The sequence below is a fragment of the Paenibacillus amylolyticus genome (genome assembly GCF_001570725.1).
Lineage (GTDB): Bacteria > Bacillota > Bacilli > Paenibacillales > Paenibacillaceae > Paenibacillus > Paenibacillus amylolyticus_A.
This window is the reverse complement of the sequence record NZ_BCNV01000001.1, coordinates 2,189,950-2,247,620: the sequence shown is the minus strand read 5'-3', so window position 1 is coordinate 2,247,620 and position 57,671 is coordinate 2,189,950. Positions and strand designations below refer to the sequence as shown.

Genomic DNA, 57,671 nt, shown 5'->3' with positions numbered 1-57,671 from the left:
GAGGGTTCATTGAGTTTTCAAGTTCTGGCAAGTTGCATCAAATTTTCCAAGTAGCTTTTTCACCTAAAACTCCAGTATAACCTTAGGTACGAAATACGAATAAGAGTATGTAGAGCGTTGTCCAGTGTTCTTATCAATCAACAAGAATAATAGCCACAGTGGTAGAAGTTACAGCCTGTTGGGGGCTTCTTAACTATCATCTTTATTTCTTTTCTCCTGTAAATGTAGCTAATCTATTCAAATCACTAGCATTTAACATCTTCATTTCTATTAGACGCTCTAAACCAGAGTCGATGCCCCCTTCAATTTTAAATGGTCGTTCTATGTTTAATAAAAGTTGCCCGTTTAAGCTAAAACAAATTGTGGCTTTAACAGCTAATTAGGTGGGAACCGTGAATAAAATACCAGGGTTTAAGAGATGTATCTCAAGGGCTTTTTTTTCAGAAAAACTCAAATTCGAATCGGAAAAAGATAGATCGAGATGTGGAGACGAGAATTTTTTTACATTGTGTGGAAACTACTAAGGGGGGAGTATAGATACCTGAAAATTCACTACTCTTGTGGCTTAATATAGGATATGAGGGTAATGCATTTGGTTCAAAATCTTGGTCTTCAAGTCACCATGCGTAAGAAACTTCGAATTAAAAACACGTTCGGGAGCCTTTAATATAAGATTGTGAACTACGAACTTAGTCAAATAAATGACCATGGGCTGCTACTTTAAACATTTGCCTAAATCATCATGTTTTGTCGAGGAAATTGCTAGGCGACAACTCTATGGACGGTTTATTTTAAATAAACGGATGGATCTGAGCACCTCTTTGTTCCACTAGGATAAACGTAGACGGCCACAACGTAAATCAAACAATTCGATGAGGATAGAGTACCGAGGTCAGTTTTGAAAATAAATAGTTACCATTTATAACCGAAAGAAGCCTATACTAAAGTCGAAAAAATTAATTGAAGTTAATAAATCGTATGTAGTTCAACTTAATAGTGATTATAGAAAATCATATGTTGATCAATTCCACTGAAAAATTCTAGAATCATCATTTTGGACTACTTAGCATACGGACCTGATTGTGCTTCCTCGTCACATGTGAACTTGTAGATTTTAGCACATGTGATTCCGTTCAAATATGTTTGCAGCACGTAGTTATCAATGTAACGCCTACGAAATATTCTGACTTCTTCTGAGTGAACGTAAACCTTGAAACTTCTTCAATGATTTAAGTTATATTAAATTTCATTTCAATAAGAATCTCTTCATGTTTGCTTTAACTTATTACTTCAAGTAATACTAATGCCTATTTATAGCAAAAAAGGCAGCAGGATTGTCACCCTATCCGCCCTATTTGAAATCGGGATTGACTATAAGTTTGAATACTTCATCTACTTGAACTTGTAGATACTCACATACTTTGATTGCTACCGGAAGCGATGGCTGATGCTTATTACGTCTTAGTAGGTTGATTGTGTCCTGCGTGACATTACAGTATGTAGCTAATTCTTCCTCAAGTTCTTTAAGAGATGGACGGGCAGTTCCACGAGTTACAGTTGCTCTTCTTGCTTGCTCCATTATCAATAGTTCAGTTAGGTTGTTTTCAGTCTTGTACGGTAGTGGTATTCTTGCCAAAATGAATCATCTCCTAAAAAGTGCATATATTTTTACATTCTCGTCGATACTCATTTACTTCTATGCTATGGAAACCGAATCGCTTAGTCAGTCTGAGTGCTGAACCTAACCATACTAAAAAAGTTCTTAATTCAGGTGTACCTATGATAGCTAATTTAGCTTCTTCCTTAAGTGTTTCTTCACTAAAAGAAATCGAACTTTGATTGAGGCCTGCTGTTGTAGGAAAGAACAATACTTTATCTTTGGAAAATAAGTCACCCTTCCGCTTAGTAAAATTTATATATTCTTATGAATTATTTCATAATATCATAACTAATAATTATTATATTTCGCCCAATTGCGTAATGTCAATACCCTTCCGATGTGTAACAGGACGGTAAAAATTCCACAATGGTTACAGAAAACGTTTTATAATTGTGTAATATTTTTTTACTATAATAGAAATATTTTATACTTCAAATTATATTTCCTATTGTTCTGCAACATTGGTTTGGAAATAGAGAAGCTCTGGTGTAGTGCAGTCCTCCCAAAAGCTAACCTCTTTTTCTCAATTGATAAAAAGTTTCACTTGTGTCTGGATACCATGTTAAATGCTGTATGACACATTTTTTTTTGAACTGAGGACTGAATTGTGGACTTCATCACTATGTAGTAAAAATCCTTATATGTAAAATAAAACCACCTTTAGGCCGTAGCCCGACAAGTAGACAACTGTTTTTTATGTTAGACAGCGTCTTTTTCCGTAGAATATTTTGAGAAAGGTCACCGAGTATTCCCGGTAATCTTTAAAATCTGTCCGTTGTGGATTAAACGACCCTTTGATATAATCTGACAGTCTTTATAAATGAAGATTCGGTTGAGCTCGAGAAGCTGATCTGCGGAATAGTAACGGTAACCTGTATCGTGATCCACCTTTCTCGGCTTAAGTATGCAAATTTGGTCATAATAACGGAGTGTTTTTAATGAGACCCTACTTAACCTGGAAAACGCACTGATTTTGAACAACATATCATCTCCAATCTTTTAACATAATGCGAGTATATAGTCTCCTGTACAGGCGAAAGTCAAGGGTGTATCTGCTTCTCATTTATAGCTAAAATCAATTACCTACCTTGTCATCACTCTATGTTGCTGTTATGGGCAAGTCAAAGAACCTTTTATGAATGAAACGTTCATTTTTCTCAACAAAAAAAATGCCACTCATCGTGGCATCCTCTTCGTGTTCATTCAAATATCCTGCTCAGGCAGGTCTGTATTATTTTCCGGTTTCAGCAAATGTTTTAATACGCTCCCCGATCTGGTCACGAACCCTTTGGAATACCGCCCATTTCTCTTCATCTGACCCTTGCGCTTTGGCAGGATCATCAAATCCCCAGTACATGTGGAGGCGTCATTGGACATTTATCTGCTGCATTGTTTAATAACTCTGAATCAATGATATCGGAAGTTTGAGTCGAAGTATCCAGATCAACTTTCATGGCATCAACCGCTTTTGGATTCAAACCGTGGGCCTCAATTCCTGCTTCTCGATTTCTTAAATAGTAAGATGGCAAGAAGTAAAGCAATTCCTACAGCTCCAAACCCCAACCAATTTAAATACAGAACAGATGTACGACTGATCACAAGCCCACCTAATCCAGATCCCAATGCAAAACCAAATTGGATAAACGACGTATTTACGCTAAGAGCAATGTCGGGATTACGAGGTGCCAGTGTAACCAGATATAGTTGCTGGGCCGGAGATATGCTCCACGTTGCTAACATAAAAATCATTAAAACCAAGATTAACATCATAAGATTAACTCCAGCTAGAGCGAACAAAAGAAGAGTTACGCCTTGTAACAGAAGGCCTAGACAAATTGTAAACTTTGATCCCTTTGCATCTGCCAATTGTCCACCCACTTTTGATCCGACAAAGCTGCAAATTCCCGCGAGAAACAGAACACCGCTTATCTCGGTCATGGTGAGAGCGGATGTAGCTTGTAAGAAAGGCGTAATATACGTGAACAGTGTCGAATAGCCGCCGATATACAATAAGGTAATAAGCAAGGCAGTCAGAATGTTTGGATTTTTTAAAATGGAGAGCTGCATTCGGAGGGAGACCTTGTCTTCCTCTTTGATTGCCGGAACCTTTTTGTAGATAATAAGTAATGGAAGAACACTTAACAATCCAATGAATATAAATAGAACTCTCCATCCAAACATTTCACTAAAAAATGTGCCCAATGGGACACCGAGCACTAGCGAACTGCTTAGCCCCATCAAAATGATGCCGATGGCATTGCCCCTTTTCTCTTTTTCAACGAGTCGTGTGGATACGGCCATAGCTATAACCGTAGCGATCCCTCCGCTCGCCCCTTGAATAATTCGCACCCATAGTAAAGTTTCATAAGAAAGGTTTAAAAGCATAAGTCCGTTGCTGGCTATAAACACACTGAGGGTGGACAACAATAACTTCTTGCGATCCATATTTATTGTAATTGCAATGAGAATCGGGGCGATAATGGCCGCTGCTAGAGCAAACACAGTTACCAGCAAACCCACTTCAGAAGTAGATACGCTCAAGTCTGTGGCGATCATTTCAATGACTCCCGTAATAATGTATTCAATGGTTCCAATCAGAAAAACAGCCAATGCCAAGATATATATGATCCATTTATTTTTCACTTTACTCCACTCCGTCTTTTTCAGTTATTTATTTCGTATTGGGATTTGTATTTCTATGAATTGTGCAGCTTGTTCTTGGGATAAGGGTAAATAAAGTTCCCTACCAGCTTCGTTCTCCTTGATCTGATAGTTATTATTCTCAATCCATGTAGCTAGATGAATACAGGCTTTACAGGCAAAGGTGGCATTGGAACGATAAGCTATGGTGGCCATCATGGGTTCAGCAGGAAGAGTCCGCAGTTGAAATGGGTCGGGAGGTGATCGCAGCTCACAGGTTAAGAAATAACCTATTTCAAACTCGAACTCTTCCTCTTGTCCTGCGATTTCTTTCCACAAAACAACCTGTGGTCCGTGGATCAGTTGGCGCATTTCTTTTGTTAATGACTGATCAAACTGACGAAATAAACTCGGGATCTCCTCTTCCCTCCCGCGCCCTGTCTGAAAAAGAAACTGCCGAGCACCTTCCTCTTTGATTCGAATTTCTTGCCCAGTTTCGACGTGCCCCTCTTCCTCTATAAGCTGCATGCGTTCCTCAATCCGGACGAGTTTGGCTTGTTCTGTATCGATAATCTGCTGAATTTCGCTTCTTTTTAGCTTAAACATGCCTTGAATATTCTCCAATGTAATATGTTCCTGAAGCAGCTGTGTGATTTGTGGCAACGTGAACCCCAATTCTTTATAAATGAAGATTCGGTTGAGCTCGAGAAGCTGATCTGCTGAATAGTAACGGTAACCCGTATCGTGATCTACCTTTCTCGGCTTAAGTATGCCAATTTGGTCATAATAACGCAGTGTTTTTAATGAGACCCTACTTAACCTGGAAAACGCACTGATTTTGAACAACATATCATCTCCAATCTTTTAACATAATGCGAGTATATAGTTTCCCGTACAGGGGAAAGTCAAGGGTGTATATGCTTCTCATTTTTAGAGCTAAAATCAAATACCGTCCTTGTCATCACTCTATGTTGCTGTTATGGGTAAGTCAAAGAACCGTTTCTGAATAAAACGTTCATTTTTCTTGAACAAAAAAATGCCACTCATCGTGGCATCCTCTCGGTACTCATTCAGTTATTCTACTCAGTATTACTAATTTTTTTAAATAAACAGATTATGATTGGCTTGTGATGCTTGTCCAAGATAGTAACCTACTCCACCAATTTTAACTTGGTCTATTAATTCTTCACGCTGAATTCCCATTAAATCCATGGACATTTGGCAGGCAACGATCTCTACTCCTTGAGCAATTGCGCTTTCTATTAATTCCTCCAACGAAGGCACATGATGTTTTTTCATCAAACCACGGATCATCTTCGGGCCTGCTCCGAGCATATTCATTTTGGACATGCCTAGCTTCTGGCTACCGCGAGGTAACATCATATCAAACATACGGCCGATCATAGTTTTGGATAACTTCTGCGGTTGCGGCTTACGAATAATACTCAATCCCCAAAATGTGAAAAACAGGGTTACTTTCCGTCCACTCGCTGCTGCCCCATTTGCAATAATGAGTGATGCGATCGCTTTATCCAGATCGCCACTGAAGACAACCATCGTGCTGGCAGGATCGCTGATGGGGGAATCCGATACGGGTTGTGCTGTATTTTTAGCAATGACGGACTCAATGGTACCGCCTTTCATTCTTTCCAACTGCAAGATTGTGGAACCCGACATTGTGGCCCATGCTTTGACATCTTCATAGAAGCCTGGATCGGAAGCTTTCACACGAAGGGTTTCTCCGTTTGAGAGTTGATCCATTTTCTGCTTAACCTGAATTAGCGGACCAGGACAACTTAATCCGCATACGTTCAACTCATGATCAATACGTTGCGGCTGTGTAGACTCAGAGGAAATAGACTTTTTTTCCTTAACGTCCACCGCAGGATCATGATGATCTTGTTTTGCAGCAGTAAATGGAGCAGGCTTAAACTGGGCTTGACGGTATGTTTTATAACCACCACTCAAGTTTTTTACGCTAAAACCATACTGACGCAAAATTTGCGAAGCTGTGTAACCACGTAAGCCGACTTGACAGTATAGCCAGATTTCTTTGGATGGTTCTAATTCATCTAACCGCTCACGAAGCTCATCAACTGGAATAGAGAGTGAACCCGGAATATGACCATTTTGATGCTCGATTTCACTGCGAACATCCAGAAGTATCGACTGCCCCGGCTGACGATCAGCCAGTTGATTATAGGTGAACGTCTGAACACGTCCGGTGATCATATTCTCTGCTGCATATCCAGCCATATTCACGGGATCTTTGGCAGAGGAATAAGGTGGCGCGTAACTCAGTTCAAGCTCTGTCAAATCCCCGACATGTCCTCCAAAATGAATGGCTACAGCAATGTCATCAATTCGTTTATCCACTCCATCATAACCGACTGCTTGTGCGCCTAAAATTTTACCTTCCGGAGTAAACAGCAGTTTAAGAGTAATTGCGCTCGAACCCGGATAATACGATGCATGAGAAGCAGGGTGTACGATAACGGTTTGATATTCCACGCCGAGACGTTGTAGTGTTTTCTCATTACTGCCTGTCGTGGCTGCGGTCATTCCAAAGACTTTGATAATGGACGTACCTTGTGTTCCTTTATAGGTAGAATGAAGCCCTGCGATACGGTCGGCAACAATACGGCCTTGTTTGTTGGCAGGTCCGGCAAGTGGGATCGTTGCCTTCGTACCATGAATGCTTTCCGTTACTTCGATGGCATCCCCAACAGCATAGATATGTGGCACACTACTTTCCAAGGCTTCATTTACGATAATATGTCCACGTGCACCCAGCGAAACGCCACTATCTTTCAAAAAATAGGTGTCCGGCGTTACGCCTATCGCAAGAATAACCATGTCAGCAGTCAGCGTATCACCATCCGCAAGTTCAACCTCTATGCCCTGCTCTAGGGAATGGAATCCCTGAACACGTTTGGAAAACAGCAGATTCACACCGTGGTTCTCCATTTCCTGTGCCAATGCGGCTGCTAACTCGGGATCATATGGGGTGAGCACTTGTGCATTCCCCTCAATCAGCGTTACATCCAGACCAGCTTCCTTTAAATTCTCAGCCATTTCCACGCCAATAAATCCACCACCTATGACGATCGAAGACTTGTTGTTAGATGAACTTATCTGGTCTTTGATCCGATCAATATCTGGAATACTTCGTACGGTATAAATTAGTGGATTGTCCTTACCCGGCAGATCAGGAATGATCGGTTTTGCACCTGGTGACAATATCAACTCGTCATAGCTTTCTTCATATGCACCACGCTCCTGAGATTGTATCTTAACCACTCGCTTCTGCGAATCAATAGCTAAGACCTCACTTCTTGTACGCACATCGATACGAAAGCGATCTGCCATCCCTTTTGGCGTCTGCACCAGCAGACGCTCTCGATCATCGATTGTGCCACCTATATAATAAGGTAAACCACAATTGGCAAATGAGATATAGGGTCCCTTCTCAAAGATAATAATTTCGGCATGTTCATCCAGACGGCGAAGACGTGCAGCTGCAGATGCCCCTCCAGCTACACCGCCAACTATTAGTACTTTTTTGCTCATGATTCACAATCATCCTTTTCAAATAAAGTTTTAATAATCTGTTCAACCCGTTGATCGGCAAGCACATAGTTCACTTCAAGACCATTTCGCTCCGTAGCAACAATACCTGCACTACGAAGCTTCTGGAGGTGCTGTGACACTGTGGATTGGGGAAGATCCAGACATTCCTGCATATAAGAGACATTACATTTTTTTTTCATCATCAGTCCCCGAACAATGCATAAACGAATGGGGTGAGACAAAGCTTTCAGCAGATTAGCTGGTTCATCGAATTGTTTAATGTTATTGCTGTCAAAAGCGGGATTGTTCACAAGTATTCCTCCTAAATCGTTATATCGTAATAATACGATTTAATGCTTTGCATGTCAAATGTATTCTGGATTGAGTGCATTCAATTAGTCGCATACCCGTTCAACCCTATGGTTTTTGCTTGTTCCAGGTGGAAGATATAAATAATAAAAATGCCTGCCAAAACCGCTAAAAGCGACATTTGACAGGCATTCATGTTGTATCAGGCCATTATAGATAGCGATTTATTGAAACGTCTTATATTAGAGTATAACAGGCTGAATCAGTCCGTCCTTACCAAAAAGAAGCGGGTCCATACATATTTCGCGGTGATACCCCTTTCCGGAGGAAAACCTGGATAGTGGCGTCACAAAACGGTGATAGGCAATCTGGTATTGTCCCGTTTCGGAATCATTAAATATACAGTGATGACCTGTGCCCAGCATGCCTTTCTCCACATTTTTGCTCAGAATTGGGTATCGATAGGTGATAGGACCGTATAATTGCTCTGACGTACCGTAATTCACATGATAGTCTTCACTGCCTGTGTCATCACAGGACCATGTAAAGTGGTATAATCCACCCTGCTTTAACACGGTTACTGCCTCACGAAAATCATGCAAGCCCGCCAGATTGCTCATTGTGTCCTCAACGACACTTATCATGTCTTCACCAAGCTCCACAATGGCACCATGTCCATTGCCAAATAGCAGATACGGTCTTCCATCATCTTCGACATAGATTGAGGGATCAATCGCTTGGCCCATAGTAATGCCCAGACGTTTCAACTGCTCCATTGTGATTAAAGGCTGCGACTCGGCCAGGAATGGACCAATCGGTGTATCTGCTACAGCAACGCCGATGGCACTCTCGCCGTTCCGCATTTTGCCACAGAAATAAAAATAGAACTTTCCGTTTCGGCTGGCAATTGCCGGTGCCCAGGCATTACCGGTTGCCCAAGCGACATCCTCTGTTCCCAGATCAAGGATCACGCCTTCGTCTTGCCAATGCTTCAGGTCTGAAGAAGAAAACACTTTGAACTGTGTCCCCGACCACCCCTCGAAGCCATCTGTTGTCGGATACATATAGTAACGATCCTCAAACTTGGCTACATCAGGATCGGCATATTGTCCGGGAAGCACCTGATGACCATCCCCGAAAGCTGCGAGAAGCTGGCTGCACTCCTCAGCTGTGATTGGCAGGACACTTCCATGCCGCTTTTGAGTCGTGCCCATATTGAATTCAGCATCAGGGACGATTCGGAATTCTCCACTTCCCAGATCTGTAGTCAGCAGAGGAAGATAACCTCTGCCTTCAGCAAATCGATCAACAATCAGGCACCATTCCTCCCGGTCATTGAATTTGAAGATTTGAGGTCCCTCCACACCTGCCAATGCTTCCAGTACCGGGGCTTGAAGCGTAACAAACGCTTCTTTGTCGAGAGAGGCTCCTTTTTCTACCCGTATGTTTTTGGTTGTTTCATCCTTGGAGTATCGATAATAAGATCCATCCACAGGAAGAATCGTTGTATCTATAATATGATTATCCCGCTCAATGTATTTTTCCGATGCAGAAAACGTACGAAAGTCTTTTGTACGAGCGCTGTATATTTTTTGCTTTCGTTCTTGCTCCTGAGGTTCCTGCGTCGCAGAAGCCCAGAATACAAGAAACTCATCTGCCACTTCATCATACACAGCTTCGGGTGCCCAGACACATCCAGCTCCCTCAACACCTAGTGTGACGTTCCATGGGGATGACCAGTTCACCAGATTGCTGGATTCCCATACGATTACGTCACGGCTCCCGGCATTAACGGCATGAGTCCATCCTTTGCCGCTTGCGATGCGGAGATCCGTAGCAATCAGATAAAATTTATTTTCCTTGACTGAGCGAACCAGAAACGGGTCCCGTACCCCCTGTTCTCCAAGGTCGGAAAACAGTACAGGTGATCCGCCATTAAGGTCCTTCCAGTGAAGACCATCCTCGCTATAGGAGAAATAAACCTGCTCTCCGTCTGGTTGTTCGCCAATAAAATGTACAAAGAGATACCCGGCATAATTTGGAGTTGTTTTGGACAATGGTAAGAGCCTCCTGAAAATGAAATTGACGTTATTGTAGTCGTAAGATAAGAATGAAAGCGTTCTACTTATGTTTTATCATACTTCAAAAACATGGGGATGGGTATATTTTGTATAACAATGAAGCCACCTCTTTATTTTGTTTTTACCTCAGGTATACAAAAATCCTGGTTATCATTTACAAATGAATGATAATCTTCATATTGTTGAACAAATGAATATAGATTCATGCATTCATGTTTGAGATATAACGAGGAGGAATCATTATGAAATTATCCAAAAGAGTATTACCAGCGGTAGCGCTGACTCTGGCTGTATCGGCTTCTACGCTCTTGTCTGCCGGACAAGCAAATGCAGTTCAAGCTGTAAGTGTGGAGAAAAAACAAATCAAGAACATCATCTTCCTCATTGGGGATGGCATGGGGACCTCTTATACTTCCGCCTACCGTTATATGAAAGATGATCCTTCAACCAAGGGCATGGACAAAACCGTATTTGACCCTTATCTGGTTGGGGCACAAATGACCTATCCGGATGATGATAAACAAAATGTGACGGATTCCGCTTCGGCAGCAACAGCCATGTCGGCAGGTGTGAAAACCTACAATGCGGCCATTGCGGTTGACCCTGAGCAGAAGGAAGTCAAAACCGTACTTGAGCAGGCTAAAGAAAACGGCAAGTCCACCGGACTCGTGGCTACATCGGAGATCACTCATGCAACACCAGCTGCATTTGGTGCCCATGATATCAGTCGAAAAAATATGGATGCAATTGCGGACGATTATTATGATGAGTTGATTAATGGCAAGCATAAGGTGGATGTACTTCTGGGTGGAGGGAAATCCAATTTTGTACGCGAGGGTCGTGACCTGACGAAGGAGTTTCAGAAGGCCGGATTCAGTTATGTGACGGATCGTTCTTCTCTCCTTGCTGATAAGAATCAACAAGTTCTTGGACTGTTTGCGGACGGAGGTCTGGACAAGTTGATTGATCGTACTGCTGCAACTCCATCATTGGCTGAGATGACCAATACAGCGATTGATCGTCTCAGTTCTAACGACAAAGGATTCTTTTTAATGGTCGAAGGCAGCCAGATCGACTGGGCAGGACATGATAATGATATCGTTGGCGCGATGAGTGAAATGGAAGATTTCGCAGCAGCATTTCAGGCAGCTATTGATTTTGCCAAAAAAGACGGCGAAACACTTGTCGTAGCTACTGCCGACCACTCCACGGGCGGACTTACCCTTGGTAAAGACGGGGAATACAACTTCTTCGTAGACCCTATCAAAGCTGCACTTCGCACGCCAGACTTCATGGCAGCACAAATTGCAAAAGGTGCTTCGGTTGAGGAAACGCTAAAAAGTTATCTGAAACTGGATTTAAAGGCGGAAGAGATTCAATCGGTGAAAGAAGCAGCCCAAACTGCGGATGTAACGAAGATTGATAATGCCATTGAAGCGATTATTGATAACCGTTCGTTTACGGGCTGGACAACAGGTGGACATACAGGTGAAGATGTTCCGGTCTATGCCTACGGTCCGGCAAGTCATCGCTTCGCCGGTTTGATCGACAACACAGATAATGCCAGGATCATATTTGATATTCTCAGCAAGCACCAGTAATTCGATGATAATTCAATAGTTTACGATCACCCCTTCTCTTCTTTTATCTTAGAGAAGGTTTTTTTTTTCATAAAATCCTTATTGATATGCCACTCTACCTTTTTATGAACATCCTCAACCGTAGCCGATCTATACTTGTCTTTTTTCATGACTTTCTTGACCGAAACTTGTCCATTCACTTCGAGTAAGGCGTGTGCCTATTCCGAGTTTGGCTAATATGCATTATATCCCATGGAGTTGGTTACCATATACAAAACCACTTGCAATGATGGGAGAGAAGACAACAGAGTGATGCAGCTTATAGTGAAACTACAGAAGTAACAAAGCTTTGGAGGAAAATGGCATGTTAGGAAACATTCTGTTGGGTATGGTCATTCCCATTATATTGGGTGTATGGATTCTGCGTCGGAACTTCACAATCCTTATTCTATATTATCCACTTGGTGTGGCTATTTCAGCATCCATCAACAATATCGGGTTTAATTACTTCTGGAATATTCTTCCGAATACTCATAATCAATCCTTGGCTGCTCTCCCTATGGACCTGGGGATCTATCCAATTGCCGGATGTTTGATGATGTATGTCATCATAGTTAAAGATGCCAAGCCATGGGTGGCGATTCTCGTTGCAGCCTTGTCTCTCACATTATTAGAATGGCTTGCCAAAATGATGGGGCATGTCATTTATTTTAATGGATGGAATATTTTTTGGACCTTTTTGTCATACCTCCTGCCATTTGTTCTTGCTTATGGTTACAGTAAACTATTGAGGTATACGAAGTGAAGTTTCACTGGATCTTTTTACCAATAAAGCAGGACAGATGATATGGGTTAACGCTGATGGGCATGCGTGCATATGTTAACTCATATTCATCTTGGAGGGATTCGTAATGTATGTGGCATATCCGTATGGTTACAGGTACACTTTTACTCCGGTATGGGCAACATCATCAGCCGAAGCACTTGAATTAATCAAAACGGCTGTTCAAGGAGAAAAAAATGATGAGATGTTCTATGATTCACTGATTCAGTTATCACCCGATGCTAATCAGGCTGCCATCATCACGAGCATCCGTAATGATGAACGCGGACATAATCAAATGTTCCGCCAAATGTACAAGGATCTGACAGGCCAGGAGATTTCGGGTGTAAGCAGTGAGCCAGTTGAGACGGTCCCCTCTTACCTTGCCGGATTGCAAAAGGCGTTTCAGGGTGAATTGGCGGCTGTGGAAAAGTATAGAAAAATATGGTTTGGCCTCCCTTATGGCATATATAAAGACACGGTGTGGGGAATCATCCTGGACGAACAGAAACATGCGGATAAATATAACAATCTGATTACCTACAATTTGCCGAGTCTCTCTTAATATACGCTTGCTATCAAATGCACTCTTGCCCTATTCACCTCAAGTTATGGGAAAGCAAGTGGGAATGTTATTAGAAAATAACCTCTCCTAAGCGAAGACGATTATTTCCCAACTACAGTCTGATTTCTTCCAACGCAAAAAAAGGCAACCGAGTCATTCCTGTTCGGTTGCCTTTGATTTAGTTATAAAACCTCATATACCTTTACTTCTCCGATGGGAGCGGTGTAAAGAGCAGATTGACCGGCAAGTTACTTCCTGGCGCAGCAGAGAACAGAATCGTTACACTCTCTCCAAATGACCCTGTGCGGTACAGAACGCTTTGCTCACTTGAATTGGTAACCGCAACGTTGCCTTCGGCAATCGATACCAATTGATTGTTCACCAGAGCTACTCCGGAGTACTTCCCTCCACGAGGGTTAAAGGAGATTAGCGTACGCGGAGCGACATTGGTCAGCGTGATTTTGTACAATACGCCGAAATTGCCCGCATTGGATGCGTCTGTGTAAGCCATAGGATCTGTTCCAACCAGATTGGGATCGCTTGAATTGTCGCCAAGTGGCAGACGCGCTGGTTTTGTTCCCACCTGCTGATCGTACGTTATGTTACGTGTTGCATTTGGATACGTACCACGGTTGTGCACTCCGTCACGATCAAGCACAGGTAGCAATGGCAAAGCCTCGAACGGATCTTTATTTTCCTCGACCAGGATAACGTTGTAGTCTAGTGAGTAATCACTATAAGCGTCCGAATATAGCGAGATGACTTGTCCTTCTTTCATCGGAATTTTATTAAGTTCAGTCAAGATCAGTTTACTTTCGCCAGGTTGAAGGTATTCTTTCTTTTGATCAGCTCCAGTCTGAATCGACTTGAACCACTTATCAATAGACAATTTCCCAGCTACGGTAGCGTATGGTGTAGGTCCTGCAAAGCCCATATTTTGTTGTTCAAATACGGCCGGATTTGGGTTGTTATTGGTTGCAATTACATACATTTTCACTCTTTTGCCTGTATTGTTGACGTGGTGAATCATGAAACGGGTCTGCCCCGAAGATGATTCTTTATATACGATGCCTTCCGTATTCACGGTTTCCGGGCTGTTGCTGCGGATCAGCAAACTCGGCTCATCCATGTACGTATAAGGCACTTTCTCCATCGTAGTCACTTCGCCACCGTTAAAGGTGAATTTCTGTCCTACTGGCGTGAAGAGCAGATTGAAATCGGTAAATGAATATAAGGTCTCATTCGTTATGGTGATGACTTTGGAGTACGTGTTCGTAGCACCGTGATTGTCAGTAACCGTAAGTGTCACCGTTTTTGGACCTGGTTCAAAGAAAGCAAGTGAATTGTTCTTCCATACGGCTTTAACAATATTATCTTCATCATCAGTGCTTTGGTCTGTATATGTTATTTTTTCGCCCATTTTATATTCTTCTTTATCCGTGGCGAACATGGCTACAGGAGGAAGATTAGGAGTCAAAACTTCAATCGTCATGGAATAGGGATCGCTCCATTGGCCATTGGAATCCTGAACCTCATATGAAATGGTATATGTACCTGCTTGATCAAATGATTCTTGACGACCTGTCCAGCGTTCGTCAACGATATCCAGTGCATTTGGAGAACTGGAAGAAGTCACATAGTCCACTTTATCGCCCGCAAAGATTTCCTTTTGGGAAATGGTAAAGCTCGCAACAGGTTTGGTATTTAGATTCAACACAACCGTCTTCGCCGACTGATTTACTTTATAAGTGATGTTCAGCGCTTGAGTAATGGAAGTTAACGGCACCATGAACGTATTTTTTTGCTGATAAGCAGGGCCTTTCATCGTTCTGGTCTCTCCATTTACAGTGTAGTCTTTGCTGTTGGTCTTGAATCGGAGTTCATCGTCACCACTAATAATGATGGTTTCCTTGGTTTGGTTATCGTATTTAACCCCATATCCCACACGGTCAACCAGCGCACGAATTGCAACATAGGATACACCGTTTTTTACAGCCATTGGTTGGCCAGCAAGATACGTTTTTCCATCCTGCTCCATTTTGTTGCTATTCATGTACAACGTCAGATTTCCACCTGAACCTACTGGAGACTTCCCATCAACGGGTGGTTGCTCTACTTGAGCAGGCGTAGCTGGTGTTTCAACCTCCTCCGTGCTTCCTTCCTGAGTGGTAGAATCTGCGGGTTTCTCCACGTCAGTTTTCGTTTCATCAGAGGTTGGAGTATCGATCGATGCGTTAGTGCTCTCCGTCTTCACTTCACGCTCTGCAATCGGTTGCACTTCTTTTATCATCTCAACGGATTCTACGTTGGCCGTGTTTACGGACGCTGTGTCACTTTGCGGTACTGACTGCGCACTCACGGAACCGACTGCAAATGCTTGGAAAACGGCTAAAGCGGTAAAAATGGACAATTTCTTCTTCATATTCATGCTTTGTCTTTGGCTCCTTCTGCTCTCTAGTAATTTGTATCCCCTCAAAAAGTCATAGTATTAGACGCTAGATTTAGGAAAAAGTTTCTAATTTGATTGTGAATTATTGAATAATCGTCTTGATTTTGCACAAAATAATCCAAGTCGCATTTTGAAACGAGGTGGATCAATGGCCCCAACCAATCATGCATGCTCTGAATTAAAAATGAATATTTCTTATGTGGAGCAGTCCCTTTATCATACTGACGATTTGAAACAACATTCGCTCTTATTCAATGGTGTGCAGAGTGTGCTTCTCTATATCGATTCACTTGTAGATCAGGAAATCATTCAAACACATGTCATAACAGCTCTAAAGGATCAGACTCATTCGGAAATCTATCCATCGTTCACCACTTTAGAAAGTCAAAAAGATACTGATCTGCAAAACGGAATAGACTCACTCATTCAAGGGAAATGTCTTTACATACTTGACGGGAACCCGGAGTTTTACATTCTTTCAACCGAGAAAATGTATGTCCGCAACACAACCGAACCAGAAAACGAAGGTGTTATTCGAGGACCGCACAATGGATTCATAGAGCAACTTTCCGTTAATTTGAATCTAATCCGTAGACAAATTATCAGTCCGTCCTTAATCGTTCGATATTTTAACGTTGGCGAGAAGACACATACCAAAATTGCAGTTGTATACCTCCAGGATGTGACCAATCCAGCGTTGGTAGAAGAGGTAAAAGAGCGAATCTCATCCATATCTTCTGATATGGTGCTGGCTCCAGGGTTTATTGAAGAGTTTATTGAGGATAATCCCTTTTCTCTGTTCCCTCAGCAGCTTAGTACAGAACGACCTGACCGGGTTATTGCCAATCTGATGGAGGGACGCGTCGCCATACTTGCCGAAGGCAGCCCGTCAGCTCTTATTGCGCCAGTTACGTTTTTTGCATTTTACCAAAGTCCGGATGATTATCATGGTCGCTGGATCGTCAGTTCTTTTTTACGCTTAATTCGCATGATGAGCTTCGTCATTGCATTTACATTACCTGCCGTTTATATTGCAACCATCTCCTTTCACTCCGCGATTTTACCGTTGGAGCTGGCACATACAATCAAGAAATCACTGCAAAGTATCCCCTTTCCTGCCCTGGTAGAGGCCATGTTGCTTGAACTGATCTTTGAAGTATTAAGAGAAGCCGGGGTCCGACTTCCCAGCCGCGTGGGCCAGACGATCGGCATCGTCGGCGGTTTGGTTATCGGAGATGCGATCGTTCGTGCTGGGCTTGTATCCTATACGATGATTATTGTGGTATCACTGACCGCCATCTCGTCGTTCTTGGTACCTTCGCATGAGATGAGTTCAGCAGTGCGTATTCTCCGCTTTCCGATGATGATTGGAGCGGCGCTTTTTGGATATATCGGCATCGCATTTGGTCTGGTGATTCTAACCATTCACCTCTGTAAGCTGGAGAACTTCGGATCGCCTTATTTTGCTCCAGTCGCCCCTTTCCGATTAAAGGACATGAAGGATGTATGGATTCGATTTCCTATCTGGGCGCTTCGCGAGCGTCCTCATGATGCCCGGCCTCAGCGGCTGAATCAGCAGAAGTTCTCGAGGAGTTGGAAAAAACGTGAATAAGGAAACGACAATCACTCGGGGACAATTGTTCTTACTCATTATGAAATTTGAAATCGGTGTAGATATTTTGTCCCTCCCTTACCGGATACACCTTCTGTCCAAGGGCGGCGGGTGGATCTCTGTTTTTCTAGGAGGATTCCTGATTCAACTTATCATCCTGCTGTGCTGGCTTTTGATGCGAAGATTCCCTAGTTCTTCAATATATCAAATTGTAACGCTGATTACGGGCAAATGGATTGGGAAGATACTGATTATTGCCTACGTCGGATATTTCCTGTTGATGGGTACTTCTGTCCTGGTAAACGCCTACGGTGTAATTAACCGCTGGATGCTGCAGGATACTCCACGCTGGGCTATTTTAGCCCTCTTTTTGTTCAGCAGCATCTATTTGGTTCGTCAAAAATTGCGAATTATTGCCCGGGTGCTTGTGCTCATCTCCTTTTTGGTCTTGCCCATGATGGTATTGATCAGTTACGGAATCAAGGAAATCAATCTGTTATATCTTTTGCCTATGACCGAAGCAGGTTGGCCCAATATTATTAGTGGTTCAACCGAAACATTAATGGCGATGTTCGGATTCGAATTTTTTCTCGTTGTGTTTCCTATGGTTGAAGGTAGCAGCGGTGGCAAACTTAAGTCTGTTGCTTTAGCAAGTGCTGTTGTCGTTTTGTTGTATGCATTTACCGTGTTCATTTGTTCAACGGCTTTCAGTCCTCAGCAACTTGACTTAATGCCTGAACCTGTCATTTATCTGCTCCGCTCTATCCCACTCGGGACAATGGATCGGGCCGATTTTCTGTTCCTGCCCATCTGGTTAATTTCAATTTTCGGGGCCATTTGTGGCTACTACTACACAGCATCCTACGGTATAAGTTACCTGTTCAAACAAAAACATCATAAAAAGGCCGTGCCTTATGTCGTTATTGCTTCTTGCGTAATTTGCTATCTGCCACAACAGAAGGAAAACCTTGAGTTAATTAGTACGATTGCCAACAGATCGGCTTACTTTTTTCTGATGATCTTGCCTCTATTGCTCCTGCTCCTGTCTTATATATTGAAACGAAAAGAGAAGATGATATGAGTAAACAAGGAATGGCTCTTGGCATGCTGATCCTGCTCATGTTGATGACGGGATGCTGGGATCAGGATAGTCTAAAAGATGCAAGACTGGCTAATGCTTCAGCATATGACATCACCTCAGAGGGGGAAATTAAACAGACGCTTGAAATTGTCGATGATTTTGAAAGTGAACAAGGGAGTAGCGTTAATGAAGTCCATTCAGGTGCCGGGAGATCGGTTCGTCAAAGCACAGATAGAATCCGGGCTAAAGTGACGGGTGATATTCGTTTTTTCAAATATGGGATGATCTTATACGGCAACAAACTCGCACAGAATGACATTTATCCTTACTTGGATGTCTTATATCGGGAACCCGATTACCCGACCTCGCATGTGAAAATTGCGATTGTGGATGGTGATGCCGGAGATTTGTTACACCAGAGAAGAGTCGGCAGCATATTAATTGGTGAGTTTATTACGAAAAAAATTAAGAGTCTGGAGGAATTATGCATCTTTCCTGAAATGACGTTAGAGACCCTTCTCCCTCCCATGCTGGATCCCGGACAGGATTTTACGTTACCTTACCTCTATAAGGACGGAGAAGAAATTGATGCTCGGGGAATCGCCCTGTTTCATGGGCAAAGGTTCAGTGGGAGTCTCAATACCGAACAGGCTCCGCTATACATTATTATGAGTGGTAAATGGAATAAAGCGGCGCGTTTTGTCAAAAAGATTCATCCAGGGCCTTCCAACAATCCACGGAACTATGTCACTTACGAAGCGAATACCGAACAGATTAAGAGCAAACTGGCGGTAAAAGTAGTTGATGACGGCCAGATTGATGTAAATCTCCATATTGAACTTCCTGTAACGATTGTTGAGTATGCTATGAATCATCTTCAGGAAAAGGAGACGATTAACCGTCTGAATAGTAAGCTATCCGATGACATGACTCATGACGCAGAACAAATTATCAAGACACTTCAGCAAAGTGGTTGTGATTCCTTCGGGATTGGCAGACATTTAATTGCCCATTACCCAGACTTGTGGAAAAGCCTAGATTGGAATAAACAATATGGCCAGGTTCGTTTTCATCCGGAAGTAAAGGTTAAAATAGTCGGCAGCGGTGTTTTAAATTAATTACATGCTGTCGTGTAATTGGAAAAGCTCTCTTCCATTTGGAAGAGAGCTTTTAACTGTTGACTTAAAAAGAAGGATTTGATAATACTCTAGTCGTTAAGAAGCACTTCAGTGAAAAGTTTTATCGTGCCTGGTTGAGTATAACATCGGCAGTGAAGCTGAGCTATAAAATAGGTGAAAGAAGACGTGATATTCCTTCTTTAAACTTGATAATAAGGGACCTATTTTTATAATGATCAGAAGTAAGCTCTGAACTTAACTGGCTATCTTGATGAAACAATTCTTGAAGTTGTTTTGCAACTCGCTCATCATATACAATTGCATTCACTTCAAAATTCAACCTAAAGCTCCGGGAATCAATATTCATCGTGCCTACTGAAGCGACTTCTTCGTCAACTACAATGGTCTTTGCGTGTAAAAAACCATTGTCATATAACAGAATCTTCGCGCCATAGTCCAATAATTCACCAACATACGCCCAAGTTGCCCAATATACAAACGGGTGATCGGGCTTATTGGGAATCATAATGCGCAGATCCACCCCGGATAGGAGAGCGATTTTACATGCATCCATAAACGTGCTGTCAGGAATAAAGTAAGGTGTTTGAATATACACACTCTTTTTAGCATTTACTATAAGCTTAATGTACATATTCTTCAGGTGTTCTACCTGTGAGTTAGGACCACTAGACACAATCTGAACTGGACTTGAACCGCCAAGCTTGACTGTGTTGAAGGAGAATTGTTCGTAACTTACTTGACCGGATTTGCTGGCGTGTTTCCAATCCAAAATAAACCTACCTTGAATATGATTAACGGCATCTCCGTGCATTTTAAAATGTGTATCACGCCAGTATCCAAACTTTTTATCCATGCCTAGATATTCATTTCCCAGATTAAATCCGCCGATATAAGCAATCTCCCCATCAATGATACAAAGTTTGCGATGATTTCGATTGTTCATGCGGAAATTTAATGGCCTAATTAGTGATGGGAAAAAGACCTCTACTTCTCCACCGGCAGAGATCAGTTCTCTGAAAAATTTCAGTGAAAGTTTCTTTGAACCAATTTCGTCATAGAGAACTCGCACTTTTACGCCTTCTTTAGCTTTTATGGTTAATTCATCTCGTAATTTCTTCCCTAAGGAATCCGGTTGTATAATGTAATATTGGATGTTAATCTCTTTCTTGGCATGCTTAATATCAGCAAATAAAGAATCAAATTTCTCTTGTCCATCATCGAAGATGAATATCTCATTGTCATTGGTTAGGATTGCATTGGATGAAGTGAGATTCAATTGAATCAGATCAGCATATTTCATGAGGAGGGGGTTGTTTTCCGTACGTTGCTCCTTCAATGTCACTAATTGGTTCTCAACAATTAACTTTAGGGAGTTTCTCTCTTCAGCTGAAAGCCCGTAGAAATTTTTCTTTTTGAGGTTACGGCCCAGAAAGAGATAAACGATAAAACCTACAATAGGAATGAAGTAAAAAATCATGAGCCAGGCCCAAGTATAACCGATGTCTCTCCTTTCAAAAAACAAAAATACCGCTGAGAGTAATATGTTCATAATCATAACGAGCGAAAGTATCAGCGTGACCATACTGCTATATCTCCTGCCTTCCATTGACTTTATGTAAATAATAAAAAAAACTTATTACTTAGCTATTCTCGAAACAAGCCTTTTATCACAAAGAATATGATAACATACTTGAGGAAAACTAAACCTATTAAATGATATTCACTAGACATCGAACTAAAAAAAGAATCCACTTCCTAATAAGAGAAGGGATTCTTTCACTTTGAATATTTATGCTTCAGTTAGTTCCTTACAACAGGAATCCACATTTCACCATATACCAACCCGGTTCTCTCTCCCATTTCAACCGTTGTGTTTGGACCACCAACATAGGCATAATCCTTTTCCCTCGGTAGAGCTTGACCAAAGGCAATGCCAGTAAGCATATTGCTTAACGCATCAGCCGTCTCTGCTTCGCCCTTCACAACCAGGTATTCTCCCTTAGGAAATTGAATCACTCTCGTTGCTTCTAGCAGAGATTTTTCTGTCATGACACCAGCATAATGCATCATCTTGTTATTGACTGCTTCGTTTACAGCAAAAATGTACTCGTTTGTTGCTAGGGACTTTAATGTGTCCAGGCTTCCATTCTCTTTCACGGTGGACCAAAAATCAGCCTTCTCCTTGCTTATGCCAGCATAGTCTGTGTAGTTGCTCTTAAGCTCCGTTCCAATACCTAGCACGATAAAGCTGTCTTTTTCTTCAAAATGATAATTACTCATGGTTTACACCATCCTCTTTTAAATGATCAATTGATTTGTGTTTTCACTTGATGGGTTTATAATAACCTTAAATCATGTCAGAATATGATACTGTTTAGGGGGCCCCATGAAAAAAGTTGAACGCATTAATGTCATCACGCGGTATATCAATAACCGTGCCCACTTTACCATTTCTGAAATTATGCAAGAATTTAACATTTCTCGTTCGACAGCCATTCGAGATATCAGAGAAATTGAATCCATGGGAATGCCACTTGTCGCTGAAGTTGGGCGAGATGGGGGTTATTTTGTGATGAACAATTCCCTCCTACCCACTGTTCGGTTTACCGATAATGAAATCAAAGCGCTATTTATTGCCTTTATGGCAACAAGAAATCAACAACTTCCTTATCTGAAGAGTCGTCAATCTTTAGCTGAAAAATTATTGGGCCTCATCTCCGAAAATCAGCAGGATGACCTTGTGCATTTGAATCAAATATTGCTTTTTGAAGGGACCAATCCTCATAATCCAGACTTGCTTGATCTGTCAGACCTACCTCACCCTACCTTGGAAAAACTCATCCAAATTCTTCTCTTAGAAAATGATTTGTTAGTTACTGTCCAAGAAGAGAAGGAAACAAAGTCCTATCCCATTGTTCTCTTGCACCTTCATCATCAAAACGGCCATTGGATCATTGAAGGTTATGACTTAGAGGAAGAAAAGAGACGTATCGTATCTGTCGACAACGTCACTCATGTAGAAGTATACCCGACGAAAAAAAGGTTGAGTCCTAAAAAGATTATAGAGCAATTAAGTACACAGGAAGAAGTTATCAATCTTGTGCTGGAACTTGGTCCAAAGGCGATTACGCAATTCAAAAAATACCATCCTCTGAAGTTTACAATTGCCTATACGAATCCGTACCAAACTACAGCCGTGCTTAAGACATATATGAATGTTCATAACCCAGAGGAATTAACCGAAATCACCAATTGGTTGCTGTTCCTAGGTGAAGATCTGAAGGTTAAGGAGATTCCGGAAGAAGTCCTGAATGCTGTTCAAGAGAGATTAAGCTTATACCAAATGAAGCAGTGAGCAGCCCCCTCCTCCCCAGTCTCTCCATTATCTAACAATGCCTTACCTGAATTCAGGCTGAGGGTTCAGTAAGAAAACCAAAAAAGCCGCTGTGTTAGCGACTTGTAATGGAATCATATTCATATTCATTCATGTCTCACGCCAATGCTCGGCGAGCTGTTCCTTCTATTTAAAAGTCAGCATTAGATTGGGATTGGGCATGATTAGGTGTATGCTGCGTGACGTTTTTAACGAGCAAGAAATAAGTAACAATCGCAATGATACTGGTCATTAATAAAGTGAGTCCTAACGGGACGGCAGTGTCCTCACCCGCGATACCGACCAGGGGCGCAACCAATGCACCCAGAAGAAAAGGAACAACTCCGAGCAGTGCTGCTGCACTTCCGGCCATCTTGGCTTGACTCTCCATAGCAAGTGGGAATGCCGCTGTAGACGTAATGCCGATCGAGCAAACAAAGAAGAACAATGGAATGACCAAAGCGAAAAGTGGACCATGAGCCAGAGTTACCACCAAAGCAGCCACACTTGCTATTATAGCAAGCCATAGACCAGATAATAGAAGGGTCTGCTCAGGTATGCGTTTTGCCAATCGACCCACGATTTGAGATCCGATGATTAAGCTGATTCCGTTTGAAGCAAACAATATAGCAAATACAGTTGGTGTAACGCCATATATATTTTGATAAATAAATGGAGTTCCGGCCACATAAGCAAAGACCCCTGCCGTCATGATTCCCTGTGCCAGCATGTAGCCTACAAACTTACGGTCACGCAGAAGCATTCTGTAATTCCCCAATTGTTGTTTGAAGTCGGGAACCATACGTTTTTCTACGGGGTGTGTTTCTTTTAAACTCCACTTTGTCATGATTAATAAGAAAATCCCCAGGAATGAAAGGCAGATAAACACGCCAATCCATGTCGTGAATGAAAGAACCCCACTTCCCGCAATCGGTGCTGCCAAAGGCCCCAAATTCCCTACAAGTAAAAGCAAAGAGAAAAATTTGGTGAGTTCATGTCCACTGTACAGATCTCTAGCTATCGCACGGGAAATGACAATTCCCGCTGAAGCCGCAAATCCTTGTGTGAAACGAAACAAAATCAATAGTCCGATATTCGGAGCAAAAGCACATGCCAAGGAACAAATAATATAAGCTGCCATACAGATCAACAATGGTCTACGTCTACCGTACGCGTCACTCAAAGGACCCATAACAAGTTGTCCTACACCTAGTCCTAATAAACAAGCAGTAAGACTAAATTGTACAAGTGATGCTGTTGTATTCATATTTTGTGCAATCTCAGGAAATGCCGGTAAATACATATCAATCGTAAATGGACCTAATGTAGAAAATAAACCAAGGAGTATTGCCAGTCCAAAAACACTCCAATTTGTACTCTTCGTCATGTTAAATAAATCTCCAATTCTTTATATAATTTTCAAGCCTATTCGAAGTATAAGACATAGAGTTGACTGTAGGTCAAGTCTTGAGACTATTAAAACAAAAAAAGCCGCTAAAATAGCGACTTTCATTGGTACTATAGTCGAGGCATTTTTTTGAGTGAAAATTCTGTTATTTCCACTCTGTAATTTGGCTGACCTGAAGACGAACAGGCGGGCGCGCATCTGAAGCTGCCTTGCCGATTGAAATGAGCAGTATTGGAACATATCGCTCTGGATCTAATCCCAATACAGCTGCAATCTTCTCTTTGTTAAAGCCTGACATTGGATTTGTTGCATAACCATGAGCATGTGCCGTAAGCATAAACTGCATGGAGACAAGTCCGCCATCCAGCAACACAGACTCTTTTTTCTGATCAATCGAAAATTGATTATACATAGGTACAACCATAGCCAGCATCTTATCTTTAATTTCCTGCGTTATATAGCCAAGATCAGCGGTTTCCTTATAAATTTCTTCTGCGCTGTCAACAAAATTCAGATCACCAAAGACGGCGATAACCGCTGACGAAGTATTAATTTGTGAAAAGTTGAAAGGCGCAATTTCGAGCAGGTCTTCCTTACCATGGTCACTTTCAATAACAACAAATCGCCAAGGCTGTAAATTGAATGCTGACGGTGCCAAAGCAGCATCTTCGAGCATTTCAATAATTTCTTCCCGACTAATTTTAAAATGTGGATCGTATTTCTTTATCGTACGACGGCCATGTAAAACCTCACTAAAATCTTTTGTTAATGCATTCATTCTTGTATTCCTTCTTCCCGTAGTCTGTTTAAGCTATGCAAATCATTGCTTATTAACAGCAAGTAGCTGATCAATGATCCCGTTCAAAGCATTTTTTCTCTCCAGATATTCTTGTTCATTCCAGGTAAACACACCGCGATCAAGCCAAAATGCAGCACCTACCAAAAGAAACTCCGCTTTAAGCTCAGGTTGTTGAGCAAGAAACTCTCCCTCTTCTGCCCCCTGCTGAACGATTTTTTTGATATAGGGAATCAATGCATTAATTTCGATAACAATCCATTTTTGATGCAAAGTACTGTTACTTTCCTTATGAAGATATTCAAATACATCCTCATCATGTTCGTCAGGGGTTGCATCCATAAAAATACGAATGATTTTTTCTCGCGCGTTGAGCTCGCTATTTTCAACTAAATGATGTATTGCTTCCAAACGAGATGCTAATGTTCGTTCACAAGCAGCATGAAGTACATCTTCTTTGGATTGAAAATAATTGTAGAAAGTTCCTTGTGAAACACCAACTTTTCTTACGATTTCACTGACGGATGTATCTTCGTAGCCCTTCGAGTTGAATAATTCCATAGCCACAGTCAGTATTTCATTTTTTCGTTCCTGGGGATTCTTGCTTACTCGTGTCATTGTCAGATCTCCTTTGTCACTCCTTTATATTAGTTTAAATGTACAACTTGACTAACTGTCAGTCAATGTTATAAGCTCAATATACAATATGACTGACAGTCAGTCAATATAATTTGGAGGTGTTTTATGAACAAACGACGAATGCTCTTCATCTTGGGGATTTCTGCCGCTATTGTATCTCTTGCTCAAAGCCTGTACATTCCTTTGCTACCTGATCTGCAACAAGATCTAAATACGTCATTACATTTAGTTAATCTAACAGTTACTTTATTCACTGTGGCCATGGCAACCATGCAGATCATACTTGGCCCCATTGTTGATCGTAATGGACGTAAGAAAATTCTAGTCCCGGGTATAATTATTTACGTAATTGCTACTATAGGATGCATGTTTTCAGGTTCAATAGAAATGTTACTCATTTTTCGAGTCATTCAAGGAATAGGCGCATCATCTGTTCCATTAGTAGCTGCTACAATGATCGGAGATGTTTTTGAGGGTAAAGAGCGTGCCGAAAGTATGGCTACATATCAGATGATTCTTGGAATTTCACCAGCAGTTGGTCCGCTCATCGGTGGCATTATCGGTAGTCAATTCGGTTACACAGGTACGTTTGGTTTTGCAGCAGTCAGTGCTCTTCTGATCCTGATCGCAGCCATATTTATGTTACCTGAGACAAAACCAGTCAACATAAAACCAGCGGGAACAAGACTAGGTTTAAAAGCATTTGGGAAAATTCTAGGAAACAAAATCGGCGTTGTAGTTCTTTTGAGTGGTTTCATCATGTATGATGTCTTTTACACATTCATCGTATTTTTACCTACAATATTACAAACGAAGTATGCTTTAGGCGCCGCAAGCATTGGTTTTTTCTCCCTTGCCCTCATGATATTCAATCTTGTTGGAAGTAAAATAAGTGGAAGTTTACAAACCAGAATAGGGTCAGTTCGAACACTCTTCTGGGCCGGTATAATGACCATTTTGAGTCTTGTGATTTTTATTTTTGCTGCAGATTATTCTCTAATTGCTTTGCTTCTCTCTCTGATGCTTACTGGATTCGTGATGGGACTTGCCACACCAGTAATGCCAACCCTCTTGTCCTCGGAGTTTGTTGAAGAGCGCGCTACGGCAATGGGTGTCTATAACTTTGTTCGTTATCTTGGTATGGCTACTGCTCCACTAATTGGAAGTTTTTTGTATCCTTTAGGCAATATCCAACTTTTAATCGGGATAACAGCTCTTCTCGTTGTAATGGTCGTATTCGTAACAAATCGTTTACTACCAATTAAAAAGTCAGAGGTGACAAACTAGAAAGCGATGACCAAAAGAGCAACCTCATTGGAGATTGCTCTTTTGGTTTATTTCCATTCCAGACATACATCCCTCTATTCAAGTGTGATGCTGTTCGGCAAAATAATACTCTACTGCATACTTGTAAGATTTCATTAAGAATGAAGTGGCTTCTTGGCTTACCTTGGCTTTGGGATTAATGATATCAAATCCATGGTAACAGCCTTTATATAACGTGAATTCAACGGGAATGCCGGCTTCTTTTAATTGCTTAACGTATTCGATCGTTTCATCCCGGAAGGGTTCCACATCACCGACGAAAGTCACTGTGGGTGGAAGGTTACTATAATCGGTAGCTCTTGCAGCTGACGCATAAGGAGATACCTCTTTTCCGTAATTCTCTCCGAGGTACAGCTTCCAAGCCCATGCATTCATGTCAGAGTTCCATATGGGGGCATTATTATCTTGGGCTGATTCAGTGATCATTCTGTCATCGATCATGGGGTACAGGGGCATTTGAAATGCGATATTTACTTCCCCCTGATCTCTCGCATAGAGAGTAAGAGCTGCAGTTAACCCTCCTCCTGCACTTTCCCCACCTACCATAAGTTGATTGCTCCGAATTCCGAGCTCCTTGGCATGTTGCTTCATCCACAGAAGAGCGTCATAGCTATCCTCTAACGCTGCTGGATACGGTGCTTCAATAGATAAACGATAATCCGGCGCGATAATAACACAATGACTTGTATCCATTAACTTTTGGTACATGTTTTCGAATAGTTCTGGTATTCCCTGTGCGTAGCCTCCTCCATGTAACCAAAGAATACCCGGAAGGTTTTCTTGGACATGATGAGGTCTATATATAAGCATACGCTGTTTAGATCCGTCTTTACGTTCAATCCATTCTTCCCGACAGTGCATCCCTTCCAGATGCTTCCCTTTTCGTTTTTCAATTTGTTTTTTTCTTTTGAGCATATCTTTTAAGAATTGGTCTTCACTTGAGGAACTCATTAAGATGTTCAAAATCCTGCCTTTCAGACGTAATTCTTTATCTATCATTGCATAGGTTACTTTCATTAATTGTTCCTCCAAAAGCTAATAATCTGTTACTCTTGTTATAGTATATGTACACATTGTTCGATAAACAACAGGCAGTTCGATAACAAATGATAGTTAACGAACGAAACAACGAATGGTGTCTGTTAGCTCGATGATTTTGCATCATTAGGAGGGTAATTAAGGGGAATGCAAGAAGACCGCAGAATTCAATATAGCAAAATGGTATTAAAAGAAAGTCTGTTAGCACTTATGAAAGAGCGTCCAATTAACAAAACTACCGTGACTGACTTATGCAGACAAGCAAATCTTAATCGTAATACGTTCTATATGCACTATCATTCTCCAGTTCATTTGCTTTCAAGCATTGAAGAATCATTTTTTGCGGTTATTAAGGAGCTTATAGAACGTTCTATACTGGATGATGTACATGTTAAAAGTTCATTCGTTGAAATCTGCGAACATATTGCTGATAACAGTGACCTGTGTACCATCCTGTTCTCTGATCATGGGAATGGAGATTATTTGGAACGGGTGATCTATATTTTGCATGATCGAAGTATTGAAGTATGGAGGGAACAAATGCCTCACATGGATGTGAATACCCTTGAATCATACTATTCATTCATTTCAAGCGGCAGTGCAGCAGTCATCAAAAATTGGATTAAACATGGAATGAAGGAGACACCGCAAGAAATAGCTCGATTTATTGAGAAAGTAAGCCGTTCGGTGGAACATTCATTTGTGCAATAGTGAATCTAAACAAAACAAACGACCGTTTTCCGGAAGTATTCCAGAGAACGGTCGTAACCACATGATCATTTCGTTCATTCATTTATTCATTCCAGGTCTTCTCCATTGCTGGAAATAACCTCTCTGAACCAGTTGTAACTCTTCTTCTTGTAACGCTTCAGATCTCTTAGATCCGTTTCGGTGCGATCGACATAAATAAATCCGTAACGCTTCTTCATTTCACCTTGTGAGCTTAAGATATCGATGGGTCCCCAGGTGAGAAAGCCCATTAGATCTACGCCGTCCTGGGAAACCGCCAGTCTGAGTTGCTCAATATGTTCGCGAAAATAGGCTATGCGATAATCGTCCAGCACCGTATCATTCTCATCCAGCTCTTCTTTGACGCCAATTCCACACTCTATGGTGAATACCGGTAACTTATAGTTGTCATATATCTCTTTGACCGTAAGCCGCAGACCAACCGGATCAATAGCCCAGCCCCATTCGCTTGTTTTCAAATATGCATTGTTCAGTGATTTCCCTCCAAGAAAAAAGTCCCAAATGGATTCGATAGTCACTTCCATGCCATTCTGAATCGTTAAGGATTGATAGTAACTGTGAGCGAGAAAGTCCATCTTGCCCTCTTTCAAATAAGAGAGATCTCCCTCCTGAAAGGGCGGTGTTACCTCATTCAAGCGCCATTCATGCAGTTGATCTGCCGGATACTCGCCATTCGCAAATACATCTAACATCCGATAATTATATCTGCGATTCGCCTTCTGAGCGGTTAGTACATCTTCCGGTTTACTGGTCGCCGGGTAAAAGGGTGCAAAATTAACCATGCCCCCTACCATGGCGTGTGGTGCATACTCCCGTGCGATGTTTCGTACTGCTGCCGAAGCCATGAACATATGATGTTGCACCGCTGCGACCGAATGTTGCATATGTGATTGCGGGATAACCTCTTCCAGATTCTTCATCTGGATGGATACGGCTGCATTCTGTTCGTTAAAAGGAATATAATATTTCACGCGTGTACCGAAGCGCTCGATCACGATTTGAGCGTAGGCTTTGAAGGCCTCAAAGGTTTGCCGTGACTGCCAGCCACCATATTTATTCGCCAGAGTAAGTGGCATATCAAAATGGTACAAGCAAACTACGGGTTCGATGTTATATTTTAATAACTCATCTATGACACGATCATAAAATTGCAACCCCGCTTCGTTCACAATCCCCTCTCCATCCGGCAAAATGCGAGCCCAGCTGAGCGAAAATCGATAAGCTGTAAAGCCCATGCCTGCCAACAGAGCAATGTCCTCTTTGTAACGGTGATAAAAATCAATGGCTACTTTCCAATCCGAAACGGTCTCGGCATTGCTTTTCATCTGACTCGCATCGTACACGGTAAGACCTTTGCCATCCTCATTCCAAGCTCCCTCCACTTGCATGCTGGAAACTGAACCGCCCCACATAAATCCGTTTTTAAATACGCTCATTAGTTCACCACCTTAAGCAAATCATCATGATACATGACACTTGTTTTCTCCGTTTCAATGACATCCAGGTAATCACCCGAGTTGGTCACAATAACAGGTGTGATTAGACTGAATCCAGCTTCTTTAATCTCATTCATATCGAATTCCAATAGAAGTTCTCCTTGTTTAACGGCTTCTCCCTGCTTCACTTTGGGTGTGAAATGTTTCCCTTTCAACTTGACCGTGTCCTTACCGACATGAATAAGAATTTCAATGCCGTGCGCACTTGTTATGCCAATGGCGTGACCCGATGGGAACACATTCGTAAGCACACCATCGATGGGTGAGTACACTTTGCCTTCAGTTGGCTCAATGGCTACCCCCTTACCAAGCGCACCGCTGGAAAATGCCTCATCCTTAACTTCGCTTAGAGCAATAATGTTACCTTTCATCGGACTTTGTACGATGTCATGCTTAACTGCTACCTCGTTGCCAGCACTACCTTTTCCATCGCCATCTTGATTGCTGTTCGTTTGCTCAGGATCTTTAAATCCACGGAAGAACGTGAGCAAGAATCCCAGACCGAAGCTCACAAGAGAGCCAAGAATCATGCCATAGAATCCGCTGTCGATTCCTTCTGGGCTAATAAAGCTTGGAAAAGCAACGATTCCCATACCACCAACCATATATGCTTTGGTTCCCATTAGGCCGGTAATACCACCGCCGACAGCCGCTGCAATACATCCCATAATAAACGGTCTTTTGAGCGGTAACGTAATCCCGTAAATTGCAGGCTCTGATACCCCAAAGATACCCGAGATAATGGCAGGAATGGACAAGGATTTCAATTTCTTGTTTTTGGTTTTAATTAAAATAGCCAGTACCACACCGACTTGTGAGAATACAGTAAGCACGGAAGCGGTAATGATCATTGGATCGTACTTCAGTATGGCAAGATTGTTGAAAGCAATAGGTACTAATCCCCACTGTACGCCAAAAATAGTAAACACCTGCCAGAATCCATTGAGCAAAGTTGTAGCGATTACTGGACTCAAGTTATAGAGGAACATCGTTCCTGTCCCGAGCAATTGACCTGCCCAAGTCGCAGCCGGCCCGATTGCGATCAGTGCCACTGGCACAACCACCAGCAATGTAGAGAATGGAACAAAGAAGTTACTTATAACGTTCGGAATAATTCGCTTGAAAACCCTTTCAACTTTTGAAGCAACATACGTCGCAATGATAATTGGAATGACACTGGATGCATAATTCATCAAAATGACCGGAATCCCCAGGAAGGACAGATACACAGACGATTCAATCACGGACCCACCAAATATGGTGTACAGCGGTTGGCCTGTTGAGGTCAGGCTTGAGAAGCTTGGATAAACCAGGCAAGTACCTATCGCCATTCCGATGAAAATGTTAGCATTAAACTTCTTCGCTGACGTATATCCCAGGAAGATCGGGAAGAAGTAAAACAAGCAGTCACCTATCGCGCTGAGCACTTGATGGGTTCCTGATGTTGTACTGAGCCATCCGACAGCTACGAGGAGAGCAGTTAGCCCTTTGATCATTCCGGTTGCTCCCAAGATGCCAAGCACCGGGGTGAACACGCCGGAAACTACATCGATAAAGGTGTTAAAAATATTCGTTTTTTCTTTGGTGGACTCTCCAGATGACTGTCCGGAGTCCAGTTGAAGTCCGCCTATAGCCACAACATCAGCATAAACCTGAGGAACATGGTTGCCGATTACGACTTGATATTGTCCTCCGCTTTGCATTACGGTGATGATGGCGTCCATATTTTTCAGGACATCGGTGTTAGCCTTGCCTTCATCTTTCAGTTTGAACCTCAGACGAGTTACACAATGCGCCAGGCTTTCTACGTTCTCTTTTCCACCAACATGATGAATAATGTCTTTTGCCAATTCCTCATACTTCATGAGTGATCATCCTTCCAACATTGGATATAAATAAAAAGGCAAGACCATAGGAACAAAGCGGAAAACGCCTTGTCCAATGAGTCTCGCCTGCATGACCAGTAACAATCCCAGATTTTATTCAATTGATTTTCGTGTGATTCTTTCGATGTGAATCGTCAGATATAATTGATCTTCATCTGATAATGTAGTATTAAGATACTTCTCGATTTTCAACATGCACTCATATGCTTTGGTATATTTGGTTCTGACCTGTCTAAACAGGAAATCGTCTTCGATCAACGCTTCTCGCCGCTGATTCAAGCTTTGGAAGAAGAATTTTAGATGGCTGATGAACCGTTCGTAACTTACCTCTTTTTCATCCAGAACAAGATTAAAGGTATATTGGATGATGGACAGAATATCATTAATCTTCTCTAATTGTCGCCCTAAATCTGCAATCTCGGGGTACTCACTGTTCACTTTGGGATTAATGAGATGCTGAGCAATATTGGCTGCTTCGTCTTCAGGAAATCGCTTCCCTATTGATTCTTCAATGAATTCCAATGCCTTGAGGCCTACCTCGAATTCTTTGGGGTAGATCTTCTTAATCTCCCAAGTTAACGGGTTTACAATTTTAATTCCCTCATCATACAGCTTGATCATATTGTTGATGTGATCTGTAAGTGTCACATATATATAATCACTGAGGGGCGTTTTGAGTCTATTTATGGCGTACTCTATGATGTCATAGCATAATGCAACATAGTCAGTTGGAATATCTTCTAGCAACGTTTTGAATTTTTCTGACGTTTCATTGGGTTTCAGAATGAATAGTTTTTCGATCAGATTTTCGTCAAGTGCGTCTCCTACACTTTTCTTGAATCCAACCCCTTTACCCATAACTACAAATTCTTCACGGAGTGCATCTTTAGCCACAATGGCATTATTGTTAAAGATTTTTTGGATGATCATCCAATGCCTCCCTTCATCAAGTATAAGACTCGCAAAATGTTGTGTTTTAGGTGGGAGCAGTCATTTCTTGGCGATCATACCTCTGTTAAACCTTACAGCAAGCGCTTTCTTTTCTTCGTTAAAAGTGTTCCCCCCACGGACATATTGAGGTCCGAAGGGAGTAACTAATCTACTTGGGTAAGTCCAGCCTATCTTAGCGGCAAGCTTCAATCCCTTTTTCAAGGATTTCCATAACAGCTAACGTTTCTTCGTCTTTGACGACCTTCTCCTTGCCATGGACGATGGCTTGATAGAGAGCATCATACACATGGGTATAATCTCCTTTTTCGGAAACGACTTTCTCCTCATGATACACGCCGTCATCATCCATGTATGTTAAGGTCCCATAATGTTGTGGCAGGTCGATTCCGAAGTCAGGATGACCCTTAGGTAAGTGGAATAACTTTAGATGCTCTTCCTGACGATCCTCCGTTTGTTTGACAAACATCCCTTTTTTACCATAAACGATCGCACACGGACGAGGTTTTAAACGGAAGAAACTCGATTTAATAGATACTTTTAACGTTCCATAATACAGATCGAGGTCAAAGTAATCATTCATTCTGCCTTCGCCCAGCAACTGACGGACATCGTAGTGAACGCGTTCCGGCTTACCATAATAGGATATGGCTTGATCAAGCGTGTGGCTGGCATGCCCGTACAGATAACTGTTGTATTTGGAAAAATGGTTGGTGTTGTTTGGGATTTCAGGACGGTAGTAATCATAATGCATTTCCACCTCTAAGATCTCTCCAAGTTTCCCGGATTCAATTACTTTTTGTGTGGTCAGGAAGTTCGAATCATAACGTCTGTTTTGAAAACATTCGACAATTAGATTTCTCTCCTTGGCGTACTGGAAAATGTCTTCAGCTTGCTTCTTGTCCAACATGAAGGGTTTCTCAACAAGCACATTTTTACCGTGATCCAGTGCTGTCTTGGCATAATCAAAGTGCGATTCCGGATGTGTACATACCACAACCAGCTGAATCTCATCGTCATTCATTAAGACATCAAGATCACTCGTGTACTGTACATCCGGTACTCGATCCCATTCCGTCTTATCCAGGTTACGGGCATATATTGTTTTTACCTTTACATGATCATGATTCAACGCGAAAGGAAGATGATAGCGATTTGTGCTTTTGCCATTGCCAATGTATCCAACTGTAAGCATTTGAGTTCCCCCTTATATCTTTTTTTGTTATTATACGAGAAAAAATGAATGTGTGAAGTCAGGATGAGCAAAAAGGTCTAATCGATCAATATTCATTCAAATGAAGGGCTATTTTCAAACAAAATGTTCAATCCATGTATATATAACACGAAAAAAAGCCGCTAAAATAGCGACTTTCCATCAGACTATGTTTTTACACCCGGATAACTGAGTATATAGTCATGTCATGCTTACATTAGGATTTTTGACAGATGCACAAGACCTGTGGAAGGTATTCGTTCTTCCTCAGTAATATTCTCGTAGAGAAGCTGTCCTTTTCCTGCATCCATCATTCGTTTACGCATGGCCGCAATACGTCCTTTGCTGTGATCGATATAACGGAAATCCACCTGGCGAAGACTTTGCATTTCGGTCAAACGTTCGAAAGCTTCCGCCTTGATCCCCTTATGTATCTCTTTCAAGACCAGTACCTCTAATTGATCCGCAGTCCACAGGTTATCGATCTCCTGTAATGATTTCAAGAAATCCAATTCTAGCTGACGGAGATTGTTCATACCTGAAAAGTCGCACAACCGCTCGATCTTAGGTAATGACAGATGCAGATAGACTAGATTATGCAGCGCCCCCAGCGCATCAATATGGGTTAGATTACGGACCGAGGATAATCTCAGCATACGGATATTTGATTCAGTCAGCACCTCAAGCGAACCATTCAATGTACATTGATCGATAGCCAAATACTCGATGAACGGCAGGTCCACAACAAAATTAAGCTGATCAATAGCACAGTTTAGGACAAGGGTACGCAGGCGAATACAGTCCTCGATTGGGGAGAGATCAGCGAATTTCCCACTAAGTGCGAGATAGTCCAAGGTTTTAAAGTTACGGATGAAATCCAAGTTTTGAATTTTGGGCGAGCGAATGGTGAGAAATGTCATCCTTTGCATCGTACCGAGTATATTCAGGTCTTGTGGTTGCTTGAGATCCAGCTGCAAAGCGGTGACATGCTTTAATGTGGCGAGTATCTCCAGAAATTCTTCGGTATAACGTCCCTTCGCATCAGTGTTTGATATAGATAGTATCAGATCCTGGCGTTTGGCAAACACAAGTTCATCCAGTTGACGTAGATCACGCATCTCGTCCAGCCCAACAACAAAACTTATCGTAGCGCGGTTTCGCAATTGCGTGATCGCGTTCTTCATTTTTTCCTCATCCCACGGAACACCACTCATTGAACCAGCCCAAGGTTCGCTCATCCACCATCACCTTCCTTTCAAATTATCCCTCACTTAGGTAAGTTAGGTAAGCGTTATGGTTATTATATAGAGAACACTCTGAGGGTTCAAACCCTACTAGAAGTAGAGTATAGTAAACGTAGTTGAAAGTATATATAAGGAGGCTGCAGCCATGTCACAAAAAATCTGGATGAACCTGCCGGTGAAAGATGTTGTGAAATCCACTACCTTTTTCAATGCGATTGGATTCCATGGGGAGAATGTTGGTAACGAGAGAGCCCAGCTTGTCATAGGTTCAACAACGATTCTGCTGTTTCCGGATGCAACGTTTGAGAAATTTACAGGTGCCAAAATTGCAGATACTTCCCAAAGCGCAGAAGTCATATTTTCCATTGGCGCTGACAGCAGAGAAGAAGTTGATGCATTTATTCAAAAAGTAGAGATTGCTGGAGGAACCATCTTTGGCAAGCCAGGTGAAATAGACGGCTGGATGTACGGCGGGGGATTTGCCGACCTGGACGGTCACCGCTGGAACCTGTTGTATATGGATGAGAGCAAAATGCCCAAAGGCTAATTTCCAACGCCAATCACTACGTTCGTCTGCTTATCCTTCGACATTTGAACTCTTTATTCGACCAGTCATGGAGATTCTGAAGTAATTCGTTACAATACTAAATATTAGAAATACGATTCCTCCAACTACAATATATTGTGTACTTATTCCAGTTAAGATTAGTCCACATACACTAGCGCCAAGTGTTGTTCCCAGGTTGGAAGAGGTTAGAAAGATCCCATTCGACAATTCGGGTGCCTCTGGTGCTGCAGATACCACCCAATATTGAGTAATGTTGCTCCCTATGCCTCCTAAGATTCCCCAAATGAAAATAAGGAAGGCTGCTGGCACGCTGAATTGTCCGAAGGTGAACAGCAAGATGTAAACAGCAATTAGTGCAATTGGATACATCTTGACTGTTCTTAACGGGTGATTAGCGAGCAGTTTCCCTGCCAGCATGTTCCCAACCATATTGGCCAAGCCATATAGAAATAACATCACACTAACGGTGTTCCAGTCATATCTGGTCACGGTTTTCAGAAACTCGGCAAGGTAACTATAGACCCCAAATACGGCTCCGTTCATGAAGATCACACCAGCAATGGATAGCCAAATCACGGATCTTCTCAATACATACAGTTGAGTACCGATCGAGATTCTTTTCGTAACTGGCATTGAGGGCACGAACAGAAGTGTTGCTACGAATGCGACGACTGTTACGGCGGCAAAGAACAACATCGCATAGAACAACGATGTGCTGGTAGCAATCAAGCTCGAAAGGGGTACTCCAAGCACCATGCCTGCTGACACGCCAACAAATACTTTAGCCACAGCCTTCGGCGCTTCTTCCTTGGGGACTGACGCCGCAGCGACGGTAAATGCCAATGAGCAATAGACAGGATGGAAAAAGGCCGGAACGACACGTCCAATGACCAATACTGTAAAATTTGATGTGATGGCGGAGACCAGGCTTCCCACAATAAAAATGCCAAGCACAAACAACATGACATGCTTGCGGTTCATGCCCGAAAATAATAAGGGTAAAATCGGACCAGATACAGCAACCGCAAGCGCAAAAAGACTCACAATTAAACCAGCGGTTGAGATACTGACCTGGTAATGTTCTGCAATCAAAGGCAAGATTCCGATTACGCCCATTTCCGTATTTAATATACCGAATACACCAAAGGTCAGAATGAATACAAGCAGGTGGTTTCGTTTAGTTGTCATATGCCATGGACCTCGACAGATCACGGTAAGCATTGATCTGGAGCTGCAGATCAGCAATTTTTTGCTCTGCAATGTCGATCGCGTCGGCTCCTGCAATGAAGCGTTGCGGCGGTTGGGCCTCGTTTGCAATTTGAAGGAGAGCATTGGCAAGTTTTTTTGGATCTCCAGGCTGCTGCCCGTTCTGATTATTGAAAAATTCCAGATGACCAGCTCTCCGATCATCATAGTCTTCAATCGAGGGCTTAGCGAAAGTCGAGGATGCATCGGTAAGAAATTCTGTTCGGAAAAATCCGGGATTGACTATAGTCGTATAAATACCAAATGGAGCTACCTCAGGAGTCAGTGCCTCCATCCATCCCTCAAGCGCAAATTTCGCTGCACTATAGGCCGAATTAAACTCAAATCCTGAAATGCCAGCGCCAGAAGAGATCGAGATAACATGTCCTGAACGTTGGGTGCGCATCACAGGTAATATGGCCCGGGTAACGTGCATGGAACCAACCAACGCCACCTGTAACTGATGTTCAATCTGGTCAGGGGTCAGTTCCTCAAAATACCCTCCACAGAAATGTGCCGCATTATTTACGAGTACATCGATTGCCCCGAACTGTTCAATTGCCGCCTTGACTGCGGAATGTGCATCTGCAGGCTGGCAAACATCTAACGGGACAACTATTACATTCTCGGAATCACCGATCGCACGAACCACCGCATCGGGATTCCGGCCGGTAGCCACAACCTTGTGTCCAGCATTTAAAGCAGCCTTCGCAATAGTTGTGCCCATACCTCGACCAGCGCCAGTAATAAACCATACCTTTGTCTTATCCATATCCTTCATTCCCTTCAGTTTCTTCTCTATTTGCCTCGCTCTTTAGTTTAGCGTTTACACACCATATAGCAAATACTCATATCTTATATCAAGATATGCTTGAAAGGCATTTCTCAAGGGTTTATTGTAGAGTTTAAAGGATATAGGAGGAGTTAAGATGGAGATTAGAGTATTGCGTTATTTTCTTACGGTCGCCAGAGAAGGAAGCATTACTCGTGCTGCTGATTTCTTGCATGTTACGCAGCCAACCTTGTCCAGACAATTGAAAGACCTTGAACAAGAGCTGGGGAAAAAATTATTTATTCGCAGTAGTTACAGTGTTAATCTCACAGATGAAGGTATGCTCTTAAGAAATAGAGCTGAAGAAATTGTGGGTATGGTCGATAAATTGGAGGCAGAATTTGAATCCATGGAAGAAACCATAAGTGGAGATATTTATATAGGCGGTGGAGAAACCGAAGCCATGAAACAGATTGCAAGGGTGGCAAAAGACGTGCAGAATAAATATCCCAATATACGCTATCACCTATACAGCGGGAACGAAGATGATGTAACTGAACGGCTTGACAAGGGGCTTCTTGATTTTGGTATTCTAATCCAGCCAGCGGATGTCTCCAAATATAACTATATTAATTTCTCTGACAAGGATGTTTGGGGAGTTGTTATGAGAAAAGAAAGTCCACTCGCCTCCAGAGATACGATTCAATCAACAGATTTATTAAATGTTCCACTGATCTGTTCACGACAGTCACTGAAGCAGACGTTTTCAAAAAATGAGTTTGCGGACTGGTTTGGTGAAGATTTTGACAAATTAAACGTCGTTACTACCTACAATCTTGCATATAATGCTGCCATTATGGTTGAAGAAGGCATTGGTTATGCATTAACACTTGATAAAATAGTGAATACGTCTAGTGAAAGCGACCTTTGTTTCAGACCCCTAGAGCCGAGACTTGAATCTGGCTTGAATATGGTTTGGAAAAAACATCAGGTCTTTTCGACTGCTGCGGATTTGTTTTTAAAAGAAATTCAGGCAAAATTTCAAAATTCGCTATAAATGTAAAAGAATATTCGTTTAGCGTTTATGCATGACTATCAGGGTATGGAGAGCACCGAAACTCTTTCGGTGTTTTTTCTTCGTGCTTTCTGAAAGACTGGATAAAGTGGTTCACGTGATTAAAGCCTACTTTTTCCGCAATCTCGGTTACTGTATCATTCGTCGATAATAAGAGATCTTTGCTCTTCTTGATTCGGTATTTGATCAAATACTCGTAAGGTGTCATGTGAGCCGTTTTCTTAAAACATCGGGTACACTCTGAAATGCTCAAATGTGCTACATCAGCAATCTCACGAAGCGTGACCGGATGAGCGTAATTTTGATGGATAAAACTGAGCATTAACTGTAATCTTTCCTGCTGACGCTTCTCGCTTCTTGGGGTTTCTCCGGAAGGAACTGAAATATTGGATATTAATACAAACCATAACTGTACTGTTTTAATTGAAATTTCATATTCCCATCCCCATTTTTTATCTGCATTAAACGTCTCCCTCATATCCCAAAGCATGTCTAATAACTGTGTTTCCCACTCCGAATCTTTTTTAATCACAAGCGAAACCAAAGAAGAATTGGTATAAGGCAGTACATAATTTTTTTCCATTGCACTGTCTACATGAAAGGCTAATAGCTTTTCGGGAAAATTGAAACTAACATATTGACCATCATGTGTAAGCTCTGTTGTGATATGAAGAATTCTCTTGTTGATCAGGATCGCCTGACCCGTTTCCAATGTATGATCAATTCCGTTAATTTGAATAACCAGTCTCCCTTTAGTGACTAATGTGATCTGTAGATCTTCGTGCCAATGCAGATCGTTGAACCCTCTGCCTTCGGGGATACTTGCATGACGTGTATGTGTGTACATGATATAGGGAAACGAAAGATCAGAATACAAAATATCCTCATAAAGTTGCTTCACCATGCTATGATGTTCCTTTCTTTGACGATATATCTATATTATATAGCGATTTATTTGCACGAAATTCACAAAAATAATGATATTATTATATCAAATCTTTGACTTATCACAATAGCCTGTGCACAGACGACCGGATAAGAACTTTGGAGGCTTATATGTGAAAGATAATAAATTGTCGCTGCTTTTTCATCCTTATGTATTGCTTTTTATCGCCATTTTGTCGGTATCCGTCTCTTCAATCATGATCAAATCTTCGGATACTCCGACCGCTATAGCCGGTATGTACAGGCTGTATATATCAGCCATTATTATGCTTCCGTTTATCCCTTGGAAAACAATTCGTTTCTTAAAAATGAATTCAAAGGATTGGATTACAGTTTTTCTGGCTGGCCTGCTGCTGGGTCTATATTTCTTGTTTTGGATGGAATCGCTGGTATATACCTCTGTGGCTAGTTCCATGGTCATTCTAGCGCTGCAACCTTTGTTTGTGATGATCGGGTCATACTTTATGTTTAAGGAAAGAGCAAGTATACCTACCGTGCTATGTTTGATTACCGCCCTATTCGGTTCGGTGATTATCGCCTGGGGAGATATTGGCGTGTCAAGAGAGGCTCTGATCGGAGACGGTCTGTCACTGATAGGAACCATACTGGTGTCGGCGTATATGCTGGTGGGACAGAAAGTGAGTCGAAAAATCGACGCTAATATATATAGTGTTGTTGTCTTTATTATTGGCGGAAGTGTCCTGCTGGTCTACAGTTTATGGAATAACCTTTCTTTGACCAATTACGAATCATCCGATTGGATGTACTTCCTACTACTTGCGATCATCCCCACCATTTTTGGCCAGTATATTTTCAATCTGCTTCTTAAAACCATTGGTGCAACGACGGTTTCTGTAGGCATTATCGGTGAACCCGTTCTGGCTATTATGCTGGCTTATCTACTGTTGGGAGAAACCATCTCTGCTTTTCAATTCGTAGGTGGATTAATTACGTTGTCAGGCATGCTGATGTACTTTGGGCTGAAATCTTACCATATTCAACTGCCCAAGTTCCTGCGCTTTAATCGATTCAGAAAATTAGAATAATAAAGAAGTGCACCCTCAGAATAGACATTGGAATAAACACCTGGTTTATCCGATGAAATTCTAGGGGTGCACTTCACTTTCTCTTGATTATCATATAAATGACAGGTTGGACAAGTTCTCGAAGTTTTCGATCAAGCCTGAGAAAAAGGTCTTTTCCATCATCAGTCAGGGACAGGTAGATTGTTCTACGATCATTTGGATCATTGTTTCTCTCAACCAATTGTCGTTCTACCAAGCGATTGATAATGGATGTAATAGCACTTTTGTTGACTCCAAATTCAGTGGCAAGCTGAGTTGAAAAGCAAGAACCGAACTTGTGAATATGTCCCATTGTTGTGTACTGTTCTACAGTCAGAAGATCTCCGACCACAATTCGGATCAGATTATACTGGTTCAAAACATCAAAAAACCGCCGATCTTTTATCAAGACCAGCGGTTTCAACACACAAATGATTAGTCAGCAAGATAGCCTAAGTTGTATTGACTAAGAGGACTCGAAGATACAGGAAGCATGAATGAAACATCAGGCAAAGTACCGTCCGACTTTCTTGGCGCTGATAGTTGAGTTGTATCCAAACTCACAAAATCATCAGCTGTGATCTCAAGACCTCCGTTAATCGTCCACGAATTATTAGTTACATTCTCCGGCAAATTGTTATCATTAACGATTGCCCGACCCGTAAACGCAATGTTATTATGTAATACTTCTCTGTACCCTGGAATATTCGTTATGTCCGTTAGACTAACACGCTCCAGCATATCAAAATTTGCTCTACTGTTATTGTAGGCTGTGTTGTTCGTCCAGGTAGCTGATTGTCCAGGTTGATGATTGGCATAAAAGCCATTCGCTCCATTATTCACAGCAAGAGAATACTTAACCGTGTGAACAGGTAGTGTATCTGGGAACCCGCTTGTTCTATAGGCATAGCCCCCGACTTTGAATCCATTTTTGTCGCCGACCCCATCCTGATTGCCCCGATGGTTAAACGACCAGCAATGGTCATATATTACAGTCCCTTTGGAGCTGATACTGTCGAATCCATCATCGCTATTATTCCATGCACGGGAGTTAATGAATGAGACGTCCCCTCCATGAGCACCGAATCCATCAATATTTCCTGCAGATAGTGGCGTTGGGCCGATGTTGTTATACGCATCTGAATTCAGAACGGTTCCTGTTCCATTTCCAGTATAGTAGAAACCAATAGCTTCATTATCATGAGCAGCCATATGTACAAAATCAGCTTGTCCTCTAATTCTGAAAGCTTCCGATTGCGCTTGATCGCCTACTTTGATACCTATTACATCGAATCCTTTGAATGTGATGTCGGTTACTTTATCCCCCACAAAAAATGCTGCTACGCGCAGATTCGTTGGTACGTTTTTAAAATCAAATACCGGTCTTTCTCCAGGATATGCTTCATAAGTGATCCCGCTCTTTGTTATATCATGTACGTAATTATAAGTGTTGTCGATTCTTGCATCTCAAAATCGTCGTACACTCCTCCTCGAATGTATACTGTATCTCCAGAAGATGCCGCTGACTGTGCTCTTGTTATACTTTTAAATGGTGCATTTTTGGTGCCTGCATTCGTATCACTACCCGTTGAAGCAATATAATAGATGTTTGAACTTCCGGCCGCATAAACAGAAAATGTCATAAACAATGCTGTAAACATGCAACCAATCACTAATAAACTAGCCACTTTCTTCACTAAAAAAATCTCCCCACATCAATAGAATAGTTGAACAAGTTTCCTTTTATTATATCGCTGATTTATAACTCCTTCTTTATAGGAAGTTTTCCTTATTTTTCTTTGTCGTCAATTGATCATAACGTCACGCCATCTAAGATATATTGATTTTTTGTGCAAAGTCTATGATATGTAAGCCCATTCTGTGGGACTATTTTCTTACCCATGACATGATATTTGTTTTCGAACACTGCTCTCGAAAGCCAGCTGTCCTCCTCGTATAACAAAAATCCCCTCCGGTTTACAGGGTTGAGATCATTCTAAAATGTTCTCTTTTCCCACTGTCTACCTTAAGGGGATCATACCATTCATTTGAATCCGATGAGCTTCTACTTCTCTTCTTCCTTTATCACTTGTTCGATGCCCAACAGAATCAGCTTCAAGCCGAACTCAAACGCTCCGTCGGTCCCCATCACCTCAAACAGACCATTCTTATACATCCTGCTGAATAGTCCAGCTTCCTTCTCACTCATAGAGTCCAGGAGGCTGATCATCTCTTCACCCTGAAGTGCTTCCTGGTCCTTAAGAACAGCAGAGATATTGCGCTGATGCTGATAATCGTCCAGTACGAAATAGAATACATAGTTCACAAGCGTGAGAACGGCCTGTAATTTCTGCTCTTGCTCTAATGGCGTTGATTCCATACAAAGCAGCATGCGGTTGGTGAACCGGATCATATCCGGCTCGTGGGGCAGCGTCATCATCATGAGCTGTGTGGAACACGGGTATCGGCTGAGCACGCTCCTTACGGTGATCGCAAGCCCCTCCATCTGTTCCTTCCAGTCCCCTTCAGACTGAAACTCGTCCAAAATAATTTTTGATATCTGGTTGGCCAGCCGTTGATAGAGTGTCTGCTTGCTCTTGAAGTACCAGTATAGAGATGGAGCCTGAATCCCCAGCTTGTCGGCCAATCGTCTCATGCTGAATTTCTCGATGCCTTCCTCCGCCAAAAGCTCCCACGAAGTTTCCAAAATCTTATCTTCCGAAATCTGAGGCTGCTGTTTTTTCATCGATATCCGCCCTTTTATCTAACAGTGTAAGTTTGTGCTTTACAGGTTCATAGGTTCATGATAACATCTAACACTGTAAGTTTCAATCTAACGGTGTTAGATTAGATCAATATTAACGAAGAAAGTAGTGACTCACATGGATGCAGAAAACCTCCATTACTTTGAAAAAGCACCAATCGCCAAAGCCGTAGCCCACTTTGCTGTTCCAATGATGCTAGGCACCTCAATGAGTGTCATCTATTCCATCTTGAATGCCTATTTCCTTGGCACACTGGGGAATACAGCCATGTTAACCGCACTCGCACTAACGTTGCCGTTATTTGCGGTCATTATGGCGCTTGGCAACTTAATTGGCATCGGCAGCGGTACATTCATCTCTCGTTTGTTAGGTGAGAAAAAGGCTGATGATCTGAAGCATGTATCCTCATTTGCCTTTTACAGCAGCTTAGTTCTCGGACTTATCGTGATTGCTGTGGGCCTCCCATTGATCGAGCCAATCGTTCATGGGCTGGGGGCAACGCCTGAGTCCTTCGGATTTACGAAAGACTATGTCACGGTTATGCTGATTGGTTCACCATTTGTCATATTATTCTTCACGCTGGAGAATATTGTGCGCTCAGAAGGTTCAGCAATCACGTCGATGATCGGTATGATTCTCAGTGTTGCTATAAATATTATTCTTGATGCGATATTCATTTTTGTCTTTCATTGGGGCGTGATCGGAGTTGCATCTGCTACGGTCATCTCTAACTTGGTTGCGAGTGCATTCTACGCTTTCCATATGAGTTATAAGAGTCAATTCTTAACCGTCTCCCTAAAATGGTTCAAGGTTTCCAAGGACATTCTGAGCAACGTATTCAAAATCGGAGTTCCCGTCTTTGTTATGAGTGTTTTCTTGGGTGCGATGTCGCTTATTCTTAACCTTTTTCTTAGCGAATATGGCGATCAGGCTATAGCGGGATATGGAATTTCATCACGTTTATTGCAATTTCCCGAGTTTATTCTGATGGGCTTGTGCGAGGGAGTCGTGCCGTTGATTGCCTTCTCATTTACCGCGAATAAATTACGCATGAAACAAACCATTGGATTTACGATCAAATCTATTATGGGGTTGGCCGTCGTGTTCGGCGTTATCGTCTATCTGATCTCCGACCACTTGATTGGTTTATTTACGACTGACCCACAATTAATAGAAATGGGTAGCTACATTCTTCATGTGACCTTCTTATCTTTGTTCATTACAGGAATGACTTCTTTGTTTATGGGGATCTTCCAAGCAACAGCCCAAGGAACCGCCGCGTTTATAATGTCCATCATTCAAGGAATTACGCTAATTCCTGTATTGTATATCGCTAATCAAACAAACGGCTTTCATGGAGTGATCTGGTCACTTGTCATTGCTGATGCCGTCGCGTTCCTTGTTGGTGCCATCATGCTATATGTTCTGCGAAACAAATTGCAGCCGGATCTGGAACATTTGGTACAGTAATTGTGCAAATGGTAATAAGAACAACTACGTCATCAAGTTCGATACCTATATCCCCATCTTCGTCCCCTTTGAGTACTGTTTGCATAACTTAGCATCATAGTAACAAGGGTCATGGAGGGACAAAGAGTGAATGATATGTGCAGTAACGCTAAATCGACAGAAAAGAGTCCAAAAAAGTTCGGTTTCTATAGAGACATTATGGAATGGATTACTTCCGTTTCTCCCGGCGGCGAAGAAAAAATTGACCCTTTTGATTTTGGCGAAGCCGCTGAATTCAAGCTTCCGAAAACCCTTGAAACGGAGATTCACCGTTATTTGATGCCCTATACCCTTCATCCTGAAGGCGGATATGTTGCATACATATCGAATGGGCGTGTGTGGGGAACATCAGGTGCGATCCTGACACCCGACGGAAAACTGATCTTCGACCTTTCTCCGGAATACGATGGACGACATAACAGAATGATGACACTGGAAGAACACCCCGCCTTGCATCGGAGGAAGGCACAGGAACATCATCATCTGCATGGGACTGCTGCGGTTTTGACTTTTTGCGGGAGTCATAATTATTTTCATTGGTTATATGATGTTCTGCCTCGACTGGGTATGCTTCGGATGTTAAATGTTCCTTTTGAATCCCTGATTATGAATCCGAATCCTCATGGATATTTTGTGAAAGAAACGTTATCTATGTTTGGCGTATCAGAATCGACAGTGATTTGTACTAGAGAAGATTTGGAGTATCAGGCTGATCGATTGGTCGTGCCTTCCCTAATGATGAATTCCCATTATCCACCTTGGACAACAGCTATCCTTCGGACGTTTATGTTACCCGGGCGTGATACAACACTCCATTCTTCTGTTCGCATTTTCATATCTCGGAGCAAAGCCTCTGCTCGACGAATAACTAATGAGGATGAAGTCATACGGCATTTGGAGGCCTACGGGTTTGTTCCTGTTTGTCTGGAGGATTGGACCGTAGCACAGCAAGTTCAGTTGTTTGCTTCTGCACGAGCAATCGTTTCATCGCACGGAGCGGGACTGGCCAATCTTGCTTTTTGCAGTAAAGGAACCCTAGTTATCGAAATTTTTCATATCCGGCATATAGTACCTACGTATTGGATGATCAGCAACCATAACAAACTTGATTATTATATGATCTATGGGCAAGAGGACGGGACGAGACAGGACCGTTTTTCGGGATTGGAAGACTTCTCCGTGGATCTGGATCGACTGGAACAAACTCTTTGTTTAGCTGGAGTAACACATCATAAATGATCAGCATCAGCCCTTCTCTTCTTTTCATGAAACTATAGAAGGGTTTTTGTTATGCCATAAAAGCCATACGTTGTGATTCAATCGTTGTCTTCACAAAATATTTTGTGGTTGACAAAAAGCCCGACTCAATAATATATTGATTAAGGAAATAAAGTTTCCCTGAGGAAACAAACTAGCGCTTGCGAATGTTTTTTATACTAAGGAAATATATTTTAATAGAGTCAACGTTTGAAGGGGCGAAGAACCATGATACAAATCAGTCAACTGAATGTGGATTACTTTGGTAATCCTGCGCTTCAAAATGTAGATATCGATATTCCACTCGGATTCACGATCGGCATCATTGGACCTAATGGAGCGGGAAAATCGACGTTCATCAAATCTTTATTGGGCGTCATCAAGAAACGTACGGGTAACGTTACCGTTAACGGCACCGCGATTGCTCAGGAAAAAAAGAACATCGCATATGTACCACAGAAAAGCGATGTTGATCTGACTTTTCCCATCACGGTACGGGACACGATCCTGACAGGAACGTACCCTAAGCTGAAGCTTTTTCAAAGACCGGGAAAAAAAGAAAAAGCCTACGTGGACCACTGTATGGAACTGGTGGATATCGCTGATCTGGCGAACAAACAAATTAGCAACCTCTCCGGGGGACAACTGCAGCGGGTATTCATTGCAAGGGCGCTCGCCCAGCAGGCAGATATCTTCTTCCTGGATGAACCCTTTGTAGGTATTGATCTCGTGAGTGAAAGAATCATTGTGGATCTGCTGAAGAATCTTCGGGAGCAAGGAAAAACAATCTTAATTGTTCACCATGACTTGCATGAGGTTGAAGAGTATTTTGACAAGATCATCATTCTCAACAAAAAACTGGTTGCTTTTGGAGACGTATCTAGCACGTTTACAACAGAGAACATACAAGCCGCATATGGATCATCTCTAGGTAATATCCAGATTAAAGGGTTGGGAGATGTTCAGAATGATTAACATGTTGTCAACATGGCTTGATATTCCGGTGTATGCACTGAACGCAGGTCTATCTGCGATAATATTGGGGATTGTATCAGGGGTACTCGGCAGCTTTATCGTGCTTCGGAAAATGTCGTTGATGGGTGATGCGTTGTCACACGCTGTTTTGCCTGGAGTAGCCATATCCTACATCTTGGGGATCAACGTACTGCTCGGCGCGTCAGTGTTCGGACTCATTGCAGCGATTCTGATTCAATTTATCACCAACCGCAGCACGATTAAAAGCGATACGTCTATCGGCATTGTTTTGAGCTCATTCTTCGCATTAGGCATCGTTCTCATTACGTTTGCGAAAAGCGGTCTGGACTTAACACATATTCTGTTCGGTAACATTTTGGCGGTTCCGCAGTCAGAATTGGCGCAGTCCTTTATCATCATGCTTGCCGTAATCGCTGTTGTATCCTTGTTCTACAAGGAGTTGTTGATCAGTTCGTTTGATCCGGTCGTGTCAAAAGCGTACGGATTGAACACCAACTTTTATCATTACTTGCTCATGCTTCTACTCTCCGTCGTTACCGTCTCTTCCCTGTCCCAAGTGGGGATTGTACTGGTCATTGCGATGCTTGTTATACCAGCAGCGACCTCCTATCTATGGACTAACAAATTGCTTCACATGATCATCTTTGCTTCGATCTACGGAGCAGTATCCGGAGTCGTTGGCGTAATACTTAGTTTTGAATTCAACCTGCCGACGAGTGCAACAATTGTCCTTGTTGGTGTGAGTGGTTTCGCCATTTCGTTTATTCTGTCTCCGAAAAACAACTTTTTTAAGAAAGGATTGAAAGCACAATGAAAAAACAAATGATTGGTGTTTTTATTGCCCTTATGGTTATTCTATCTGCGTGTTCCGATACAACATCCAATAGCACGGAGGCATCGACCACTCCAGAGGATAAATTAAAGATTGTAGCTACATATTCCGTTATTGCGGATATGGTAGAGAATGTTGCAGGTGACAAAGCCGAAGTATACAGCATGGTTCCCATTGGAACCGATCCACACATGTATGACCCTTTGCCACAAGATACGAAAAAAATATCAGAGGCAGATCTGGTCTTCTATAACGGACTTAACCTTGAGACGGGAAAAGGTTGGTTCCAGGATCTCCTGAAGGTTACTAACAAAACGGACGCTGCGTTCGTAGTTTCGGAAGAAGTAACACCAATGTATCTTAGCGAAGCAGGCAAAGAAACGCAGGAAGATCCACACGCTTGGCTAGACATTCAAAACGGAATCAAGTATGTGGACATCATTACGAAGCGGATCATTGAGAAAGATCCGGAAAATGAGCAGTATTATTTGGACAACCAAGCTGCCTATGTTACCAAATTAGAGGAAGCCGATCAGTATGCCAAAGATCAAATTGCCAAAGTTCCCGCGGATAAGCGGATTCTGGTAACAAGTGAAGGTGCATTCAAGTATTTCTCCAAGGCTTACGGCTTTGAAGCGGCATATATCTGGGAAATCAATACGGATAGCCAAGGTACGCCTGATCAGATGAACCGGATTATTGATATTATCAGAACCAACCAGATTCCAGCTCTGTTTGTAGAAACCAGCGTTAATCCCAAGACGATGGAGACGGTATCTACTGAGACAGGTGCCCCTATTCACTCAAAAATCTTCACAGACTCCCTGGCTAAAAAGGGCGAAGATGGAGACACATACATCACCATGGTCAAATGGAACATCGACAAAGTAACAGAAGGTTTGTCGCAGTAAATAAAAAAACGGGTCACCTTGAGGTGACTCGTTTTTCTATGTTTTTTATTAAAACTAATTACTATTCGGTTGAATTTGTTTCATGTATGATTTAAATTCCTCGGCAATTTCTTTGAATATCGTATGATGCAGGTAATGTGATCCCTCCATTGGGATCATTTTGCCCTGTGCCGATTGTTTCACTTGTTCTTCATGTAGCGGAATCCACTGTGGATTGTGCTCGTTATTAGATTGTACAAAGAGAAGCATCGGCAGATCACGAGGGTAAGTGAGTTTTTCTCCATTTTTGAAATTGGAACCCAGGTGTTTAAGCTCATCGATCAGTGTCGGATTCGTCGAGACTTGATTCGCGATCAACTTCATCTGTTCTTTGGTATGTTCATCGTATGCAAGTGATTTATAGGAATCTCCGCTCACTTTTTGAATCACTCTCATTAGACCTGATTTTTGCAGGAACTTCATTAAGTTCAAAGGTAATTTAACATCCATGCCGGGTTGATTTGGAACACTGCTATCGATCCCGACAAAAGCAGAAACTTCATCCGGATACGTATTCACATAAGTCGCCGCGTATAATCCAGTGATAGAATGCCCCATCAGAATATAACGATCAATGCCGAGCTGCTGTACAGCTTCATGAATTTCGCTGACGATATTCTCCGTTGTTCTCTCCGTCTCGGTTTGGTCGCTTAATCCATAACCGAAGGGCTCGATCGCTACAACTTTATAATCAGAAGTTAATTCATCGATTAATAATTTGAAATCAAGTACAGGTGACGGGGTTCCTTGTCCAGGCAAAAGCACAATGGTTTGTTCCCCGCTGCCTTGAATGGACACATTCATATTTTTCCCATCGACATTAACATATTGGCCATACGATTCAATTTTCTTCTTCTCGATCCCATTACTGATTGTATGAACGACAAACGTGATGCCCATGAATAGCACCAGCGCGCCGACAATACCTCCAATTATTTTTAACCATAAGTTCCGTTTTTTACGGCCCTTAGTCCCCGTTGTTGTTATATCTACTGTTTTTGCCACATCCATCTTCTCCTGTCTTTATATCTGTAGAGCCGCTCTTGCGACATAGGTATAGTGTAACCATGGAAGATGTACCCTTCGTGACGGGAATATGAACTGAATATGAACAAACAAAAAAAGAGAGCTGCTTGTTTAGAGCAGTTCTCTTTTTGATTAGACCATTTTAGTGGTCCAGGAATACAAGCTGAATGAAGAACAATACCGCAAAAATGTAGAATATCGGATGGACATCTTTACCTTTTCCACGAAGCAGCTTGAGTACCGGATAGAAGATGAAGCCTACGCCGATACCTGTCGCAATACTATGCGTCAACGGAGTAAGGATGATAATCAGGAAGGCCGGAAATGCTTCTTCGAGATCATCCCATTTGATTTTGCTGATAACGTTAATCATAAAGTACCCAACAATGATCAGTGCCGGAGAAGTAATCGCCGGAATGCTTGAAATTACACTTACGATCGGTGTGAAGAACAACGTCAGCGCAAGCAGCACACTTACCGTTACCGCCGTCAGTCCCGTTCTTCCCCCTGCAGCTACCCCTGTGCTGGATTCGATGTAAGCCGATGTTGGACTTGTTCCGAGCAAAGCACCGCTGGTTGTTCCTACCGCATCTGCCAATAGTGCGCCACGCGAGCGTGGGAATTTACCTTCCTTCAGTAATCCTGCTTGTTCAGCAACGCCGAGCATCGTGCCCGTCGTATCAAACAGTGTGATCAGCAGGAACGTAAATATGATCGTATACAAGCCATTCGAGAATATGCCTGCGAGATCCAGTTGCAGAGCCGTTGACGCGAGGCCTTGCGGCATGGATACAATCGATTCCGGCATTTGGAATAGTCCCATGATCCAGGCAAGTATCGCTGTAACGACCATGCCGATGAACAAGTAACCTTTCACATTATAAGCCATCAGCACAACGGTGATAATCAATCCGATAATGGTCAGATAAGTCATTGGCTCTGCCAAGTTCCCGATCGTAATCAAATTCGATTCTGAATCGGCAATAATGCCGGCATTTTGCAGACCTACCGTTGTAATAAACAACCCGATCCCTGCTGTTATTGCATGTTTTAAACTTGCGGGAATTGCATCAAGCAACATGTAACGGAATGAAGTAAGCGATAAAATAATAAACAAAATACCTGCTATAAATACAGCTCCCAGTGCAACCTGCCAAGACACGCCATATCCGGCAACTACACTATAGGCAAAGAATGCATTCAGACCCATACCCGGCGCAATGACGATCGGATAATTGGACCATAGCCCCATAATCAGAGTTCCGACAATACTTGCCAGTACCGTTGCTATGAATACTCCGTTAAAGTCCATGCCCGTACTGCTGAGTATTCCTGGGTTTACGATAACTATGTATACCATTGTGAAGAATGTTGTAACCCCTGCGATAATTTCTGTAGGGATGCTCGTGCCTCGTTCTTTAAGTTTGAACCAATTGTCCATGGTAAAGCCAGCCTCCAACCTTCAAATTGTACTCCAAAGCTAAAAACAAAAAATCCTAATCTTCATATAGGATTGTAATATTATCGCTCCTATATTCGTCGTTAGGATTTAACAGCTAAGTCTAAACCAAAACTAAGGATACCCATATCTGTTTTAACCTGAAGTCCATTTCGTATTCTAATAAAAATAACATGTAATGTCAACGAATTAACGATTTGTTCACAGTTATTTACGAACTATATGGATATTCCAAGTGTTGTTCATTCGTTTTTAGAACGGGAAATCACATGTTATCTATAAAGGTAAAGAAAGACTGCCGGTATGTTCTCCGACAGTCTTTTGCTTAACTTGTAGTATGTTTCTCTTCATATTCGCTGGACAATTCTTTTAGCGATTTGATTTTACCATGGGGATGCTGTTCTTGCTTTCGTGACTTCCAGGCAGCTTCTTTTCGTTTCTTCTGGTTAGCCATAAAAGGTATCCTCCTCTGGAATTGAGATATATACTACTTCTTTATGATGTCATTCCTGAATAACTTTATTCTGTGTTTTTTTTGAGAGGATTAGGCAAACATATAAGACAAATTAGATATCTGTTTTTGGATCAGGAGTGCCATAATAAAGACATGCTATAACTGGAGGGAAAATACATGGAAAAAGTAACTTTAAATAATGGTGTTGAAATGCCGATCCTCGGCTTTGGCGTGTTTCAGATTGCAGATGCAAACGAATGTGAACAAAGTGTTATAGATGCCCTATCGGCAGGTTACCGACTCATTGATACAGCCGCTTCTTATTTAAATGAGGAAGCCGTTGGTAGAGCCATTAAACGTAGCGGTGTGGCGAGAGAAGAATTATTTGTTACAACGAAACTTTGGGTTCAGGATACAGGTTATGAACGTACAAAATTAGCATTTGAGAAATCCTTGCAACGATTGCAATTGGACTATTTGGATTTATATTTAATTCATCAGCCTTTTGGAGACGTACATGGCTCTTGGCGTGCAATGGAGGAATTGTATCGTGAAGGAAAAGTGCGTGCAATCGGAGTAAGTAACTTCCAGCCGGATCGTCTGATCGATTTGATTCTGCAAAACGAAGTAACTCCTGCTGTAAACCAGGTCGAAACGCATCCCTTCAACCAACAGATCTTAACTGGACAATTCATGAAAGAAAATAATGTTCAGATCGAGTCCTGGGCACCTTTTGCTGAAGGGAAAAATGACTTGTTCCAGAATGAGGTACTGGTATCTATAGGTGAAAAGTACAACAAATCGGTTGCTCAGGTGGTTTTGCGCTGGTTGACCCAAAGAGAAGTCGTTGTCATTCCAAAATCGGTTCGTAAAGAAAGAATTATTGAAAACTTCAATATCTTTGATTTCGAATTAAGCCACGAAGATATCGAGTCGATTACTGCGCTAGATACTAAGCAAAGCCTGTTCTTCTCACACAACGATCCTGAAATGGTGAAATGGATTAGTAATCGCAAGCTGGATATCTAAATATATATCATCCAATTGAATACAATGTATGTTCTAATCCTGTTCTTGCTTGGATGTGGACTTGGTTCTTTATACTACAAAAAGCCGCTATTATAGCGGCTTTTGTGTGTGGTACGATGATCTGGACCGGGCCCATTCCCCGCCGAAAACTCAACATTCTATGTTTTATCTCTTTGACCCTAAACTATTGCTACCTCGCACCAGCCCCAACCAAAATCTCTTCAATTTCCTTAAAGCCTTTATTCTTCGCGTGACTGAGTGGTGATATCCCATCACGATCCGGTATGTTGACATCTGCTCCGTGTTCAATGAGTAATAGTATCGTCTCCTGCTGCTGTACATTGCCATCGTTAAGAATGATTGCTTCGAGTAGTGCTGTCCATCCCAATTGATTCACATGGTCCACATCCACCGAAGTTTGAGTCAGTAGTTCTTTCACTACATCCACATATCCATGCTCCGAAGCTGGAATGAGTGCTGTCCCTCCATATCGATTCGTTATCGCTGGGTCCGCTCCCGCCTCGATTGTCAGCTTCAAAATATCCAAGTATCCTTCAGCGCCAGCATACAGAAACGGGGTGTTTTGCATATCGTCCTGTATATTCACATCTGCCCCCGCTTCAATTAACACTTTAGCCGATGTTAGATCATTATTGTAGGTTGCAATCATTGTAGCGGTTCGTCCACTCTGACCTTGAGCATTGATATTGGCACCTGCTTGAATCATTTGTTCGATGCGTTCAGTATCGCTGTCCTCTACTGCCTTGAACAGCTGCTCATCTGCTGAAGTCATGGCCTTTTCCTCCACACTGGAGTCGTTTCTCATTTCAGGCACGCAGCCTTGAACGATCAACATACTGCTTATCAGGACAACGATGATCAGCGATTTACTCATACTGCCTCCTTTACTCCAGTGTCAAGGTGACTGAAGAAGCGATACTCCAATCCCCAACTGGGTTTATTGTATACGTAGTACCCGGAGTCAACTTTCCATCATTCGTTAGGTCAAATACACCCGTCGCACCTTTTCGACTTGAATATTTATAAGTGGCCGTCAGAACATCCCCGCTAGCTGAAGTTAACGTTACACTTCGACCAGAAAACAGTTCATCCCCAGGGTCCTGGTCAAGCGTAACTTCAATGGAGGTTTCGCTGACTGCTTGAGCACTTGCAATCACTAGTGCATCAAACGATTTCGCCGTAAATGAAGCATTCTCGATGTTCGCCCAATCCGAAGAAACCGTATATGTGACACCTGATTTCAGTGTTTGTCCTTCAGGCAAACGGAACTTCGGTTCTTGTTTGCCATCTGTGGATTGCGTGAACGGAACATATCTGGCAACGATCGGCTCGCCACCTTCTGGCGTAATTACAACTTGTCTTGCTTGCATGGAAGAGATGATTTGAACCGTTTTGCCTCCTGCTAGCTCTTGATCATTCAGCACGAATGCATTAGCTCCTCGACCACCGCTGTAAGCCGAAATAATGTAACCATAATCCACTACACCGTTCACTTGCAGTGCTTCAATCTCGAATGTATCATTCGTTACTTGACTAGCCGTTGTCATGTTTATTTTCGTGCCACTGCCTTCAAAGGACCCAGCGTCTTGGCCTTTGTAAGTCAGGTTGTACACTTCACCAGCATCTTGAACGGACGTTGGAACGATGTAAGTTGCAATTGACCCTGTTTTCAAGCGGGGCATATTGGTTAACGTCAGTTCACCACTAAACGCAAAGTCCGTTTGTGCCTTGGCAAAAGCCTCATCAGCCGCTATCAGCGGTTTGGCAAAAGTTACAATTAACGTAATGGCGTTCAGCGATCGAACGCTCTCAATCTGAGCTTGCTCCGAAGGAATAGCTTGGTGTGCAGTTTGCAGTAGTACCGCTGTTTCGCCACGGGTTGCTGAACCGTTCTCGGAGTAAAACGCGCTCATCCAATGGTGAACAGACTTTACATCACGTTGCATCGCTTTAGATACGACCTGTTCGAGTTCAGCATCCGACACTTGAGTTTGCGGATTGAATTGTCCATCGTTCGCCTGCATGATGCCGAGTTCAACCAGCTTTGACGCATATGGCGCATACCATGCATTGGGATTGACATCTGTTAGTTCTACGGTTTCTCCCGTCTTGCTCTCCAAATTAAACGTTTTGAAAACCAATGAAGCTAGTTCAGCACGGGTAATCGCTCGATGTTCACCCATGGATTGATCTGCATATCCGTTCATGATCCCCAAGCTATTTAGATCCTTGATAGCAGCTTCAATCTGTTGTTGGGTAAGCTGTGTGGTTGTTGCCGCAATGTTAGTAACGTATGTAGCTGCATGTACTTGATTCGCAGTTAACGGGAACACTGTTGTAGCTAATGCAGTTATAGTTAGAAATGTAGCGATTTTGCGGGTTGTAGAATTCATGGTTGAATTCCTCCTCTATAGGTTGTAGTTGCCTGTATCTATAGAATAGAGGACAAAAAGAAACTCCCAAGGACAAAGTTATTAACAAAAAATAAACTGGCTCTAAATTTTCACGAAACTTATGCAGTGAACCGGTAACCTGCGCCCCAGACGGTTTCAATATACTCCGGATTTTTGGGGTCTGTCTCCAGCTTCCCGCGCAGTTTGCGAATATGGACGGTAACCGTTGCAATGTCTCCGGTGGAATCCATGCCCCAAATGCGCTCAAACAGATCGGATTTGCTGAATACACGATTGGGATGACTCGCAAGAAAGACTAGTAGCTCGAACTCCTTCGTTGTAATCGCCACCTCTTCGCCATTAACGAAAACGCGCCGTGATCCTTTGTCAATGTGAAGCCCGCGAATGTGGATTTCATCCTGCTCGGCTGGTTTATTTTTGCCAAGCAGTCTCTCGTATCGGGTCAAATGAGCCTTTGCTCGTGCAACCAACTCACTTGGGCTAAACGGTTTTGTAATAAAGTCATCAACTCCCAGATTGAACGTCCGGATCTTATCGATTTCTTCCTTTTTCGCGGAAACGACAAGGATGGGCACCTCCTTCACCTCACGAATGCGTCTACAACATTCGAAACCGTCGAGTCCCGGAAGCATCAGATCAACAATGATCAGATTGTAGTCCCCCTCCAGTGCTTGCTTCAGGCCTTCATCTCCAGTATGGCAGAGATCCACAGAAAATCCGTTGAGCTCAAAATAATCCCGTTCCAGTTCCGCAATCGTTGTTTCGTCTTCAATGATCAAGATGTTTGCCATTACTTATTAGTCCCTCTCTTCATTCAGCCGTTTCAGTTTGATATATATGCTCGTGCCCTCATTGGGCTGGCTTTCTGCCCAGATGAAGCCCCCATGTCCATCAATGATTTGGCGGGCAATGGCCAGCCCGAGCCCACTTCCGCCCGTTGAGGAATTGCGGGATTGTTCTGCACGATAGAAGCGTTCAAATATAAAAGGTAGTGCTTCTTCGGCTATTCCCCTGCCATTGTCTTTAAACGCCATCGTAATCCAAGTCTCATCAGCTTGAAGTGTAATCTCGAATTGTTTGTGTTCATTCTCCATGTATTTGAGTGCATTATCGACCACATTAACAACGGTACGTTTTAACTTCTCTGGATCCACAGCAGCCATAGCGGGACCAGACACCTGATTATTCCACTCTAAGGAAACGCCTTTATCCTCCAGATCGTATCTCAGCTCTTCAATGCTATCTTCAAGGAAATCAGCGAGATCAACTGTTTTGAACAGGAAAGGCTCTTGGTTTAAGTCGAGCTTTGAATACAAAAACAGTTCATCCACCAGCTTGTCCATGCTAACTGCTTTGGAGTGAATGATATTAACGTAACTCTCCATTTTCTCAGGCGTATTAGCCACTCCGTCACGAATACCCTCAATATAACCTTTGATATTGGTAATTGGCGTACGGAGATCATGCGAAATGTTAGAGATGAGCTCTTTGCGGTTCGCTTCGTCCTGTTGGCGTAACGCATAGGAGCGCTGCAATTGATTCCGCATGCTCTCAAACGCTTCGCTGAGTTGCCCAACTTCGTCATTGGAGTTTAGCTGAAGCTGAAAGGATAGATTGCCCTCTTTAATATGTTCGGCTGAACTTCGTAGTTGACTCAGAGGCTT

The 57,671-nt window shown here is 42.4% G+C and carries 50 protein-coding genes and 2 pseudogenes (1 of these 52 running past the window's edge); 18 read left to right on the top strand and 34 right to left on the bottom strand.

Translation table 11 applies throughout. From position 1 onward, the window contains the following. Positions 1-1,351 precede the first annotated feature (1,351 nt). The 8 genes and pseudogenes from PAHA3_RS09985 to PAHA3_RS09960 form a co-directional block, all read right to left on the bottom strand. The gene (locus PAHA3_RS09985; RefSeq protein WP_062834597.1) at positions 1,352-1,636 is read right to left on the bottom strand and encodes a helix-turn-helix transcriptional regulator; all 285 of its coding nucleotides are present in this window, start codon (positions 1,634-1,636) and stop codon (positions 1,352-1,354) included. Between the two features lie 834 nt (positions 1,637-2,470). Beyond that, positions 2,471-2,641 (bottom strand): annotated as a pseudogene (locus PAHA3_RS29795) (MerR family transcriptional regulator); the annotation flags it as partial. A 250-nt stretch (positions 2,642-2,891) separates the two neighbouring features. Then, positions 2,892-3,159, bottom strand: a pseudogene (locus PAHA3_RS29790) (arsenate reductase); the annotation flags it as partial. Further along, positions 3,149-4,303, bottom strand: a complete 1,155-nt coding sequence (locus PAHA3_RS09980) for an MFS transporter (RefSeq protein WP_062834596.1) — start codon at positions 4,301-4,303, stop codon at positions 3,149-3,151. The pseudogene PAHA3_RS29790 and the gene PAHA3_RS09980, both read right to left, overlap by 11 nt. 24 nt (positions 4,304-4,327) lie before the next feature. Next, the gene (locus PAHA3_RS09975; RefSeq protein ID WP_062834595.1) at positions 4,328-5,146 is read right to left on the bottom strand and encodes a MerR family transcriptional regulator; all 819 of its coding nucleotides are present in this window, start codon (positions 5,144-5,146) and stop codon (positions 4,328-4,330) included. Between the two features lie 255 nt (positions 5,147-5,401). Next, positions 5,402-7,870 carry an FAD-dependent oxidoreductase gene (locus PAHA3_RS09970; RefSeq protein ID WP_062834594.1) on the bottom strand — a complete coding sequence of 823 codons (2,469 nt, stop codon included), beginning with the start codon at positions 7,868-7,870 and terminating at the stop codon, positions 5,402-5,404. Further along, positions 7,867-8,181: an ArsR/SmtB family transcription factor gene (locus PAHA3_RS09965; RefSeq protein ID WP_062834593.1), complete on the bottom strand. Its 315-nt coding sequence runs from the start codon at positions 8,179-8,181 to the stop codon at positions 7,867-7,869. The genes PAHA3_RS09970 and PAHA3_RS09965 overlap by 4 nt, the downstream gene beginning before the upstream one ends. 240 nt (positions 8,182-8,421) lie before the next feature. Further along, a complete protein-coding gene (locus tag PAHA3_RS09960) occupies positions 8,422-10,236 on the bottom strand; it encodes a family 43 glycosylhydrolase (RefSeq protein WP_062834592.1) in 1,815 nt (604 codons plus the stop codon). 266 nt (positions 10,237-10,502) lie between these two features. Between PAHA3_RS09960 and PAHA3_RS09955 the strand changes: the two genes are divergently transcribed. The 3 genes from PAHA3_RS09955 to PAHA3_RS09945 all read left to right on the top strand — a co-directional run bounded on the left by PAHA3_RS09955 (position 10,503) and on the right by PAHA3_RS09945 (position 13,228). After that, positions 10,503-11,861: an alkaline phosphatase gene (locus PAHA3_RS09955; RefSeq protein ID WP_062834591.1), complete on the top strand. Its 1,359-nt coding sequence runs from the start codon at positions 10,503-10,505 to the stop codon at positions 11,859-11,861. Positions 11,862-12,204: 343 nt separating this feature from the next. Next, on the top strand, positions 12,205-12,645 hold the full coding sequence (locus tag PAHA3_RS09950; RefSeq protein ID WP_062834590.1) for a hypothetical protein: 441 nt from the start codon (positions 12,205-12,207) through the stop codon (positions 12,643-12,645). A 106-nt stretch (positions 12,646-12,751) separates the two neighbouring features. Beyond that, a complete protein-coding gene (locus PAHA3_RS09945; RefSeq protein WP_062834589.1) occupies positions 12,752-13,228 on the top strand; it encodes a ferritin family protein in 477 nt (158 codons plus the stop codon). 202 nt (positions 13,229-13,430) lie between these two features. On the opposite strand, the gene PAHA3_RS09940 is transcribed toward PAHA3_RS09945, so the two are convergent. Next, on the bottom strand, positions 13,431-15,656 hold the full coding sequence (locus PAHA3_RS09940; protein WP_062834588.1) for a stalk domain-containing protein: 2,226 nt from the start codon (positions 15,654-15,656) through the stop codon (positions 13,431-13,433). 169 nt (positions 15,657-15,825) lie between these two features. On the opposite strand from PAHA3_RS09940, the gene PAHA3_RS09935 reads away from it, so the two are divergent. From PAHA3_RS09935 to PAHA3_RS09925, 3 genes are read left to right on the top strand one after another with little or no spacing between them, the layout of a single operon-like run. Beyond that, a complete protein-coding gene (locus PAHA3_RS09935; protein WP_062834587.1) occupies positions 15,826-17,289 on the top strand; it encodes a spore germination protein in 1,464 nt (487 codons plus the stop codon). Continuing rightward, complete coding sequence (locus tag PAHA3_RS09930; RefSeq protein WP_082762764.1) at positions 17,282-18,370, top strand: GerAB/ArcD/ProY family transporter; 1,089 nt, start codon at positions 17,282-17,284, stop codon at positions 18,368-18,370. The genes PAHA3_RS09935 and PAHA3_RS09930 overlap by 8 nt, the downstream gene beginning before the upstream one ends. Beyond that, a complete protein-coding gene (locus PAHA3_RS09925) occupies positions 18,367-19,488 on the top strand; it encodes a Ger(x)C family spore germination protein (RefSeq protein WP_062834586.1) in 1,122 nt (373 codons plus the stop codon). The genes PAHA3_RS09930 and PAHA3_RS09925 overlap by 4 nt, the downstream gene beginning before the upstream one ends. A gap of 163 nt (positions 19,489-19,651) precedes the next feature. On the opposite strand, the gene cls is transcribed toward PAHA3_RS09925, so the two are convergent. Then, positions 19,652-21,091: a cardiolipin synthase gene (gene cls / locus PAHA3_RS09920; RefSeq protein ID WP_082762763.1), complete on the bottom strand. Its 1,440-nt coding sequence runs from the start codon at positions 21,089-21,091 to the stop codon at positions 19,652-19,654. 218 nt (positions 21,092-21,309) lie between these two features. Continuing rightward, a complete protein-coding gene (locus PAHA3_RS09915; protein WP_062834584.1) occupies positions 21,310-21,789 on the bottom strand; it encodes a GyrI-like domain-containing protein in 480 nt (159 codons plus the stop codon). A gap of 106 nt (positions 21,790-21,895) precedes the next feature. On the opposite strand from PAHA3_RS09915, the gene PAHA3_RS09910 reads away from it, so the two are divergent. Beyond that, a complete protein-coding gene (locus tag PAHA3_RS09910; protein ID WP_062834583.1) occupies positions 21,896-22,864 on the top strand; it encodes a helix-turn-helix transcriptional regulator in 969 nt (322 codons plus the stop codon). 169 nt (positions 22,865-23,033) lie between these two features. Here PAHA3_RS09910 and PAHA3_RS09905 read toward each other — a convergent pair whose 3' ends face one another. The 3 genes from PAHA3_RS09905 to PAHA3_RS09895 form a co-directional block, all read right to left on the bottom strand. Then, positions 23,034-24,269 carry a multidrug effflux MFS transporter gene (locus PAHA3_RS09905; RefSeq protein ID WP_062834582.1) on the bottom strand — a complete coding sequence of 412 codons (1,236 nt, stop codon included), beginning with the start codon at positions 24,267-24,269 and terminating at the stop codon, positions 23,034-23,036. Positions 24,270-24,435: 166 nt separating this feature from the next. Continuing rightward, positions 24,436-25,068, bottom strand: a complete 633-nt coding sequence (locus tag PAHA3_RS09900) for a nitroreductase family protein (protein WP_062834581.1) — start codon at positions 25,066-25,068, stop codon at positions 24,436-24,438. A gap of 42 nt (positions 25,069-25,110) precedes the next feature. After that, a complete protein-coding gene (locus PAHA3_RS09895) occupies positions 25,111-25,704 on the bottom strand; it encodes a TetR/AcrR family transcriptional regulator (protein ID WP_062834580.1) in 594 nt (197 codons plus the stop codon). 126 nt (positions 25,705-25,830) lie between these two features. Between PAHA3_RS09895 and PAHA3_RS09890 the strand changes: the two genes are divergently transcribed. After that, a complete protein-coding gene (locus PAHA3_RS09890) occupies positions 25,831-27,012 on the top strand; it encodes an MFS transporter (protein ID WP_062834579.1) in 1,182 nt (393 codons plus the stop codon). Positions 27,013-27,090: 78 nt separating this feature from the next. Here the strand turns inward: PAHA3_RS09890 and PAHA3_RS09885 are convergent, their stop codons facing one another. Next, positions 27,091-28,068, bottom strand: coding sequence for an alpha/beta hydrolase (locus PAHA3_RS09885; protein WP_062834578.1), 978 nt, complete (start codon positions 28,066-28,068; stop codon positions 27,091-27,093). 201 nt (positions 28,069-28,269) lie between these two features. Between PAHA3_RS09885 and PAHA3_RS09880 the strand changes: the two genes are divergently transcribed. After that, entirely contained in the window at positions 28,270-28,800 is a 531-nt protein-coding gene (locus PAHA3_RS09880) for a TetR/AcrR family transcriptional regulator (protein ID WP_167350868.1), read from the top strand. A gap of 86 nt (positions 28,801-28,886) precedes the next feature. Here the strand turns inward: PAHA3_RS09880 and PAHA3_RS09875 are convergent, their stop codons facing one another. From PAHA3_RS09875 to PAHA3_RS09855, 5 genes are all read right to left on the bottom strand, one after another. Next, a complete protein-coding gene (locus PAHA3_RS09875) occupies positions 28,887-30,275 on the bottom strand; it encodes a glycoside hydrolase family 1 protein (protein WP_062834576.1) in 1,389 nt (462 codons plus the stop codon). Further along, on the bottom strand, positions 30,275-32,200 hold the full coding sequence (locus tag PAHA3_RS09870) for a beta-glucoside-specific PTS transporter subunit IIABC (protein ID WP_062834575.1): 1,926 nt from the start codon (positions 32,198-32,200) through the stop codon (positions 30,275-30,277). Before PAHA3_RS09870 ends, PAHA3_RS09875 begins: the two co-directional genes overlap by 1 nt. 114 nt (positions 32,201-32,314) lie before the next feature. Beyond that, positions 32,315-33,151, bottom strand: coding sequence for a BglG family transcription antiterminator LicT (gene licT, locus PAHA3_RS09865; RefSeq protein WP_062834574.1), 837 nt, complete (start codon positions 33,149-33,151; stop codon positions 32,315-32,317). Positions 33,152-33,344: 193 nt separating this feature from the next. Further along, a complete protein-coding gene (locus PAHA3_RS09860; protein WP_062834573.1) occupies positions 33,345-34,364 on the bottom strand; it encodes a Gfo/Idh/MocA family oxidoreductase in 1,020 nt (339 codons plus the stop codon). A 230-nt stretch (positions 34,365-34,594) separates the two neighbouring features. Continuing rightward, entirely contained in the window at positions 34,595-35,620 is a 1,026-nt protein-coding gene (locus PAHA3_RS09855; protein WP_062834572.1) for a hypothetical protein, read from the bottom strand. A gap of 151 nt (positions 35,621-35,771) precedes the next feature. On the opposite strand from PAHA3_RS09855, the gene PAHA3_RS09850 reads away from it, so the two are divergent. Continuing rightward, the gene (locus PAHA3_RS09850) at positions 35,772-36,173 is read left to right on the top strand and encodes a VOC family protein (protein WP_062834571.1); all 402 of its coding nucleotides are present in this window, start codon (positions 35,772-35,774) and stop codon (positions 36,171-36,173) included. A gap of 30 nt (positions 36,174-36,203) precedes the next feature. Here PAHA3_RS09850 and PAHA3_RS09845 read toward each other — a convergent pair whose 3' ends face one another. Together PAHA3_RS09845 and PAHA3_RS09840 are read right to left on the bottom strand one after the other, a co-directional pair. Beyond that, on the bottom strand, positions 36,204-37,382 hold the full coding sequence (locus tag PAHA3_RS09845; RefSeq protein ID WP_062834570.1) for an MFS transporter: 1,179 nt from the start codon (positions 37,380-37,382) through the stop codon (positions 36,204-36,206). Continuing rightward, positions 37,372-38,211: an SDR family NAD(P)-dependent oxidoreductase gene (locus tag PAHA3_RS09840; protein ID WP_062836049.1), complete on the bottom strand. Its 840-nt coding sequence runs from the start codon at positions 38,209-38,211 to the stop codon at positions 37,372-37,374. The genes PAHA3_RS09845 and PAHA3_RS09840 overlap by 11 nt, the downstream gene beginning before the upstream one ends. 157 nt (positions 38,212-38,368) lie before the next feature. Between PAHA3_RS09840 and PAHA3_RS09835 the strand changes: the two genes are divergently transcribed. Continuing rightward, entirely contained in the window at positions 38,369-39,268 is a 900-nt protein-coding gene (locus PAHA3_RS09835) for a LysR family transcriptional regulator (RefSeq protein ID WP_062834569.1), read from the top strand. Positions 39,269-39,293: 25 nt separating this feature from the next. Here the strand turns inward: PAHA3_RS09835 and PAHA3_RS09830 are convergent, their stop codons facing one another. Then, positions 39,294-40,190, bottom strand: a complete 897-nt coding sequence (locus tag PAHA3_RS09830; protein ID WP_062834568.1) for an AraC family transcriptional regulator — start codon at positions 40,188-40,190, stop codon at positions 39,294-39,296. A 154-nt stretch (positions 40,191-40,344) separates the two neighbouring features. On the opposite strand from PAHA3_RS09830, the gene PAHA3_RS09825 reads away from it, so the two are divergent. Next, on the top strand, positions 40,345-41,277 hold the full coding sequence (locus PAHA3_RS09825; RefSeq protein ID WP_062834567.1) for a DMT family transporter: 933 nt from the start codon (positions 40,345-40,347) through the stop codon (positions 41,275-41,277). A gap of 73 nt (positions 41,278-41,350) precedes the next feature. Here PAHA3_RS09825 and PAHA3_RS09820 read toward each other — a convergent pair whose 3' ends face one another. The 4 genes from PAHA3_RS09820 to PAHA3_RS09810 form a co-directional block, all read right to left on the bottom strand. After that, positions 41,351-41,719, bottom strand: a complete 369-nt coding sequence (locus tag PAHA3_RS09820) for a MarR family winged helix-turn-helix transcriptional regulator (RefSeq protein ID WP_167350867.1) — start codon at positions 41,717-41,719, stop codon at positions 41,351-41,353. 11 nt (positions 41,720-41,730) lie between these two features. Then, positions 41,731-42,708 carry a right-handed parallel beta-helix repeat-containing protein gene (locus PAHA3_RS09815; RefSeq protein ID WP_371327934.1) on the bottom strand — a complete coding sequence of 326 codons (978 nt, stop codon included), beginning with the start codon at positions 42,706-42,708 and terminating at the stop codon, positions 41,731-41,733. Between the two features lie 11 nt (positions 42,709-42,719). Beyond that, a complete protein-coding gene (locus tag PAHA3_RS30825; protein ID WP_235599404.1) occupies positions 42,720-42,992 on the bottom strand; it encodes a DUF1565 domain-containing protein in 273 nt (90 codons plus the stop codon). Positions 42,993-43,360: 368 nt separating this feature from the next. After that, positions 43,361-44,041 carry a TetR/AcrR family transcriptional regulator gene (locus PAHA3_RS09810; RefSeq protein ID WP_062834565.1) on the bottom strand — a complete coding sequence of 227 codons (681 nt, stop codon included), beginning with the start codon at positions 44,039-44,041 and terminating at the stop codon, positions 43,361-43,363. A gap of 136 nt (positions 44,042-44,177) precedes the next feature. Here PAHA3_RS09810 and PAHA3_RS09805 point away from each other — a divergent pair, with 136 nt between their 5' ends. The 5 genes from PAHA3_RS09805 to PAHA3_RS09785 all read left to right on the top strand — a co-directional run bounded on the left by PAHA3_RS09805 (position 44,178) and on the right by PAHA3_RS09785 (position 49,565). After that, the gene (locus PAHA3_RS09805) at positions 44,178-45,530 is read left to right on the top strand and encodes an MATE family efflux transporter (RefSeq protein WP_062834564.1); all 1,353 of its coding nucleotides are present in this window, start codon (positions 44,178-44,180) and stop codon (positions 45,528-45,530) included. 198 nt (positions 45,531-45,728) lie between these two features. After that, positions 45,729-46,808: a glycosyltransferase family 61 protein gene (locus tag PAHA3_RS09800; protein ID WP_167350866.1), complete on the top strand. Its 1,080-nt coding sequence runs from the start codon at positions 45,729-45,731 to the stop codon at positions 46,806-46,808. A 249-nt stretch (positions 46,809-47,057) separates the two neighbouring features. Then, entirely contained in the window at positions 47,058-47,801 is a 744-nt protein-coding gene (locus PAHA3_RS09795; RefSeq protein WP_371327933.1) for a metal ABC transporter ATP-binding protein, read from the top strand. A gap of 1 nt (position 47,802) precedes the next feature. Beyond that, the gene (locus PAHA3_RS09790) at positions 47,803-48,636 is read left to right on the top strand and encodes a metal ABC transporter permease (protein ID WP_062836048.1); all 834 of its coding nucleotides are present in this window, start codon (positions 47,803-47,805) and stop codon (positions 48,634-48,636) included. Next, positions 48,633-49,565: a metal ABC transporter substrate-binding protein gene (locus PAHA3_RS09785; RefSeq protein ID WP_062834561.1), complete on the top strand. Its 933-nt coding sequence runs from the start codon at positions 48,633-48,635 to the stop codon at positions 49,563-49,565. Before PAHA3_RS09790 ends, PAHA3_RS09785 begins: the two co-directional genes overlap by 4 nt. 54 nt (positions 49,566-49,619) lie before the next feature. On the opposite strand, the gene PAHA3_RS09780 is transcribed toward PAHA3_RS09785, so the two are convergent. The 3 genes from PAHA3_RS09780 to PAHA3_RS30820 form a co-directional block, all read right to left on the bottom strand. Beyond that, positions 49,620-50,615 (bottom strand): alpha/beta hydrolase, encoded by a 996-nt coding sequence (locus PAHA3_RS09780; protein ID WP_062834560.1) that lies wholly within the window; start codon positions 50,613-50,615, stop codon positions 49,620-49,622. A gap of 157 nt (positions 50,616-50,772) precedes the next feature. Beyond that, entirely contained in the window at positions 50,773-52,071 is a 1,299-nt protein-coding gene (locus tag PAHA3_RS09775) for an NCS2 family permease (protein ID WP_062834559.1), read from the bottom strand. Between the two features lie 343 nt (positions 52,072-52,414). After that, complete coding sequence (locus PAHA3_RS30820; RefSeq protein ID WP_222126790.1) at positions 52,415-52,543, bottom strand: DUF6254 family protein; 129 nt, start codon at positions 52,541-52,543, stop codon at positions 52,415-52,417. Between the two features lie 177 nt (positions 52,544-52,720). On the opposite strand from PAHA3_RS30820, the gene PAHA3_RS09770 reads away from it, so the two are divergent. Next, positions 52,721-53,572, top strand: a complete 852-nt coding sequence (locus tag PAHA3_RS09770; protein ID WP_062834558.1) for an aldo/keto reductase — start codon at positions 52,721-52,723, stop codon at positions 53,570-53,572. 190 nt (positions 53,573-53,762) lie between these two features. Here PAHA3_RS09770 and PAHA3_RS09765 read toward each other — a convergent pair whose 3' ends face one another. The 4 genes from PAHA3_RS09765 to PAHA3_RS09750 form a co-directional block, all read right to left on the bottom strand. After that, positions 53,763-54,467, bottom strand: coding sequence for an ankyrin repeat domain-containing protein (locus tag PAHA3_RS09765; RefSeq protein ID WP_062834557.1), 705 nt, complete (start codon positions 54,465-54,467; stop codon positions 53,763-53,765). A gap of 10 nt (positions 54,468-54,477) precedes the next feature. Further along, positions 54,478-55,986, bottom strand: a complete 1,509-nt coding sequence (locus tag PAHA3_RS09760) for an S-layer homology domain-containing protein (RefSeq protein WP_062834556.1) — start codon at positions 55,984-55,986, stop codon at positions 54,478-54,480. A gap of 119 nt (positions 55,987-56,105) precedes the next feature. Further along, a complete protein-coding gene (locus PAHA3_RS09755) occupies positions 56,106-56,798 on the bottom strand; it encodes a response regulator transcription factor (protein ID WP_047843050.1) in 693 nt (230 codons plus the stop codon). A gap of 6 nt (positions 56,799-56,804) precedes the next feature. Then, positions 56,805-57,671, bottom strand: the 3' portion of a protein-coding gene (locus PAHA3_RS09750) for a sensor histidine kinase (protein WP_062834555.1). The gene runs 603 nt beyond the window's last position; only the last 867 of its 1,470 coding nucleotides appear in the window; its start codon lies off the right edge, out of view; it ends in the stop codon at positions 56,805-56,807.

Coding starts and splice junctions, on each gene's coding strand:
- PAHA3_RS09970 (WP_062834594.1), bottom strand. CDS start 7,870: ATGAGCAAAAAAGTACTAATAGTTGGCGGTGTAGCTGGAGGGGCATCT.
- PAHA3_RS09955 (WP_062834591.1), top strand. CDS start 10,503: ATGAAATTATCCAAAAGAGTATTACCAGCGGTAGCGCTGACTCTGGCT.
- PAHA3_RS09950 (WP_062834590.1), top strand. CDS start 12,205: ATGTTAGGAAACATTCTGTTGGGTATGGTCATTCCCATTATATTGGGT.
- PAHA3_RS09945 (WP_062834589.1), top strand. CDS start 12,752: ATGTATGTGGCATATCCGTATGGTTACAGGTACACTTTTACTCCGGTA.
- PAHA3_RS09940 (WP_062834588.1), bottom strand. CDS start 15,656: ATGAATATGAAGAAGAAATTGTCCATTTTTACCGCTTTAGCCGTTTTC.
- PAHA3_RS09935 (WP_062834587.1), top strand. CDS start 15,826: ATGGCCCCAACCAATCATGCATGCTCTGAATTAAAAATGAATATTTCT.
- PAHA3_RS09925 (WP_062834586.1), top strand. CDS start 18,367: ATGAGTAAACAAGGAATGGCTCTTGGCATGCTGATCCTGCTCATGTTG.
- cls (WP_082762763.1), bottom strand. CDS start 21,091: ATGGTCACGCTGATACTTTCGCTCGTTATGATTATGAACATATTACTC.
- PAHA3_RS09915 (WP_062834584.1), bottom strand. CDS start 21,789: ATGAGTAATTATCATTTTGAAGAAAAAGACAGCTTTATCGTGCTAGGT.
- PAHA3_RS09910 (WP_062834583.1), top strand. CDS start 21,896: ATGAAAAAAGTTGAACGCATTAATGTCATCACGCGGTATATCAATAAC.
- PAHA3_RS09905 (WP_062834582.1), bottom strand. CDS start 24,269: ATGACGAAGAGTACAAATTGGAGTGTTTTTGGACTGGCAATACTCCTT.
- PAHA3_RS09900 (WP_062834581.1), bottom strand. CDS start 25,068: ATGAATGCATTAACAAAAGATTTTAGTGAGGTTTTACATGGCCGTCGT.
- PAHA3_RS09895 (WP_062834580.1), bottom strand. CDS start 25,704: ATGACACGAGTAAGCAAGAATCCCCAGGAACGAAAAAATGAAATACTG.
- PAHA3_RS09890 (WP_062834579.1), top strand. CDS start 25,831: ATGAACAAACGACGAATGCTCTTCATCTTGGGGATTTCTGCCGCTATT.
- PAHA3_RS09885 (WP_062834578.1), bottom strand. CDS start 28,068: ATGAAAGTAACCTATGCAATGATAGATAAAGAATTACGTCTGAAAGGC.
- PAHA3_RS09880 (WP_167350868.1), top strand. CDS start 28,270: ATGGTATTAAAAGAAAGTCTGTTAGCACTTATGAAAGAGCGTCCAATT.
- PAHA3_RS09875 (WP_062834576.1), bottom strand. CDS start 30,275: ATGAGCGTATTTAAAAACGGATTTATGTGGGGCGGTTCAGTTTCCAGC.
- PAHA3_RS09870 (WP_062834575.1), bottom strand. CDS start 32,200: ATGAAGTATGAGGAATTGGCAAAAGACATTATTCATCATGTTGGTGGA.
- licT (WP_062834574.1), bottom strand. CDS start 33,151: ATGATCATCCAAAAAATCTTTAACAATAATGCCATTGTGGCTAAAGAT.
- PAHA3_RS09860 (WP_062834573.1), bottom strand. CDS start 34,364: ATGCTTACAGTTGGATACATTGGCAATGGCAAAAGCACAAATCGCTAT.
- PAHA3_RS09855 (WP_062834572.1), bottom strand. CDS start 35,620: ATGAGCGAACCTTGGGCTGGTTCAATGAGTGGTGTTCCGTGGGATGAG.
- PAHA3_RS09850 (WP_062834571.1), top strand. CDS start 35,772: ATGTCACAAAAAATCTGGATGAACCTGCCGGTGAAAGATGTTGTGAAA.
- PAHA3_RS09845 (WP_062834570.1), bottom strand. CDS start 37,382: ATGACAACTAAACGAAACCACCTGCTTGTATTCATTCTGACCTTTGGT.
- PAHA3_RS09840 (WP_062836049.1), bottom strand. CDS start 38,211: ATGGATAAGACAAAGGTATGGTTTATTACTGGCGCTGGTCGAGGTATG.
- PAHA3_RS09835 (WP_062834569.1), top strand. CDS start 38,369: ATGGAGATTAGAGTATTGCGTTATTTTCTTACGGTCGCCAGAGAAGGA.
- PAHA3_RS09830 (WP_062834568.1), bottom strand. CDS start 40,190: ATGGTGAAGCAACTTTATGAGGATATTTTGTATTCTGATCTTTCGTTT.
- PAHA3_RS09810 (WP_062834565.1), bottom strand. CDS start 44,041: ATGAAAAAACAGCAGCCTCAGATTTCGGAAGATAAGATTTTGGAAACT.
- PAHA3_RS09805 (WP_062834564.1), top strand. CDS start 44,178: ATGGATGCAGAAAACCTCCATTACTTTGAAAAAGCACCAATCGCCAAA.
- PAHA3_RS09800 (WP_167350866.1), top strand. CDS start 45,729: ATGGAATGGATTACTTCCGTTTCTCCCGGCGGCGAAGAAAAAATTGAC.
- PAHA3_RS09790 (WP_062836048.1), top strand. CDS start 47,803: ATGTTGTCAACATGGCTTGATATTCCGGTGTATGCACTGAACGCAGGT.
- PAHA3_RS09785 (WP_062834561.1), top strand. CDS start 48,633: ATGAAAAAACAAATGATTGGTGTTTTTATTGCCCTTATGGTTATTCTA.
- PAHA3_RS09780 (WP_062834560.1), bottom strand. CDS start 50,615: ATGGATGTGGCAAAAACAGTAGATATAACAACAACGGGGACTAAGGGC.
- PAHA3_RS09775 (WP_062834559.1), bottom strand. CDS start 52,071: ATGGACAATTGGTTCAAACTTAAAGAACGAGGCACGAGCATCCCTACA.
- PAHA3_RS30820 (WP_222126790.1), bottom strand. CDS start 52,543: ATGGCTAACCAGAAGAAACGAAAAGAAGCTGCCTGGAAGTCACGAAAG.
- PAHA3_RS09770 (WP_062834558.1), top strand. CDS start 52,721: ATGGAAAAAGTAACTTTAAATAATGGTGTTGAAATGCCGATCCTCGGC.
- PAHA3_RS09765 (WP_062834557.1), bottom strand. CDS start 54,467: ATGAGTAAATCGCTGATCATCGTTGTCCTGATAAGCAGTATGTTGATC.
- PAHA3_RS09760 (WP_062834556.1), bottom strand. CDS start 55,986: ATGAATTCTACAACCCGCAAAATCGCTACATTTCTAACTATAACTGCA.
- PAHA3_RS09755 (WP_047843050.1), bottom strand. CDS start 56,798: ATGGCAAACATCTTGATCATTGAAGACGAAACAACGATTGCGGAACTG.